A 56906-nucleotide genomic window follows, 5' to 3' on the forward strand; every position below is an offset into this window, starting at 1 on the left:
GCCTCCGCCGAAGCCGCACCCCAGCCTGAGCCGGCGTCCGCGCCGGTGGCGAGGGCCGCGGCCGCGCCGGTACTCCGGGACGGTTCGCTGCGCATCGGCAGCCTGCAAGAAAGCGCCCAGAGATGAACAACCTCCATCGCGAGCTCGCCCCTGTCACCCAGGCCGCCTGGGACCAGATCGAAGAGGAGGCCCGGCGCACCTTCAGCCGCCATCTGGCCGGGCGCCGCGTCGTCGACGTCAGCGGTCCGCAGGGCCCGCATCTGGCGGCGGTCGGCGACGGTCATCTGCGTGACATCGATCCGCCCACACCGGACGTCCTCGCGCGGGCCCGTACGTCGATGCCGGTCATCGAGTGGCGGGTGCCGTTCACCGTGACGCGGGCGGCCGTCGACGATGTCGAGCGCGGCTCGGACGACAGCGACTGGCAACCCGTCAAGGACGCCGCCCGCACCTGCGCGTTCGCCGAGGACATGGTGATCATCGACGGTTACGCCGCAGCCGGGATCGCCGGTCTGCGGGACGGCTCCTCGCACGCCGCACTCCCCTTGCCGGCCGACGCCCGCGACTATCCGACCACGGTCAGCCAGGCGCTGACCCGGCTGCGTCTCGCCGGTGTGGACGGGCCGTACCGGCTCTTGCTGGGCGCGGACGCCTTCACGGAGGCGACGGAGACGTCCGACCACGGCTACCCCGTCTCCACACACCTGGCCCGCCTGCTGGACGACAGGATCCTGTGGGCGCCGGCGGTCGCGGGCGGAGTGCTGCTGTCCACCCGGGGCGGCGACTTCGAACTGTGCCTGGGCGAGGACCTGTCCATCGGATACCAGGACCATGACGCGACCGACATCCGGCTGTATTTCCACCAGTCGTTCACGTTCCGGATGCTGACCCCGGAGGCCGTGGTCCCGATCATCGCCTGACCGCCGACGGGGAACCGGACGTGTCCGTGCCTCCGGTCGTGGGCCGGAGGGAACTTCACCGCGGACACGCCCCGGGCCTGTGCGCTCGTATGCTCGGCTGCCATGACGAGCCGTACGTCCACCTCACCGGAGTCCGCGGTCGCGCTGCGCGAGGTTCTGGCCTTCGACGACACTGCAGCCCTACGGGCGGTCCTGGTCCCTGCGGGCCTCGACGTCGAGGTGCGGGGCGTGGCGGTCGGTGACGAGGGTGGCGCGCAGTCGCTCGACGGCTGCCTGGTGCTGGTGATCGGTGCGCCGGCCGCTTCCGCCGCGGCCGCCGGCCCGGTGCGGGAAGCCGCCGGGCGCGGCGCATCGGGCGTGGTGCTGCGTGACACGCAGGGAGAGGCCACCGCCCCGGAGGTCCTGGCCGCCGCCGAGGAGTCGGGCATCGCGCTGCTGACCCGCGCGGAGTGGGCCGACTGGGCGGACACCGCGGCGTTGTTGCGCTCCGCGCTGGCCTGCGCACGGGCGGGCCTCGACGAAGGGGCGCCGGATGGCACGGCAGGGGGCGCGGAGAGCCTGACCACCCTCGCCTCGGCGGTCGCCGAGTACACGGGGGGCTCGATCACGATCGAGGACACCCGGTTCCGGGTGCTGGCCCACTCCGCCACCGGGCCCGAGGCCGACGGGCTGCGCCGGTCCACGATCCTGGGCGGCCGCGTCCCCCGGTGGCGGGTCGCCGAGCTGCGCCGGAGCGGGATGCTGCGGGTGCTGTGGACGTCTCGGGACGTGATCCACCGCGCGGGGGACGCCGACGGCCCGGAACGTCTGATCATCGCGGTCCGCAGCGGTCCCGAGGTGCTCGGCTCCATCTGGGTGGCCGCCGACGGGCGCGCGCTGTCCCCGCACGCCGCCGACGCACTGCGCCGGGCAGCGGAGGCCGCCGCACCCCTCCTGGTGCGGCAACGGCTGCGCGAGAGCGGTGCGGCGCGCCACAGGGAGCTCGCGCTGCGCGGACTGCTGCACGGGGGCGGGGACGCCCGTACTCACGCCTGGTCCCTGGGGCTCTCACCCGATGCGGCCTGTGCGGTCGTCCTCGTCGAACGGGACGGTTCGGCACCGGCCGTGGGCGACCGCACCCTCGATGTGCTCGCCCTGCACGCCTCGTCGTACCGCCCTTCGGTGCAGGTGCTGCGCGACGGTGACCGACTCCTCGCGCTGCTGCCCCTCGGCGCGGGTGAGGAACGTGACGCGCTGGGCCTGGCCCGGGAACTCGCGACGCTGGCCCCTTCCCTGCCGGGCGGCGTGCCGGTCCTGGCGGGGGCGGGGCCGGTGGCCGGCAGCGCCCTGCGCGTACGTGACTCGTGCGAGGAGGCAGCACTGATCGTGCGGGTGCTGCGCGAGCGCGCGCTCCGTCAGGGCGGGGCCGGTGCGGCCCGGTTCGCGGATGCGGCGGCCGTCGGCGCGTCGCTGGACGTCGTGCGGATGCTGGACGCGGTCCGGCCGGTGTGGGAGGCGGGCGGCGGGCGGGTGCACGAGATGGTGCGGACGGATCGGGCATCGGGCGGTGAGCTCGTCCGTACGCTGGCCGCCTACCTCGACGCGTCGGGCGATGTGGTCCGGGCGGCTGCCCGGTTGGTGGTGCACCCCAACACGCTGCGGTACCGGCTGCGTCGCGTCCGGGAACGGTTCGGCTTGGATCTGGACGATCCCGACACCCGGCTGCTCATCACGCTCGCCGTGCGCCTCAACGGATAGGTTGGCCCTGGTCCGTGCGGTTCATTGGCCACCCGGACAAGAGCCTGCACCGATGTTGTCCAGCCGGACAGAGACTGTGAGGCAGCCATCACTGACTCTGATTCCATGAGCCTTTCATCGTCCCCCTCCGCTCCGCCCTCCTCCGCGCGAGTCGCGGCCGTGGTCCGACACGCCGTCGCGAACGGTCTGCTCGGCGAGTCCAGCCCGGTCGCCGGATTCGTCGACACGGACGGAGTACGCGACTCGGTCGCCGCACTTCACGAGGCCTTCGAGGGTGTGCCCGGCGTGCTCCACACCTTCGCCGCGAAGGCCGCGTCACTCGTACCGGTGCTGCGCCTCCTAGCGGAGTGCGGCATGGGCTGCGAGGTCGCGAGCCCGGGTGAACTGCGGATCGCGCTCGACGCCGGATTCGCCCCGTCCAAGATCGTCCTCGACTCCCCCGCCAAGACGCGTGACGAGATCCGGTGGGCGCTGGCACTCGGAGTGGCGCTCAACGCGGACAACCTCGACGAGGTGGACCGGATCGCTTCGCTGCGGCCCTCCGACGCGGTGTCCGCCATCGGGCTCCGGGTCAACCCCCAGGTCGGCGGCGGGTCGATCGGCGCGATGAGCACGGCCACGGCAACCTCCAAGTTCGGCGTGGCGCTGCGCGATCCCGGCGCGCGGGAGCGGGTCGTGGAAGCGTTCGCGGCGCACCCGTGGCTGACCCGCCTGCATGCTCATGTGGGTTCCCAGGGCTGTTCCCTGGAACTGATCGCGGCGGGCATAGGCGAGACGTACCGGCTGGCCGAGGAGATCAACAGCCGGCTCGGCCGTCGACAGATCACGGGCCTCGACATCGGCGGCGGCCTGCCGGTCAACTTCGCCGACGACACGGTCCGCCCCACCTTCGCCGCCTATGTGGCCGCGCTGCGCGCCGCCGTGCCGGGGCTGCTCGACGGGCGGTACGAGCTCGTCACCGAGTTCGGCCGGTCGCTGATGGCCAAGAACGGCTTCATCGGCGCGCTGGTGGAGTACACGAAGGACGCCGGGGGCCGACGCATCGTGCTCACCCACGCGGGCGCGCAGACCGCCACGCGTACCGTCTTCATGCCGGACGCCTGGCCACTGCGGGTCGGCGCGTTCGACGCAGGTGGATCGCCGAAGGCCGGGCCGGGGCTCGTCCAGGACATCGCGGGCCCGTGCTGTTTCGCCGGGGACGTCGTCGCGCACGCCCGGGAGCTGCCCGAACTGCGGGCGGGCGACTACGTGGTGCTGTACGACACCGGCGCGTACTACTTCTCCACACCGTGGGCCTACAACAGCCTGCCGCGCTCGGCGGTGTACGGATTCGGCATGGGGCCGGGTGCGGGGCACGACAGCCCGACGGTCCGCTTCGCGCCGGTGCGGGAGGTCCAGTCGCTGGACTCGATCGCCGCGGAGAGCGGTCTGGCGCACGCCGATGCCCTGCTGGATCTACGGGGCTGAACGTCGGCCGGTGCTACGGGTGGAACCACGTCCGAATTTTAGTAGCCATGTACATAGTAGCCATGTACTGTATTTCTCATGAGCAACGCACATGAGGGCCCCACCGCCGGCTTCCTGGTCTGGCGCCTGTCGATGAAATGGCGGGTGGCGATGGACCGGGCACTGGGGCCGCTCGGCCTGACCCACGCGCAGTACTCACTGCTGGGATCCCTGCTCGGGATGCAGCGCTCAGGACTGCGGCCGAGTCAGCGCGCGCTGGCGGACCACACCGGCCTCGAACCGCTCTACGTGTCGAAGCTGGCACGCGGCCTGGAGACCGCCGGCCTCGTCGAGCGCACCACCGATCCGGCCGACTCCCGAGCGGTCCAGCTGTCGCTGACCGATGAGGGCACCGCGGTGACCGGCCGCGCGGTCGGCGTGGTGCAGCAGCTCCTCGACGGGTTGCTCACTCCGCTGGGCGGCCTCGAAGGCGCGGACACCGAGGCGTTCACCCAAGCACTGACGGCACTGCTCGACGCCCCGGCCCCAGCGGCCGACGGCTCTTCCACCAAGGAGTAACCATGTCCACCACACCCACCGTCAACGGCCAGGTCATCGGCCAGGCCCACTACGCCACCCGCGCCGTCCTGGAACGACTGCTGGCCGGCACCGGCACCACGTTCCACCAGTCCGTAGCACTGAACGCCACCGCCGACAACGACGGTCCGATCGACCGGAGCGGGCTCGTCGAGCGGATGACCGCCACCCTGAAGATCGGAGCGACGGTGGCTCAGGACACCCTCTCCGGGCTGACGTCGGCCGGACTGATGGAGGAGCTGCCCGGCCAGGCGTCCCGGCTGGTGCTGACGGCCGCGGGCGCCGAAGTGCAGCGAACGAACAGAACCGGCATCGCCGAGATCACGGCCCGGCTGTACGCGGACCTGCCGGCCGAGGACCTCGCTGCGGCAGGCCGGGTGCTGACCGAGGTCACCGCACGGGCCAACGCCGTACTGGCCGAGGCCTAGCCCGACCCGCACCCTGTGCGGCGTGGGGTCGTATCGACGACGCCGCCACAGCTGTTCAGGCCGGACCCGGCAGCCCTGCCTGATCCGGGGGAAGGGCCCTGGCCGGCCGGCGGTGCCGGAAAGCCGGCCGCCGCCGGACTCCCGGCCGCTGCGGGTCAGCCGACCGGCGAAGGCTCCGGCTCGGGCGGCGGCACCGGCTCGGGGTTCGGCGCGGGCGGCTGCGGAATCGGGTCCGGCGCCGGGCCCGGAGGCGTGGGCACGGGCGGCGTCGGCCCGGGACCCGGCGGAACCGGCGTGGGCTCCGGCAGCGGCTGGGGCGGCCCCGGCATCGGCCCGGGGGTGGGAGCCGGCGGTACCGGGTCGGGGAACGGGTGCGTCATCTCAAGCCTCCGAACGGTCAGGGTGGATCTCCTCCACCGTCTCCCGGAGCGGCTGCCCGCGCCCGGCGAGTCCACACGTACGGCTGCGGATGCTCCGGCCGGCTCACGACCGCCGGCCGGGTCGGTCAGCCTGCGGCCGCGACCGCGGCGGCGTCCAGACCGGGCCCCGGGCTGGACAGGACCGGGATCCGGGTGACCGAACGGGTGACCGCGCCCGCCATGGAGACCTGGGCCAGGACGATCACGTCGGCGTCCGTCACGTCGTCGGCGGCGGCCGCCACGAGATCCAGGTAGCCGCCGTGATCACCGGCTTCGAAACGCGCCCAGGCGCCGTCGACCAGCACGGTACGCACGTCCAGGGTCTCCCCCGCCCGCTCCGCCTCCTGCGCGAGCAAGGCGCGGGTCGGCTCCAGGGTGGCGTGGTGTGCCGCCAGAACGGTGACCCGCCCCGCTCGGACGGCGGCGGCCGCCATCGGCCGGTCGATGCGCAGGACCGGGACGCCGAGACGCGCCCCGACGGACTCGGCGACACCGCCGATCGTCGAACAGGTGCAGAGCACCGCGGTGGCCCCCTCGGCGACAGCGCCGCTGACCAGCGCCTCGACATCACCCGCCATCGCCTCCGGGCCCAGCACACCCGCCCGGTCGAGCAGGTCCCCGTGCACGAGGTGGCGCAGGACGAGTCCGGGGTGACGGGCGTCGCGCAGGGCGTCGAAGACCGGGACATGGACCGCAGAGGTGTGCAGAAGGGCGAGGCTCATCCGCCCCACGCTACCGGCACCCGGTCCACGTCCGCACAGCCACCGCCGAGGGCGCGTGGGACGTCGGCCACGGGCCGGGCACCCTCCGGGCCGCCCGCCCGCACGACACGGACGAGCTGCTCCGTGATCAGTAGAGCTCGGGGTGCGAGGCGAGCTCCTCCCTGGCACGCTCCACCAGTTCCGCGGGGACCTCGTGGGCTTCGTCCGGATGGCGCGAGGCCCACTTCGCGGCGTACGGGCAGAGGGGGACGACGGGAACGCCCTCGCGGGCCGCCATGGCGTAGAACTCCTTCACCAGGGAACCGCCGATGCCCTTGCCCTCGTGCCCCTGTTCAACGACGGTGTGCACGGCGACGAGCGCCGCAGGCGTCCCGTCCATCGCGAAGTACACGATGACGCCCACGGCCACCCCGTCTACGTGAGCGAGCAGCCTGCCTGCCGCCCGGTCGTCACGGATGGCTGGTCCGGTCTGTTCTGCCCGCTCCGGCACGGCGAAAGCTCCCTCGCTGAGTGATGCCCTTCAGCGCGCCGCGGGCACGGCGTGCGGACTGCGCTCGGTGTCCGTACCCGGTACGGGTGCGGAGGCGTCGGCCCCGAGTTCGACGATCCGGTTGCCCGCGTCGACGTGCACGATACGCGGAACCAGCCCGCGCGCCTCGGCGTCGTCGACCTGCGCATAGCTGATCAGGATGACCAGGTCACCGGGGTGTACGAGGTGGGCGGCAGCGCCGTTGATCCCGATGACACCGGAGCCGCGCTCGCCCTCGATGACGTAGGTCTCCAGCCGGGCGCCGTTGTCGATGTCCACGATGTGGACCAGCTCGCCGGGCAGCAGGTCGGCGGCCTCCATCAGCGCGGCGTCGACCGTGACGGAGCCGACGTAATGGAGATCTGCCTGGGTGACGGTGGCTCGGTGGATCTTGGACTTGAACAGAGTACGCAGCACTTTGGACTCCTGGAAGACGGCTCCCTGCCAGCTTTTTGCAGGTCAAGGGCGTCCCACACTGTACATCGCCATGCCCTTCGGTCGAAGGCCTTCAGGAACATCGTGCGCCGCTGCGACCAGGCACCCCGCCTCGGCATTTTGCTGCACCAAGCAGGCTGGCGCGGGCCACCGACTCGGCTCGTGCGCGAAGGAAGTGCGCGAGACCGGTGCTGAGTGGACGCCGGCTCACCGGCCCTCCGCGCCGTCGTCAGGAGCGCGCGAGCCGGGCCGCGAGATAGGGCGCGGTGGCGCTGCGGCGGGCCCTCGCCACCTTGGCCGGCGGGCCCGCCGCGACCACCCGCCCGCCCGCGTCGCCACCGCCCGGCCCGAGGTCGATGACCCAGTCGGCGGTAACGATCGTGTCCAGGTCATGCTCGACGAGGACGACCGTGTTGCCCGCGTCGACGAGCCGGTGCAGCTGTCGCAGCAGCAGCGCGACGTCCGAGGGGTGCAGCCCCGCCGTCGGCTCGTCGAGCAGGTAGAGCGCGTGGCCGCGGCGGGCTCGTTGCAGTTCGGTGGCCAGTTTGATGCGTTGCGCCTCACCGCCGCTGAGTTCCGTCGCGGGTTGGCCCAGCCGCAGGTACCCCAGGCCCACCTCGCGCAACGTCTCCAGACTGCGGGAGGCGGCCGGGACGGCGGACAGGAACGTGGCGGCGGCGTCGACGGACAGCGCCAGCACTTCCGCGATGTTCTTGCCGAGGTAGGTGACGTCCAGCGTCTCGGCGTTGTACCGGGCACCCTCGCAGGTCGGGCACGGCGCGTAGGTGCCGGGCAGGAACAGCAGTTCCACCGCGACGAATCCTTCGCCCTGGCAGGTCTCGCACCGCCCTTCGGGCACGTTGAAGGAGAACCGCCCGGCCGAGTAACCGCGCGCCCTGGCCTCGTCCGTCGCCGCGTACAGCTTGCGCACCGCGTCGAACATCCCCGTGTACGTGGCCAGGTTGGACCGGGGGGTTCGGCCGATGGGCCGTTGGTCGACCCGGACCAGACGGTCGAACGACTCGAGTCCCGACGCGTCCTGGACGTCGACCTGCAACTGCGCCTCGTCGGGCTCCTCCGGTACGAGTCCGAGGTGGCCGCGGACGACCTCGGCGAGCACCTGCGTCACCAGCGTCGACTTCCCGGAACCGGACACGCCCGTCACCGCCGTCAGGACGCAGAGCGGCACGTCCACGGACACGTCGTGCAGATTGTGGCGGGAGACGCCGCGCAGGTGCAGCCAGCCGTGCGGTGCGCGCGGACGGTGATCGAGCGGCTTGGCGCGCCCGAACAGGTACTCGCTCGTGGCCGACTCCCCGACCCGCTCCAGGCCGGCGACCGGGCCGCTGTACAGCACGCGTCCGCCGCCCTCGCCCGCACCGGGGCCGATGTCGACCACCCAGTCCGCGCGCCGTACGACGTCCATGTCGTGCTCCACGACGAACAGTGTGTTGCCTGCCGCCTTGAGGCGGTCCAGCACCTCCAGCAGCGGTTCCGCGTCAGCCGGGTGCAGGCCCGCGGAGGGTTCGTCGAGGACGTAGACGACGCCGAACAGCCCCGAGCGCAGCTGGGTGGCGATCCGCACGCGCTGCGCCTCGCCGGGCGACAGGGTCGTCGAGCGGCGCCCGAGGCCGAGATATCCGAGGCCCAGGTCGAGCAGTACGTCGACCCGCGCGACCAGATCGCCGCAGATCCGGACCGCGACCTCGGTCGTCTCCCCGGATCGGGCGGTCGACGTGGTGGCGTCGGCCTCGGACCGTGCCGCGACGGGCCGCAGCAGCGCCGCGACCCCGGTGAGCGGCATCGCGTTGACCTCGGCGATGGAACGTCCGGCGAAAGTCACGGCGAGCGCCTCGGGCCGCAGTCCGCTGCCGTGACACTCCGGGCAGGGCACACTCCTGACGAACCGGAGCGCCCGTTCGCGCATCTTCTCGCTCCTGGAGTCGGCAAGGACGTGCATGACGTGCTTGCGAGCGCTCCAGAACTTGCCCTGATAGCCGTAGTCGACGCGATCCTCCTCCGGCTCGATGTACACGGAGGGCTGCTCGTCCGTGTACAGCAGCCAGTTCCGGTCCTTCTTCCTGAGCCTGCGCCACGGTCGGTCGATGTCGATCCCCAGGCCGCTCACGACACTGCGGAGGTTTGCGCCCTGCCAGGCGCCCGGCCAGGCGGCGATCGCCCCCTCGCGGATGCTCAGCGAGGGGTCCGGGACGAGCAGCTCCTCGGCGACGTCGTGCACGACGCCCAGTCCGTGGCACCGCGGGCAGGCGCCGGCCGCGGTGTTGGGTGAGAACGACTCGGCTTCCAGCCGCGCCGCCCCGGGCGGATAGGTGCCGGCGCGGGAGTACAGCATGCGCAGCAGATTGGACAGCGTGGTCAGGGTGCCGACCGTCGAGCGGGAACCGGGCGACCCGCGTCGCTGCTGCAGGGCCACGGCCGGTGGCAGCCCGGTGATTTCCTGCACGTGGGGTGCACCGACCTGTTGCAGCAGCCTTCGGGCGTACGGCGCCACGGACTCGAAGTAACGCCGCTGCGCCTCCGCGTAGAGCGTGCCGAACGCGAGCGACGACTTGCCCGACCCGGAGACGCCGGTGAAGGCGACCATCGCGTCCCGCGGAACGTCGACATCAATGTTCCGCAGGTTGTTCTCACTGGCACCCCGGACATGCACGAAGGCGTCGGTCGCATCCTTGTTCACCATTCCTGACTACCTGATCGCGCGGTGAACCGCGCGACAGGAGCCGTCACAGGGCCCCGCTCCCCCGAGCGCTATGCAGAGCGCTTCGCCGCGAGGCGCCTGCCCTTCGCGCCCACTCTCGATCGGCCCTGCCCGGGATCCACGGAAGTCCTGCGGGCCAAGGAGGAGCACGAGGTGCAGGAGGGGCCCGCGCGGCAGGCCGCCGAGCGGCTCGTGGAATGGAAGGTCTCACGGGATGACTCCCGCCGCGTGCGAGACCCGAGAGGTCCAAGACAGACGGTTCCCCACCTCGCCGACCCGGTGCGTCCTCAGTCGAGACAGAACTCGTTGCCCTCAAGGTCCTGCATCACAATGCAGGACTCGTTCTCGCCATCGGCAAGCATCGTTCGCACATGTACCGCGCCGAGCGCGACCAGCCGTGCGCATTCGGCTTCAAGCGTGGCCAGGCGCTCCTCACCCACGAGCCCGATGCCGGCCCGCACGTCGAGATGCAGCCGGTTCTTGACAACTTTCCCTTCAGGGACGCGCTGGAAGAGCACGCGCGGGCCCACACCCGAGGGATCGCTGCAAGCGAAATAGACCACCTGGTCCTCAGGCGGCAGCGAGCGATGGTAGTCCTCCCAAGTGGCGAACCCCGTCGGGGTCGGAGGTACGACGTACCCCAGCACCTCGCACCAGAATCCGGCGAGACGCGCAGGATCCGCGCAGTCGAAGGTCACTTGGAACTGCCTGATCGTTGACATCGGCGCACGATAACAAGCGCCCCTGCCCACCTCCCCGGGCGGGTAGGTGGGCACGTCGTCGGGACGAACGACCGCTCCTTGCCGTCCGCTGCTCTTCGTTCGGTCGCAGAGGTGGACAGGGGCGAGTGCTCCGAGGGGTGGGACTCCGGACCCATCTCATCCTCGTGTGCCGGTTCAAGAACGGTGAGCCGACGACGCTGGACATGAGTGCCACGCACGAGGTCCCTGACCCCTGTGCGGTGGCGTGGGACCCCGCGACTGACTTCCTGCTGGTGAGTACGGCGGAGGGGGGAGGAGGCGGGCGTGTACTTCAACAACCCGACCGGCATCACCTTCAACCGATTCGCAGGGGACGGGATCATGGACCTCCTGGCCGTCCTGCTGCGACGGCTGGATGCCGTGCTCGTCGTCCCGGGCGGACCGACCATGATCCAGCAGGACGAGGACCGCGATCTTCTGCCTGCCTCCCTCAGGGACGAGTGGCCCGTCGTCGTGGCCCGTACCGGCGCGGAGATCGACCGGGCGATCCGGGCTTCCTGAACTGATCACGGACTGAGCGCATGCCACGGCCGGAAGGGCGGGCGGTCCTTGTTCGGCCGGCAGCGGCGGCACCGACGCTCGGGCGCGGGCAGCGGGAAGGTGAGATCCGGGCGGGGCCCGGGTCAGGCGGCAGCACGTGGCGGCCTCCGACGCCGCCGGCCCGCCCCCTCCGCAGTGCGTGCGAGCCACCGCCCAGCCGCGTCCGGCGTGCCGGCGGCCCGGTCCCGAATTAGCTCACCTGTTCGATTCGCGTAGACTGGGCCCATGGCAACCCACCAGCTCCAGGGATCACTCTTCGACCAGAGCGACGACGTGCGGCTGGGCCCTCTGGGCGGGATCCGCAGGACGGTTCTCGGTGACGGGGCCTGGATCGACCTGCTGCCGGGCTGGCTCAGTGGCGCCGGAGTCCTGTTCGAACAGCTGGCCACGGACGTCCCGTGGAAGGCGGAGCGTCGGCAGATGTACGAGAAGTTCGTGGACGTGCCCCGGCTGCTCGCCTTCTACCGGGCAGGCCAACCGCTGCCCCACCCCGTACTCGACGAGGCACGCCGGGCCCTCTCCGCGCACTATGCCGCCGAGCTCGGCGAGGAGTTCGCCACAGCCGGCCTCTGTTTCTACCGGGACGGACGCGACAGCGTGGCCTGGCACGGTGACCGCATCGGGCGGGGCGCCCGCGAGGACACGATGGTCGCCATCCTCTCCGTCGGCGCACCCCGCGACCTGCTGCTCCGCCCGCTTCACGGCGGCGAGACCGTCCGCCGCCCGCTGGGGCACGGCGACCTGATCGTGATGGGTGGCTCGTGCCAGCGGACTTGGGAGCACGCCATCCCCAAGTCGGCCCGGTCCTCCGGAGGGCGCATCAGCGTCCAGTTCCGGCCGCACGGGGTGCAGTAGCCGGAGCCGCTGCCCCATCGAAGGCACGCCCCAAAACCGCCGACGCGTGAGCCTCGACCAGCGCGCCCGCGGGGCCTCCCGCGGGCGGCCGCACAGCCGCGCCCTCCGACAGCGAGCCGGCAGCACCGCCCGCACGCCTTGCCCCTCCGGGCGGGAAGGGCCGAAAGAAGTCTTGCGCGAACCCTTGACCGCCGCGATGCCGGGGCTCACAGTACTCGTTAATGCGCATTAGTAATACGCATTAACGATCCGGAGGCACACCGTGGAAGAACCCAAGCAGCGCGCCCGGCCGGGCCGGACCCCCGCCCCGGGGGGGCGCACGTCCCGGCCTCGGCAGGCCGAGGTCGCACGCCTCGCCGGGGTCTCCCAGGCCACGGTCTCGCTGGTCCTCGGGGCACGTAAGCAGGGCGCAACCATTTCGGAGGAGACCCGGCGCAAGGTGCTCGACGCCGTGCGTACGCTCGGCTACGTCCCCGACCCGGCGGCCAGCAGGCTGGCCGCCGCACGCAACAATCTGCTCGGGGTCTTCAGCTTCACCTCGACGTTCCCGACCGACGTGCAGCACTCGTACTACCCGTTCCTCGTCGGCGTCGAGCAGGAGGCGGCCGCCCGCGGCTACGACCTGGTTCTGTTCACCGGTTCCAGTACGGGTGGTGCCGGGGCCGCCGGGCCCCACGCGCTCAACCGGGTGCGGCTCGCCGACGGCTGTCTGTTCCTCGGACGCCACGCGCCCGCCGCCGAGCTGCTGCGGCTGGTCGCCGACGGCTTCCCCGTGGTGCACCTGGGCCGCAGGGACGAGCTGGAGGGGCTGGCCTGGGTCGGTGCCGACTACATCAGCGCCAGTCAGGAGGTCGTGGCGCATCTTGCCTCCCTCGGGCACCGGCGCATCCTGCTCGTGCGTGAGGACGACGACGCCCCCGCCTCCACCGACCGCGAACACGGCTTCCTCAAGGGGCTGGAGGAGGCGGGGCTGCCCGGCGGCCCCGGAGCCGTCTTCCGCTCGGCCGACCCGGAGCGCGACCTCACCGCGGAGCGGCTGCGCGGCTGGCTGGACGAGGGGGTAACGGCGTTCGTCGCGGAGGAGACCGATACCGGCGATGCCTGGCGGGCTCTGCACGGCGCCGCGCACTTCGTCGGGATCGACTGCCCGCGCGACGCCTCGCTCGCGGTACTGGGCAGCCCCCCGCCGGACCTCGCGGACGGCCCGGACCTCACCGGATTCGACATCCCCCGGCCGCAGTTGGGCGCGGCCGCCGTACGCATGCTCGCCGCGCTGGTGGCCGGCGAAGAGGCGACGGAACCTCTCGTTGCCTGCGCCTTCCGCCCCGGTTCGACAGCGGGTCCGCCCCCTGCCCACCGCTGACCGGGCTCCGCACTTCCCCCGCACACCCGCACCACTGCACTGAGTACACCCAGCACTTCAAGGAGAACCGTGACATCCGAACCGGACATCCTCATCGTGGGCGCCGGACTCGGCGGCGTCGCCGCCGCCCTCGCCGCCTGCCGGGCCGGGCGCACCGTGGTCCTCACCGAGGAGACGGACTGGATCGGCGGCCAGCTCACCTCGCAGGCGGTCCCGCCGGACGAGCATCCGTGGGTGGAGGAGTTCGGGACCACCGCCTCCTACCGCGCCCTGCGCGAGTCCATCAGGGACCACTACCGCCGCTGGTACCCTCTGCGTTCCGAGGCCCTGGCGCTCACCACCCTCAACCCCGGGGCCGGCCGTGTCAGCAAGCTGTGCCACGAGCCGCGCGTCGCCCTCGCCGTCCTTGAGGCGATGCTCGCGCCGCACCGCTCATCCGGCCGGCTGACACTGCTGACCGAGCACCGGCCCGTCGCCGCCGAGGCGGGAGACGACGACACCGTACGGTCCGTCACGCTGGAGGAGACCCGCACCGGCAACCGCCATACGCTCAGAGCCCGTTACGTCGTCGACGCCACCGAGACCGGCGAACTGCTCGAACTCGCCGGGGTGGAGCACGTGATCGGTGCGGAGGCACGCGCCGAGTTCGACGAACCGCATGCCCCCGAGGAGGCACAGCCCCTCAACCAGCAGGGCATCACGGTGTGCTTCGCGCTCTCCCACCACGAGGGCGAGGACCACACCATCGAGCGCCCGGCCGACTACGACTTCTGGCGCACCTATCAGCCGGACTTCTGGCCGGGCCCGCTGCTCGGCTTCCTCGCCCCCGACCCCCGCAGCCTGGAAGCCGTCCCGCGTACCTTCGTCCCCAACCCGGACCTCGACCCGCTCGACGTCAACGCGGACCAGTCCGCCGACGCGGGTGACAAGGAACTGTTCGGCTTCCGCCGGATCCTGGCGCGCAAGCTGCACCGTCCCGGCGCCTTCGACTCCGACATCACCCTGGTCAACTGGCCGCTGAACGACTACTGGCTGAAGCCTCTGATCGGAGCCGGGGAGGAGACGTCGGCCGCCGCACTGGCCGAGGCCCGCCAGCTGTCGCTGTCGGTGCTGTACTGGCTCCAGACCGAGGCGCCCCGCGCGGACGGCGGCCAGGGGTTCCCCGGGCTGCGGCTGCGTCCCGACATCACCGGTACGTCCGACGGGCTCGCCAAGGCTCCGTACGTCCGCGAGTCGCGCCGCATCAAGGCCGTCACCACCGTCACCGAGCACGACGTGTCCATCGACATCGTCGGTCCGTACGGCGGCACCCGGTACAAGGACTCCGTCGGCGTAGGCAACTACCGCATCGATCTGCACCCCTCGACCGGTGGCGACAACTACATCGACATCGGTTCGGTGCCGTTCGAGATCCCCCTCGGTGCTCTGATACCGCGCCGGGTGCGCAACCTGCTGCCCGCCGGCAAGAACATCGGCACCACCCACATCACCAACGGCTGCTACCGGCTCCACCCGGTGGAATGGAACATCGGCGAGGTCGCCGGCTCCCTCGCGGCGCACTGCGTCGCCGAGGGCGTCGAACCTCACCGGGTCCAGGCCGAGGACAAGCGGTTCGACGCGTTCGCCCGGTTGCTGGACCGCGAAGGCATCCAGCGTCACTGGCCCGACGTACGCGGCTACTGACCCACCACCGGGCAGCCCCGTTCGCCCGGACGACACCACCGCTTCACCGCACGGCCCCCCGGGGTGAGGGCGGAGCGCCGGGCGGGCGCAGCTCCACCTGTACCCGCCCGGCCCAGGGCCGGTCCCGTAACGACGACCGGTCCCCTGCCGCCCTCGCCCTGCCAACCCGCACAAGGAGGTGCCCAGCCATGAACACCCACCGCATCCGCGTCGGCATCGACGTGGGCGGAACCTTCACCGATGCCGTGGCCGTTGACGCCACGACCCTGCACTTGCTGGGGCAGGTGAAGGTTCCCACCAGCCACCACCACGAGGACGGTGTCGCCCACGGCATCGTCGAAGCTCTCGACCGCCTGCTGGAGCAGACCGGCCACACCCCGCAGGACGTGACCTTCCTCGCGCACGGCACCACACAGGCTACCAACGCCCTGCTGGAGGGCGACGTCGCCACCGTCGGCCTGATCGGCATCGGCGCAGGTCCGAGCGCGGCGCTCACCCGCCGGCTGGCCTCGTTCCGCAAGTTGGAGCTCACCCCGGGCAAGCGGCTGCCGCTCGTCTACGGGCACGTGGCCGACCCGGACGACGCGCCGGCCGTACGCGCCGCCCTGGACGCGGTCGTGCGGGAGGGCGCCGAAGTGGTCGTCGCCAGCCAGCCGTTCAGCGTCGACCGTCCCGAGGGCGAGGACGCCGTCGCCGCCGCGGCTTCGGAGCTCGGGCTGCCGACGACGGCCGCGCACGACATCACCTCGCTGTACGGGCTCCACAAGCGGACCCGGACGGCCGTGGTGAACGCCGCGATCCTGCCGCGCATGCTCGCCACGGCCGACCTCGTCGACTCCTCCATCACCAAGGCGGGCGTGAGCGCGCCGTTGATGGTGATGCGTTGCGACGGCGGTGTGATGTCGCTGGACGAGATGCGACGCAGACCGCTGCTGACCGTGCTGTCCGGACCGGCGGCGGGTGTCGCCGGAGCGCTCATGCAGGAGCGCATCAGCGAGGGCCTGTTCCTGGAGACCGGCGGAACGTCCACGGACATCAGTGTCGTGCGGCGGGGCAAGGTCGCCGTGCGGCACGCCACCATCCTCGGCCGGGCCTCGTACCTGTCGGCGCTCGACGTACGGACCGTCGGGGTCGGAGGCGGGTCGATGGTCCGTCTCGCCGGCGGCGGCGTCACCGGTGTCGGACCGCGCAGCGCACACATCGCGGGGCTGGCGTACGCATGCTTCGCGAGCGCGGCGGACCTGCGTGACGCGAAGGTCACCACGATCCGGCCGATGGAGGACGACCCGGCCGACTACGCGGTGATCGATGCCGCCGGCGGGCGCTTCGCAATCACCATGACCTGTGCGGCCAACGCCCTGGGCCGGGTGCCTGACGGGGACTTCGCACAGTGCGACCGGGCCGTCGCCGAGGCCGCGATCGCCCCTCTGGCCGCCCTGCTCGGCACGGACGTCGCCACGGCGGCGACGATGATCCTGGATGCGGGCACCGATCAGGTCAGGGCGGTGGTCGACACGATGATGCGCGACTACCGCCTGGACAAGGACACCGCGCTGCTCGTCGGCGGGGGCGGTGGCGCCGCCTCCGTCACTCCTCATCTCGCGGCCGCCACCGGCCAGGAGGGCAGGATCGCCCGGCACAGCGAGGTGATCAGCCCCATCGGAGTGGCCCTCGCCCTCATCCGGGAGCAGGTCGAGCGCATCATCCCGGGTGCCGGGCAGGAGCAGATACTCGCCGTGCGCGCCGAGGCGGAGGCGGCTGTCGTCGCCCAGGGTGCCGCAGCCGACGGCGTGGAGGTCGAGGTCACCGTCGATCCGCAGACCAGCACCGTGCGGGCCGTCGCGACCGGCGCCACCGAACTGCGTACGCAGGACCGTGCTCACCGGGCCGACGAGGCGGACCGGCTGCGTGCCGCAGCCGACAGCCTCAGGACCGACCCGGCGTCGGTGCGGGTGCTCGCGGGCACCCCGGCCCACACCGTGTACGGCACCGACGTGCACCGGCGGTTCCGCCCGGACCGCCACCCGGTGCGCGTCGTCGACGCGGACGGCGTCGTACGGCTCCACGCCCCCGATGCCCGGGTCGAGACCACCACGGTGGGCCGGGCGCCCGAGGTCCTCGCCGGCCTGGTGAAGGAGGCGACGTCGTACGGCGACGGCGGTGTCCGCGCCCCGGCGCTGCGGCTGCTGCTCGGCTCCCGAATAGCCGACCTGTCCGGGGTGCTGGATCCGCAGCCGCTGCTCGCGCTCGCCCGCAGCGAACTGCGTGCCCGCGCCGCCGACGAACCGGTCGTCGCCGTCCTGGAGGTGCGGTCATGACGGCCGCCCTGCTCGATTCGGCCGCGCTCGCGGCGATCGGGACCCTCTCGGCGTGCGACGACGTCGAGTTCGGCGTACGGCTGCTGGCGCACACTCCCACGCACGAGGGCCGCGACCCGGAACTGCTGCGTCACTGGGCGCGTACGGCCGACGTGTTCGGCGCGGCCCTCGCTCCCGCCCCCTCCACAGCCCGGATCGTGGAGAGCGACGGCGGACTGGCAAAGGGGCTCCTGGCCCGTTACACCTCCCGGCCGGTCCCGACCGTCGAGCTGTTCACCGACACCTTGGCCCTCGCCGAGGAGCTGACCGACCTGCTCGGATGGCGTCACTGGTTCCCGGCCGGATCGGTACGGGCGGCGGCGATCGCGCACGAGGCGGTGCACGAGCGGCTGCACCACGGGCCGGCGAAGAAGGATCTGAAGCGCGCGCTGAACCATGTCGTACTGCGCGCGGGGCGTCACACCCTGTACGGCCATGTCGCCGGGGCCGACGAGATCGCCGCACATGCCCACGCCCGCGCCGCCTGTGGTCTGGGACGCAGCCCGCTCCTGCTCACGGCCGCCCTGGCCACCGCGGCCGAGCCGCAGCACGGATTCCCGCACGGAAGAGAGAAGTAACGCCATGGGCGTCGTCATCCTTCTTGTCATGGCGGCCGGTGTCGCCGCGATGCTCACCCGCAGGCTGCCCACCGCCTTCGCGCTCGTCATCCTGGGCGTCGTCATCGCCTTCGTCGCGGGCGCTCCGCTGACCGGCGAGAACAGCGTCCTGGACACGGTCGTACAGACCGGCGCGCCGTTGCTCGCCGCCACGATGATCGCGATCCTGCTCGGCTCCTGGCTGGGCAAGCTCCTCGACGAGACCGGCATCGCGGGCACCCTGGTCCGCAAGATCGTCGAGTTCGGCGGGGACCGGCCGGTCGTGGTCGCCCTCGGCGTCCTCGCCGTCTCGACCCTGGTCGGTACGGTCACCGGCTCCGCCCCCGCGGCGATGCTCGCCGGGATCATCGGCATCCCCGCCATGATCGCCGTCGGTATTCCCAAGGTCACCGCGGCCGGGACGATCCTGATGGGCATCGCCGCCGGCATGCCCTTCGAACTGCCCATCTGGCAGTTCTTCTCGACCGCCCTCGAACTGCCCGTCGACACGGTGCGCGGCTTCATGATGAAGCTGTTCCCCTTCGCGCTGGCCGCCGCCGTGCTCTTCGTCCTCATCGAGACGCGGCGTCGCGGGGTGGAGCACGCGTGGTCGCTCAAGTCGGCCTCCCCGAAGCCCGCCTCGCGACGCAAGCAGCTCGCCGACGCACCCTGGTACGCCCTGCTCACCCCGCTCGTTCCGCTGGTCCTGGCGCTCGGCTTCGAAGTCGCGATCCTGCCCTCGATGCTGGCCGGTGTCCTGTACGCGCTGGTCACGACCACGCGGCCGCGCGACATGAACAAGCGGCTGTTGCGCACTCTGTACGGCGCGTTCGAGGTCGCGGCGGCACCGATCGTGCTGTTCGTCGCGATCGGCATCCTGCTCGCCGCGGTGAAGCTGCCGGGAGCGGTGGAGTCCCTGGAACCGCTGGTGAAGGCCGTCAGCCCGCAGCACCCGGTGCTGTTCGTCCTCGTGTTCACCCTGCTCGTACCGCTCTGCCTGTACCGGGGACCCCTGAACGTCTACGGCCTCGGAGCGGGCATCGCCGGTGTCCTCATCGCCGCCGGCATCTACCCGGCTGTCGCGGTCCTCGGCCTCGCCACCTCGTACAACCAGGTCTTCGGGGTGTCGGACCCCACCAGTACGCAGACCGTCTGGAGCGCCCAGTACGCGGGGGTGACGCCGCAGCAGGTGATGCTGCGGACCCTGCCGTACGTCTGGGCCGTCGCCCTCGGCGGGTTCTGCGTGACCGCCGCCAGTTACCTGTGACCCCTCACCCCAGTCATCTGTGATCGCTCACTCCTCGGGACGGAGCAAGACATGACACAGCACGGCCATGAGCACGAGGCACACCACCACGACCCGCGGGCCGCGTCCGGCCGCCGGCAGCCGAGCCGCCGGGTCTTCCTGCGGGGCGCGGTCGCCGGGGCCGCCGCCACCACCGGAATCATCGCCACCGGCGCCGCTACGGGCAGTGCCGCGGCCGCCTCCGGTATCGATCCGGAAGGAGCCGCGGCGGCGGCCCCCGGCGGATTCCCCGCCTACCGATACGTCAAGACGCTGCTGACACCCTCCGAGCTGAAGTACAACCCGACCGGCGAGATCATCTTCCCGTGCATCCGGGGGGTCTACGACAAGCTGGCGAATCCGCTGGGCCGTTACTACCTCTACTACGGCCCGCACGACGCCCCCGGGGGCATCTGCCTGGCGTACGGCGACTCGCTGGAAGGGCCGTTCACCGAATACACGGCGAACCCCATCGTCTCCAACAACTGGCAGCCGCACTACAAGGTCAGCCATGTCGCCTCCCCGCACGTGCTGTGGAACGAGGACGTCAAGGAGTTCTGGCTCTACTTCCACGGCGAGAACAGCACGACCCGGCTCGCCCGTTCCAAGGACGGCATCACCTTCACCTACGACAAGGTGGTGCTCACCACCGCGATGATGCCGGCGGGCAGTACCGAGACCTCCTACGCCCGTGTCTTCCGGCACGACCTGCCTTCGCGGGGGGCGCGCTACGTGATGCTGTGCATGCTCAACAACCAGTCCAACCACCGTGACATCGCGTGGGGCTGGTCGAAGGACGGCCGCGACTGGACGTTCGACCAGCAGCCGCTCGTACGCCACACCGACGTCGGCGCGGACAACATCGGCGGCCCGCACCTGCTGAGCCGGAACGGAAGCACGTACGTCGTCTACAACACCAACAAGGAGAGCGGCGGCAATCTGCTGATCACCGAGGTCGGCAACGACTTCTCCCGCCGCGACCACCTCGGCGTCTTCTACGACTCGGGCACCGCAGCCCCGGAGAACGGCCGCAGCGCCTCACCGAGTTTCGGAACGGACCACGGAGTGCCGTACATGGTCTACGAGGCGGGTGAGCGTCTCCAGGGGTCGATCGCCGTCGCCCGCGGCTGAGAGAGGGGCTGGGGGCGCCGGGCCGCCGGGTCCGGCGCACCCGGTGGTTGGGCGAGGCAGAAGCCGCCGCGGTGGCAGGCGGCCATGTCCTGGGCGCCCGAGCAGCCGCGCGGCCCGCGGCCTCGGACGGGAGCCGAGCGGACAGGGAGGGGCGGGAGTTTCTGCGGTCCTCCAGGCGCCACCCCCGCCCGAGGCCGCTCACGACGATGGATTGACGGATCAACATCCGGGGAGCAAGATCGACGGCAATCATTATGACAACGTTGTCGAGCGAGAGGATCGTGATGAGAGCGCTGAAGCGCGTGTTCACCACCGCGTTGATCGTCACCACTGTGGCCGCGGCCTCGGTCACCTCCGGCGTCGCAAGCGCCGAGGAACGGGGGCCGGGGTTCGCCAAGGACCCCACCTCGCTGGTGGACACGTCCATCGGCAACAACGGTGACGGGACCACCTTCCCCGGCGCCGCGGCCCCGTTCGGCATGGTGCAGCTGAGTCCTGACACGCAGCTGAACAAGTACGCCTCCTACGACTACCAGCAGGACACCATCCTCGGCTTCAGCCATACGCATCTGTCGGGCGTCGGCTGCCAGACGATGGGCAACTTCCGTTTCATGCCCACCACCGGCGCGGTCACGTCGTCCGATCCGGCGCAGTACGGTGCCAAGTTCAGCCATGACAACGAGACCCGCTCGCCGGGCTACTACGGCGTGAAGTTCGACAACGGCGTGCGGGCGGAACTCGCCGCGACGCAGCGCACGGGCCAGCACCGCTACACCTACCCCGCCGGATCGGGCCCGGAGAACGTGCTCATCGAGGCCGGCGAGAGCAACGGCAGCACCTACGCGGGCGACATCAACGTGGTGGGCAACGACACCGTGGAGGGATGGGTCCAAGGGGGCAACTTCTGCGGTGAGACCGGCAAGGAGCGCTACCGGATCTACTTCAGTGCCACGTTCGACCGGACGTTCTCGGCTTTCGGCACCTGGTCCGACGGGACGCTCACGCCGGGCCGGCGCGAGGCATCGCGCGGTACCAAGCGCGCCGGCGCCTGGCTGACGTTCGACCCGGCCGAGGGGCGTGAGGTCGGTACGTCGGTGGGGCTGTCCTACACCTCGGTCGACGGCGCGCGCCTCAACCGAAAGGCCGAGCAGCCGAAGTCCTTCGACAAGGCCCGCGGCGGCGCACACGACGCCTGGCGGGACGAGCTGAACCGTATGCGCGTCGCGGGCGGCAGCACCGCCGACCGGCGCACGTACTACACCGCGCTCTACCACTCGCTGCTGCACCCGTCGATCGGCTCCGACGTCGACAACCGCTACCGCGGTTTTGACGACAAGGTGCACCGCGCCGACTCCCCGTACTACCAGATGTTCTCCCTCTGGGACACCTACCGCTCGCAGAACCAGCTGGTGGCCCTGCTGCATCCGGACAAGGCCGAGGACATGGCCAAGTCGATGCTGCACATGTACCAGGACGGCGGCTGGCTGCCGCGCTGGGGCCTCGGCAACAGCGAGACGAACGTGATGAGCGGGGATCCCGTCACCCCTTGGATCGTCGATGTCTACAACCGCGGGCTGCTCGACGACCGCACCTCGCGTCAGCTCTTCGACGCACTCTGGAAGAACGCCAACGACGTCCCCTCGGACCAGTCGCTCTTCCGCGGCCGTGACGGCAACCCCACGTACGTGAAGAACGGATGGGTCGGCTACCAGAACCTTCCCGGCTACAAGTACGGCGACAGCCGCCAGGCGGGCTCGGCCACGCTCGAGTACGCGCTGGGCGACTGCGCGCTCTCCACGATGGCCGGCGGCCTCGGCTACGAGGACAAGGCGGCGACGCTCGCCTCGCGCTGCGACAACTTCGCCCAGCTCTGGGACCCCGGCGTCACGTCGCAGGGCTTCTCCGGGTTCCCGGTCACGAAGAACGCGGACGGCACCGTCGCGGGCGACCCGGACCCCACCCGGTCCGGGGCGTTCCACGAGGGCACCGCGTGGCAGTACCAGTGGCTCGCCCAGCAGGACCCGCAGACCCTCTTCGGTCTCATGGGCGGTCAGAAGGCCGCTGAGCAACGGCTCGACAAGTTCTTCGACATGCCGGCCGTGCTCAGCGACCCGGCGAAGGCTGCTTCGGAGTCGTGGGTGACCGGCGCGTACGACTACCACAACAACTTCGCCTTCAACCCGAACAACGAGCCCGACTTCCACACGCCGTGGATGTACGCGTGGACCGGCGCGCCGTGGAAGACCTCCTCGGTGCTGCGTGCGATGCGGACGCTCTTCACCGACGACGTGTACGGCATGCCCGGCAATGACGATCTCGGCGCCACTTCGTCGCTGCTCGTCTTCGCCATGGCCGGCGTCTTCGAGGCCCAGCCCGGCTCGGCCGACTACGTGGTCACGGCGCCGATGTTCGAGAAGGTCGAGATCCGTCCCGCACACGGCCGCACGATCAGGATCGAGGCCCCGGGCGCCGACGCTTCGAAGCTGCAGTACGTGTCGTCCGTGGACACGAACAAGGGCCACGTGCGCCAGAGCTGGCTCTCCCACAAGGACCTGCTCCGCTCCGGCACGATCACGATCGAGCTCAGCGACGAGCCGACGAGCTGGGGCGTCGACGCCGCCCCGCCCGCACTGGCCCAGAACTGAGGGCGAGAGGGTGCGGCCCCTCTCCCAGGGGGCCGCACCCTCTCGTTGTCCCGTCCACGAGAGCCACCACCGGAAGGGCCGATCGGTGCCGGGGCCGGAGAGACCGGCGCGCGGGACGGGAGACCGGCGACGGACGGCGACACGGGCCACCCACACGTACGGGCACGGACGTTTGCCGCCCTGTGGGCGGGTAAGGGATCCGTGATCGCCATAGGCGACAAACCGGTGGATAATGCCGGTAGACCATTCGAACGATGCAGATCAAGGAGAGTTTCATGTCCTCGAAACGACGTCGCAAGAAGAAGGCCCGCCGCAAGAACGGCGCAAACCACGGCCGCCGTCCCCAGACCTGAGGAGCCCCGGCGCATCGGACCTGGGCCCCGCTGCATCCGGGAGACGGCCCTGCGCCGTTCGCGGATGAGGAGGCGGGGCGTCGGCTCTCGGGCCGGCGCCCCGCCTTCGTCGCGGGCTCACCAACGGCGATGCTGTGCGGTGCAGGGTCGTGCGCACACTGACGGGCCTTGACGTGCTTTTACGCGCCGGAACCATCAACGGCCCAAGCGGAGTTTCCGCCCGCCCCCTGCAAGTGCCCCCACGGCTGCGAGCGCGGCGGCTGCGCCGAGGGCGGACGTCAGCCGTGCGTGCTGGGACGCCCACACCTGGAAGCTGCGCGTGTGCGCGTTCGTATCGAAGGGGCCGTGCGCTCCATGGTCGCTCGCACCGGCTCCGTCGACGGGCTCCCAGAGGTTGCCCGGACGCGCCGGCGCAGGTTCCTCGGTCTGCTGGGATTCGAAGCCGGTACGGGCGAGGTACCGGTCCAGCAGAGGCGCTGCGAACTTCTGCGCGAGGATCGTGGCGGCGGTACTTCCCCCCACCCAGTACTGCTTGCGCCTGGGGTGGTCGGCGGCGAACGCGATGGCGCGGGCGGCCAGCTCCGGCTGAAAGATCGGGGCAACCGGCTGCGGCTTGCGCGGTAGCCGGGACAGGACCCAGGTGAACTGAGGGGTGTTCACCGCCGGCATCTGAACAAGGGTGATGCGCACCTCGCTGTGTTCGTGCATGAGCTCGCAGCGCACCGATTCGGTGAAGCCGTTGACGGCGTGCTTGGCTCCGCAGTATGCCGACTGCAGGGGGATGCTCCGTGAGCCGAGTGTTGAGCCGACCTGCACGATCGTCCCGTGATTGCGGGGCTTCATCCGGTCCAGTGCCACCCTGGTGCCGTGCACGAAGCCCAGGTAGGCCACCTCGGTGACCCTGCGGAACTCCTGCGGGCTGATCTCATCGAAGGGCGCGAACACCGAGACGAACGCCACGTTGATCCAGAGGTCGATGGGCCCGAACCGCTGCTCCGCCCGTCCGGCCGCGGCTTCGACCGCCCCGTAGTCGGCCATGTCTGTGGGGACCGCAAGCGCCCTGCCCCCGGCCTCCTCGACATCGCGGACGGCGCCCTGGAGTCCCGCTTCCCCTCGCGCCAGGAGTGTGACGTTCGCACCGCGGCTGCCGAAGTGCTGCGCGGTGGCGCGGCCGATGCCTGCGCTCGCGCCGGTGATCACTACGTTCTGGGTCATCGCTGGAACGGTGCCTTTCTGAACGGTTCGTGTCAGGGGACCGGCGTACGAGGCGGCGATGCGGACCGGTTCACTTCGTCTCGGCGAGGACGGTGCAGCGAGTCGTGCACGAGCGGGCCCCCGCGGCAGGAGCGCCAGCACTCATCAGCTGCCCGCTCCCCCGCGTGTGTCGGGCCCGTCACCGTGCCGGTGCCCCGGCAGCATCTCCTGGACCTTGGCCTTGAGTCCCTGGCGGATCATGCCGGCCCGGTCGCTGTCGCCCTTGACGATGGCCGACGCGGCGGCTTCGATCTGGTCGAGGCTCGCGTGCGGAGGGATCGGCGGTACCGCCGGGTCGGTGCGGAAATCGATGACGAACGGCCGGTCGGCTCCGAGGGCGCGACGCCAGGCGGCTTCCACATCCGCCGGCTTCTCCACCCGCACTCCGTCGAGGCCGATCGACTGGGCGAAGTCCGCGTACGGCACGTCGGGAAGTGCCTGTGAGGGGAGGAACTGCGGCGCCCCGGACATCGCCCGCATCTCCCAGGTGACCTGGTTGAGATCCTGGTTGTTGAGCACGGCGACGATCAACCGCGGGTCCTGCCACTCGCGCCAGTACTTGGCGGCGGTGATGAGCTCGGCCAGTCCGTTCATCTGCATGGCGCCGTCACCGACGAGCGCGACGGCGGGGCGTTCCGGATGGGCGAACTTGGCTCCGACCACATAGGGCACACCCGGCCCCATGGTGGCGAGGGTGCCGGACAGGGAGCCGCGCATCGTCCCGCGCATGCGCAGGTGCCGGGCATACCAGTTCGCCGCGGAGCCCGAGTCGGCGGCGAGGATCACATCATGGGGCAGCAGGGCGTCCAGGGTGTGGACCACGTACTCGGGGTTGATGGGGTCGGCCTCCACGGCGGCCCGCCGCTCCATGACCTCCCACCAGCGCGCCGTGTCCTTCTCGATCTTCTTCCGCCAGGAACCGTGCCTCTTCTTCTTCAACTGGGGCAGCAGGGCCGTGAGCGTCTCCTTGGCGTCGCCCACCAGGTTGACCTCGAAGGGGTAACGCAATCCGATCATGTAGGGATCGATGTCGATCTGCACCGCTCGGGCCTGGTCGAGACCGGGCATGAACTGGGTGTAGGGAAAACTGGAGCCGATGACGAGCAAGGTGTCGCAGTCCCGCATGAGTTCGTACGAGGGACGGGTGCCCAGCAGTCCGATGGAGCCCGTCACGTACGGCAGATCATCGGGGAGCGCGTCCTTGCCCAGCAGGGCCTTGGCCACCCCGGCCGCGAGCGTCTCGGCGACCACCTCGACCTCGGCGCGAGCACCCCGCGCACCTTGGCCGATGAGTACCGCCACCTTCTCTCCGGCGTTCAGTACCTCAGCGGCCCTGGTGATCTCCTCGCCGGCCGGAACGGGCGCGTACGGGGACATGCCCAGGCTGGAGGGCACCATCTTGAACGCATGGGTCGGCGGCGAGTACTCCAGTTCCTGTACGTCCGCGGGCACGATGATCGCGGTCACGGTCCGGCGCGCGTAGGCGGTGCGCATGGCCCGGTCGATGACGTTGGGGAGTTGCTCGGGGACCGTCACCATTTCGCAGAAGTCCGAGGCGACGTCCTTGTACAGGCTCAGCAGGTCGACCTCCTGCTGGTAGGAGCCGCCCATGGCGGTCCGGTTGGTCTGGCCGACGATCGCGACCACCGGGACGTGGTCGAGCTTGGCGTCGTACAGGCCGTTCAGGAGATGGATCGCTCCGGGCCCCGAGGTCGCTGCGCACACGCCGGCCCTGCCGGAGAACTTGGCGTACCCGACCGCCTCGAATGCGGCCATTTCCTCGTGCCTGGCCTGGACGAACTTCGGCGTGTTGTCCGCTCGCCCCCAGGCGGCGAGCAGGCCGTTGATGCCGTCCCCGGCATAGGCGAAGACATGCTCGACCTCCCATTCGCGCAGTCGCTGGAGGATGTAGTCCGAGACTTTCATCGACACGGGATGGGCCTTTCTTCTCAGGGACAGGACTGCCACGGAGGGGCTCGGTCAGCTGCGCCACCGCCGGACGAGTCCGGCCGCACAGATCACAGCCGTCGCACCGGTTCCGGTCACCGCGGCTGCGGTGACCAGGCGCGAGGCCCAGGGCGGGGCGACGGGGCGGGAGGCGGGCTTCTCCGGACGGCCGGGCTCGCTCAGAAGCGGCGTCATGCACGGGATGCGCCCTTCACCGTGCGCCTCCGGCCCTGACAGCCGGCCCCGGCGAAGATCCCATGACTTCATCCACTCCTCTGCCGCGTGGTCCCGCAACTGAGTTCGACGACAAGAACCCGCGGCCTCTCTGCCCGAGCGGGCACCGCACCGGTTTCCGCGACGGAGGCCGGGTAACCGCCGATCAGCGGTCGAAACGCCCCTACGACGCAAAGAACACCCAAAGGGCCGAACACCTCCGAAACCCAGGTCCCCGGTTCATCCGCAGGTCGGTGCAGCGTCCGCGGAACGTACCGGTCCGGGTACCGGGTCGGGAGCGGGCGTTCAGTACCGTTGCCGACCGGGCCCGGACCGCCCGTCCCCCGGCGCGTCACTCCACCGCCGCCTCGCCACCCCTGCCCAGGGGCCCGGTCTCCGGGACGCCCCCGCCCCTCTCCAGATGCCGCATCATCCGTCGGGACCGGAGCACGACCAGCGGCGGCAGCAAGGGACGCACCAGCCGCACCGCGCGCACCCACTGCTGGGCGTAGACCGCGGCGGAGCGGCGTTCGACGCCCCGCACCAGTCGTTCCGCGACCTCTGACGCCGGATACGTCCGCGAGGCCGGCCACGGCAGCGCCGACCTCAGCGCAGGCAGGGCAGTCGACCTGTCACGGGCTCTGATCATCTCGGTGTCCACCCAGCTCGGATAGGCCACACCCACCCCCACCCCGCGGTGTGCCACTTCGGCCCGCAACGCCTGCGCGAATGCCTCGGCACCCGATTTCGAGGCGCAGTACGCGCTCATGAGCGGTGTCGCCGCGAGGGCCGCGAGGGAGGAAACCTGGAGGTAGTAGCCCCGGGTGAGCAGCAGGTCGGGCAGGAAGGCGCGTGCCGTCACCGCGCTGCCCACCACGTTGACCTCGACGACTCGCCGCCACAGGAGCGGATCGGACTCCGGGAACGGGCCGGCCGCGGCGATGCCCGCGTTGCCGATCACCACCGACGGGGAGCCGAACCGGGACCGCACCAGCGCGGCCGTCTCGTCCATCGCGGCCGCCTCGCTCACATCGACGGTCCACTGCCGCGCGGCCCCTTCGGGCAGTTCGGCCACCGTCCGCGCCAGCTCTTCCTCCTCCAGGCCCAGCAGCGCCACTCTCGCTCCGCGCCGTACCAGCGCCGTGGCCATTTGGGCGCCGAGGCCGCGGGCGGCTCCGGTGACGACCGCCGTGCGACCGGCGAGGGGGCTCGTTGCGGGCATGGCACCTCCCAACAGCGGAACACGCCTGCTTGTCCACCCAGGATGCCCCGCGCCCCGGCGGGATGCGCTTCGACAGCGGGCCGGGGGCGTGGGCGGCGCGCCGTGGCCGCACGCGGGTGCAGCGGCCACCAGCCGCGCCCCTGACCGTGGCCGCGCGCGCGTGTGTACCGGGGCCTAGCGTGGGAACCCGCAGCATGAATCGCGACACTTCGGACGACGGAGGCACGCATGGCTGTACGACACCGGTTGATCAGGAAGCCTCCCGCCGATGTCTGGGCGGTCCTGTCCGCCCCCGAACGATACGGGGAGTGGGTCGTCGGTGCCGCGAAGGCCGAGGTGGACAGGGGGCAGTGGCCCGAGCTGGGGGCGACCCTGCGCTACGAGATCAAGATCGGTCCGGCCACCCTCCACAACCGGACCGTGGTCCGCCGCAGCGAGCCGATCACGGCTCTCGAACTGGAGGCGGACAGCGGCCCGTTGGGGACCGCGAGGATCGCGATGGAACTGCGGCCCTGGGGCGGGCACACCCTCCTCATCTTCGACGAGCACCCGCTGCGCGGAGCCGGGGGCGCTCTGCACAACGGCCTCCTGGACCTGGCACAGCAAGTACGGCACCGGGTGATGCTGGGCCGCCTCGCCCGGGTGTGCGAGGGGGACGAAGACCCGGGCCGCAGCGCTCCCGGGCGGCCGCGACCGCACAAGGCGTGAACCGGCGCCGATCCGGACACGGCCGCTCCTGCGGGAGCGGCGCAACCCATCTAGCCGGGAGCGAACCATGCCGGACGCGGTAGTGATCGGTGCGGGTCCCAATGGGCTGGTCGCGGCGAATCTTCTGGCCGACGCGGGCTGGAGCGTGGAGGTCCTGGAGGCCCAGGACGAGCCCGGAGGAGCCGTCCGGCACGACCGGGGGGTCGACCCCGAGTTCGCCAGCGACCTGTTCAGTTCCTTCTATCCCCTCGCCGCCGCCTCCCCGGTGCTGGCCGGCCTGCATCTGGAGCAGGACGGGCTGATCTGGAGCCATGCCCCGAAGGTGCTCGCCCACCCCTTGCGGGACGGTCGCTGCGCGGTGCTCAGCCGGGATCTGGACGAGACGGCCGCGAGCCTGGAGGCGTTCGCCCCCGGGGACGGGGCCGCATGGAAGGAGCTGCGGGAGGTATGGGAAGTCCTGCGGCCCGGCATCCTCGATGCTCTGTTCACACCGTTCCCCCCGGTCCGGGCCGGGGCCCAGCTTGCGCTGCGGCTGCGGGCGGCGGGCGGGCTGCGACTGGCCAGGACGATGGTGCTGCCGGTGCGGCGGCTGGGCGAGGAGGAGTTCCGCGGCGAGGGTGGCAGGCTCCTGCTGGCGGGCAACGCCCTGCACGCGGACCTCTCACCCGAGGCGGCCGGCAGCGGTGGCTTCGGCTGGCTCATGTCCATGCTCGGTCAGACCTACGGCTTCCCCGTGCCCACAGGAGGCGCCGGGGCCCTCACCGCCGCGCTCGTCCGCAGGCTGGCGCGGCGCGGCGGGACCGTCCGGTGCGGGGAACGGGTCACCGAGGTCGTCATCCGCGGCGGCCGGGCCGTCGGCGTCCGCACGGCAGGCGGCGAGGCGGTACCGGCCCGCAAGGCGGTCCTTGCCGATGTTTCCGCGCCCTCGCTCTACGGTTCCCTGGTGGCCGAGCGGCACCTGCCCGGCCGCCTGCTCGCCGACCTGAAGCGTTTTCAGTGGGACTTCGCCACGTTCAAGGTCGACTGGGCGTTGGACGGCCGCGTCCCCTGGACCTGTGCGGAGGCCGCGCAGGCGGGGACCGTCCACCTCGCGGAGGGCGTGGACGCCCTCACCCGCTTCGCCGCGCAGATCGCCATGGGCCGCGTGCCGGACGAACCCTTCGCCCTCTTCGGTCAGATGACCACCGCCGATGCCGGCCGCTCCCCCCACGGCACCGAGGCCGCGTGGGCGTACACGCATGTGCCGCACAGGGTGCGCGGGGATGCCGGGGACGCGGGGCTGACCGGTGCGTGGGACGTCCGGGAGCGGGAGACGATGGCGGACCGGGTCGAGGAACAGGTCGAACGCTACGCGCCAGGCTTTCGTGACCTCATCAGGTCCCGACGCGTCCTCGCCCCGCCCACGTTGGAGAGCATGGACGCCAACCTCCGCGGTGGAGCCATCAACGGTGGAACCACTGCCATGCACCAGCAGTTGGTCTTCCGCCCCACGCCCGGAACGGGTCGTCCGGAGACGCCCGTTCCAGGGCTCTACCTCGCTTCGGCCTCCGCACACCCGGGTGGCGGAGTCCACGGCGCCCCCGGAGCCAACGCCGCACGCGCCGCTCTGCGCCGATCGCGCACGGGGGCCCTGTCCCACCTCCAGAGCATGCTGACCCATCGCGACCGCAAGGGGCAGCGCTGAAGCGTTTTGGCCAAGTACAAGTAGGTGCTCGCCCAGGCGTGGGGGCAGACGCAGAAGGGTTCACGGTCTCGGCCGCGACGCCGACTACGGGGATACACGGGCCTGTTACTCCGGGGGCGCCCCCTTCATCGCGTCTCGGTCCTCGTCGGGCAGCCACTGGGCCTCGGTCCTCGTCGGGCAGCCACTGACCGCTCGCCGATCCGGCCGACCGTACCGGCACCCTCGGCTCCGTCCCCGCGAAGCCCAACGGCCCGTCGCCGTCCCACGCCCCGCCTACGGGCCGGGCGGGGCGATGCGACGGCCGAGGTCACGTCGCCGGAATGTGGAGCTACGCCGGCCGCGGCACTTCACTTGCGCGACAGCACTTCATTCGCGCGTACGCGGAGCTGTGCCTCACGCGTAACCCGTGTCACTGGACGCGGGACTTCGACGGAGAGCGCTCCGTGTCCTCGTCCTCGTCGTCGGACCCTGGTACGTGGACGTCGAGCACCTTGATGTTGATCTCGACAACTTCCAGTCCGGTCATGGTCTCGACCGCATCTGTGACGTTGGTCCGGATGTTCTTCGCGGCGTCCAGGATGGGAATGCCGTAGTCGACCACGATGTCGACGTCGATGGCGGTCTGCTTCTCACCCACTTCCACCTTTACGCCGCGGCCCGGGTCGTTGGAGCGGGACACCTTGTCCTTGACCGCTCCCAGAGCCCGGGATGCGCCTCCGCCGACGGAATGGATTCCATCGGTCTCGCGCACAGCTATGCCGGCGATCGTCGACACCACGGTGTCCGCAATGACAGTGGTGCCACGGGTCCCACCCGATGTGTCGCCGGTTCCCAGTGCAGTGCCGCTCCGGCTGTCGTTTGTCGCCATGAGTTCCTCGCACAGAGTTGTTCTGCCGGGGGCGGACCGGACTGGACGGATTCTTCCGCCGACCTGTGCCCCCAGATCCACTGTGCTCCGGAACAGGGGCCCCCGCCATTCAGGTGAGTGGCGGGCGGGGGCCGGGGCCCCTACCGCCCCGCAAGGTCGGCGGCGGGCCCGCACCGAGCCAGTCGGCGAACCTCCGCCGGTCCCCTGCCGTCACGGCGGCAGCGGCGTCGCCGCTTTCCGCGACAAGCAGCCGGCTGTCGCGCAGCCCGAGGGAGGGCCTGCGAGCGGTCGCGGACACAGCCACGCGGCAGACCCTCACCAACTCCCCGTTCATCCACGTGAGTCGGGCATCGCGCACCTCGAAGGCGGCAGTGCACCCGTCCACCCTCCGCAGGGCGGGCGTGGCACAGAAGACCGCAGCGGGGCCGCGGGGCCGCCCTCGGACCGGCCGGCCAGGGCCTCTCACGACGCCGGGGCGCGCCGTGTCGTGGAGAGATCGTACGGATTTCCTCCGTGGGGGTAGGCCCGCGGCGCCTTCTTGCTATACCTTCCGTCTAACAGCTTGCTAGACGCGACGTCTAACAAGCTGGGGCGGCGCCTGGCGGCCGTCGATCTCATCGGGCAGACACGGGATGGGAGAAGAGGCCGGGCAGCCGTCGGGTCGATCTGTCTCGATTCAAGGAGCCGCAGCATGGCAAGCAGCACCGTTCGGCCGGAGGACCAGGACCGGATCGCCGAGCAGGACGTCGCCCGGCGCCTGCTCGATTCGGCCGCGAAGCTGTCGTACGACCCGGCCACCGAGGTGGACTGGAACACTCCACTCGACAGCGGTCACCACGGCGCGAGCCCGGAGTGGAGCACTCTCTACGGCACGTCGTACTGGCAGGAGTTGACCGAGGATCAGCGCAAGGCGCTGACCCGCCAGGAGGCGGCTTCCGTCGCCAGTACCGGCATCTGGTTCGAGATGATCCTGCAGCAGATGGTGCTGCGCGACATGTACGCCAAGGACCCCACGGACCCTCGGTTCCAGTGGGCGCTCACCGAGATCGCCGACGAGTGCCGGCACTCCATCATGTTCGCGCGCGGGGCCGCGAAACTCGGCGCACCCGCCTACCGGCCGCGCCGCGCGGTGGTCGAACTGGGGCGCGCCTTCAAGACACTTGCCTTCGGCGAGGCCGCGTACGCGGCGATCCTCGTGGCCGAGGAGGTGCTCGACGTGATGCAGCGGGACTGGATGCGGGACGAACGGGTCGCACCGTTCGTCCGGACGATCAACAACATCCACGTGGTGGAGGAGTCACGGCACATGAAGTTCGCCCGCGACGAGACCCGCAGGCGCCTGCGCACCGCGGGGCCGCTGCGCCGGCAGATCAACTCACTCGTGGTCGCCATCGCCTCGTACTACATCGTCACCAGCATGGTGAACCGGGACGTCTACGCCAACGCCGGGCTGGACGAGGCCCGCGCCCGCGCCGAGGCCGCAGCCAATGAACACCACAAGTCCCTGATGCGTTCCAGCTGTTCGGGTCTCATGGAGTTCCTGGCCTCGGCCCGCCTCCTCACCAAACCGGCCCTGTTCTTCTACAGGCGCGCCCACCTCATCTGAGCCGAACCGCTGCAAGCGCGCCGCCGCGATCCGCCCGCCTCCACCGCAGGCGCGCCGCCCTGACCTGATCCGAGCCGAGAGCCCGAGCTGACCCGATGACCTACGCCATCACCCAGACCTGCTGCAGCGACGCCACCTGCGTCGCCGTGTGCCCCGTCAACTGCATCCATCCCACGCCCGAGGAACCGGCCTTCGGCAGTACGGAGATGCTCTACGTCGACCCGGCGACCTGCATCGACTGCGGTGCCTGCGCCGACGCCTGCCCCGTCGACGCGATCTTCCCGGTGGACAGTCTCCTCGGGGCGCAGAAGGAGTTCATCGGCATCAACGCCGCGTACTACGCGGACCGGGCGCAGGTGCAGGCCGCCGGGCCGAACTTCCACGCCTGGGGCGAGCCCTCGTTTCCCCGCAGCCTGCCGTCGGACTTCGCCCCCATCCGGGTGGCCGTCGTCGGTACGGGTCCGGCCGGGATGTACGCGGCCGAGGACCTGCTGCTGCACACCAACGCCGAGGTGACACTGATCGACCGGCTGCCGGTGGCGGGCGGCCTCGTCCGGTACGGTGTGGCGCCCGACCACCCCGCGACGAAGGGGGTCGGCGAGACCTTCGCACGGCTCCACTCCCATCCCCGGGTGCGCATGCACCTGGGGGTCGAGGTCGGTAAGGACCTCACCGCCGAAGAGCTCGCCGCCCATCACGACGCGGTCATCTACGCGGTCGGCGCCTCCTCCTCCCGCCGGCTCGGCATTCCGGGCGAGGACCTGCCGGGCAGCCTGCCGGCCACCTCCTTCGTGTCCTGGTACAACGCCCACCCGGAAGTCCCGCCGGAGACAGTCGGCCTGTCCGCGGAGCGGGTGGTCGTCACCGGCAACGGCAACGTCGCGCTGGATGTGGCCCGCATCCTCGTCACGGATCCCGACGCACTGGCAGGCACCGACATCGCCGGCCACGCGCTGGCGGCGCTGCGGGACTCCGAGGTGCGCGAGGTCGTCCTGCTCGGTCGCCGCGGCCCCGGCGACCTCGCCTGCACCGGGTCCGAACTGCTCGCCCTCGGGCATCTGCCGGGCGTGGAGCTGGTGGTCGACGACGGTGACCCGCGGACCGGCGCGGAGATCGATGAGGCAGCCGCAGGTGAAAAGGCCGCTCTGATAAGGGAGTTGCCCCGCGAGATGGTGGACTGGGCGCAGCCTCCGCCGCCGGGGCGTCGCATCGTCTTCCGCTTCCACTCGGCGCCCGTGGAGGTGCTCGGCAACGACGGCGTCGAGGCGGTGCGGGTGACTCATGCCGCCGGAGATCGGGAGATACCCGCGGGCCTGTTCCTTCGGGCGATCGGCTACCGGGGGCTGCCGGTCCCCGGCCTGCCCTTCGACGAGGCGACCGGCACCGTGCCGCACGAGGGCGGCCGGGTGGTGGGTGTGACCGGCAGCTACGTCGTCGGCTGGATCAAGCGCGGCCCTTCGGGCGGCATAGGGGCCAACCGCACCTGCGCCGCCGAGACCGTCGGCACCCTCCTGGCCGACGCCGTCGCGGGCGCGCTGCCCTCGCCCGCGTACCCGGCCAGGGCGTTCGGGCGCCTCGCCCGGAGCCGGGCCCGCCAGGTGGTCGACGCCCGGGGGCTGGCCGCCATCGACCGCGCCGAGAAGGCCCGGGGTCGCGAACACGGGCGGCCGCGCGTCAAGTTCGACACGGTCGCCGCACTGATCGCCGCATCGAAGGGAAGCCGACTCCGGTCGCCGCGCTGACCACCGAGGGAGGGGCGGCGGCCGGCGCGGTCGGGCTGCCGCGCCGGCCGCCGCTCGCAGGGGAAAGCCGCCTCCGGTCGCCGCGCCGACGGCCGCCTCAGAGGGTGGCCGCCGTTCGCTCGCACCGCTGAAGCGGGCGGCCGCCACCTGGCCCCGCGGCGGAGTGGGTCCGCTCAGAACTCCTCCGGCTCCACGGTCTGCCCCTTGGCCCGCTTACCGACGACCGCGACCGCGGCCGCGGCGCTGCCCACGAAGGCCAGGGCGACCATCCAGGGCTGGTTGAACGCATGCCGGGTGACGTGGTCCACGGAGTACCGGCCGGGGCCGGTCAGGCCGATCGCGGCCGCGGTGAAGCCGAGGAACGCGGGGTACTCGTAGCCGCCGCCCTGCGCGAAGAAGCCCGCGGGCGCGTGGACGGCCACAGCTCCCGCCATCGCACCCGCGGCAGCCGCCCCGGCGGCCGGGGTGGCCAGCCCGAGGGCCAGCAGGACGCCGCCGCCGGCTTCGCCGAGGCCCGCGGCGATGGCGCTGTGCTTGGGCGGATGGAAGCCCATGGCCTCCATCCCTGCCGTGGTGCCCTCGATGCCCCCGCCGCCGAACCAGCCGAGGAGTTTCTGACTGCCGTGCGCGGCCAGCACCGCGCCCGTGCCGACGCGAAGGACAAGCAGGCCGAGGTCACGACGGTTGACACTGCCCATGAGGGTCTCCGGAAGGGTTCGGGGGCCCGGCCGGTCGGCGGGCCCCGGGTGACGTACGCAATCCACTCTCCGCGCACCGGCGCCCCGACGGGAGGCGTTGCTACGCCGTCCGGGCGGGCCGCGGCGGCGCGTGACCCGTGACACAGTGCGACGTACGTCATTGTGCAACTTGTTGCACAACCGCGATCCGGTGGTCTAGAACTGGCGTAACCACACCGCGCGAGGAGCCCCCGCATGAGCCCGTACCCACATCTGCTGAGCCCGCTCGACCTCGGGTTCACCACCCTCCCCAACCGGGTGCTGATGGGGTCGATGCACATCGGCCTGGAGGAGGTCGAGAACGGCTTCGAGCGCATGGCCGCGTTCTACGCCGCCCGCGCCCGCGGTGGCGTGGGCCTCATGGTCACCGGTGGCATCGCACCGAACGAGCGGGCCTGCTCGTTGCCCGGCGGCGCCAAGATGACCACCGCGGCGGAGGCGGCGCAGCACTCCGTGGTGACCTCGGCCGTACACGCGGCGGGTGGCCGGATCGCCATGCAGATCCTGCACTTCGGACGCTACGCCCACCACCCCGGCCTGGTGGCACCGAGCGCGATCCAGGCGCCGATCAGTGGATTCGTACCGCACGCCCTGACCGACGACGAGGTCGAGTCGACGATCGAGGACTTCGTCACGGCGGCCGCGCTGGCGCAGAGCGCGGGGTACGACGGTGTCGAGATCATGGGTTCCGAGGGCTACCTGATCAACGAGTTCATAGCCGCCGCGACCAACCACCGCGACGACCGCTGGGGCGGCTCGTACGAGAACCGCATCCGCTTCCCCGTCGAGATCGTGCGCCGGGTCCGCGAGCGGGTCGGCAGCGACTTCATCCTCATCTACCGGCTCTCCATGCTTGACCTGGTGCCCGGTGGATCGTCGCTGGAGGAGGTCGTGCGGCTCGCCCGGGAGATCGAGGCGGCCGGGGCGACCATCATCAACACCGGCATCGGCTGGCACGAGGCACGCATCCCCACCATCGCGACGTCGGTGCCGCGCGGCGCGTTCACCTGGGTCACCGAGAAGGTACGCGGTGCCGTGTCCGTACCGCTGGTGACGAGCAACCGCATCAACACCCCCGAGGTCGCCGAGCAGATCCTCGCTGAGGGCCGCGCGGACATGGTTTCCATGGCCCGGCCGTTCCTCGCGGACCCGGACTTCGTCGCGAAGGCGAGCGAGGGCCGTGCCGAGGCAATCAACACCTGCATCGGCTGCAACCAGGCCTGCCTGGACCACATCTTCAGCGGCAAGGTCACCTCCTGCCTGGTCAACCCGCGCGCCTGCCACGAGACGGAGCTCACGCTTTCGCCGACGCGTACCCGCAAGCGCGTGGCGGTCGTCGGAGCCGGTCCGGCCGGGCTCTCCTGCGCCGTCACGGCCGCCGAGCGCGGTCACGAGGTGACACTCTTCGACGCGGCCGAGGAGATCGGCGGGCAGCTCGACGTGGCGCGCCGGGTGCCGGGCAAGGAGGAGTTCAACGAGACGCTGCGCTACTTCCGCACCCGGCTGGAGGAGGAGAAGGTCGAACTGCGACTGGGCGCTCCGGTCGGCGCCGGGGAGCTCGACGGCTTCGACGAGATCGTCCTGGCGACCGGTGTCACCCCGCGTACGCCGGCGATCCCGGGGGTGGACCACCCGAGCGTGGTCAGCTACCTCGACGTGCTGCGGCACGGGGCGCCGGTCGGGGACCGGGTGGCGCTCGTCGGCGCGGGAGGGATCGGCTTCGACGTGGCGGAGTTCCTGACCGACGGCGGGGACGCGGCGAGCCTGGACCCGGAGGCCTTCTTCCGGCAGTGGGGAGTCGACACCGAGTACCGCGAGCGGGGCGGTCTCGGCACCGCCGAGCGCCCGAAGTCCTCGCGCACCGTCCATCTGCTCCAGCGCAAGGCGAGCAAGGTCGGCGCGGGCCTCGGCAAGACGACGGGCTGGATCCACCGCACCGAGCTCAGGCACCGCGGCGTCACCATGATCGCGGGAGTCGGTTACGACCGGATCGACGACGACGGCCTGCACATCACGGTCGACGGCGAGCAGCATCTTCTGCCGGTCGACACGATCGTGCTCTGCGCGGGCCAGGAGCCTCGGCGGGAGCTGTACGAAGAGCTGCTCGCGGCGGGCCGTCCCGCGCATCTGATCGGCGGCGCGGACGTCGCGGCCGAGCTGGACGCCAAACGTGCCATCCGCCAGGGCACGGAACTCGCCGCCTCGCTCTGACCAGGACCCCGGAGGGGTGGATGGTTCGTCCGCTCCTCCGGCCCCGTCCCTAGGATGCACCCCATGTCACTCCCGCACGCGATCCTCACCGCCCTGCTCGAAAAGCCTTCGTCGGGGCTGGAGCTGACCCGCAGGTTCGACCGGTCGATCGGCTACTTCTGGTCGGCCACGCATCAGCAGATCTACCGCGAACTGGGAAAGCTGGAGCAGGCAGGGCAGATCAGGGCGCTGGCGACCGCCCAGCCTGCACGGGGGCAGAAGAAGGAGTACGAGGTACTGCGCGCGGGCCGCGAGGCGCTGTCCGCCTGGGTGGCCCGCCCGGAGGACCCGAAGCAGATCCGTGATCCGCTGCTGCTGCGGATGCGGGCGGCGGCGGTCGTCGGTGCGCCCGGCCTCGACGCCGAGCTGCGGCGCCACCTCGCCCTGCACCGGCGCCGGCTCGCGGAGTATCTGGAGATCGAGGAGCGGGACTTCCCGCCCGGGCGCGACGCGCCGGAGGACCGGCTGCGCCACCTCGTGCTGCGCGGCGGCATCGATCTGGAGAACTTCTGGATCGGCTGGCTGACCAGGGCGCTGGACCAGGACGCCGGCACCGCGGCGGCCGACCTCGGGTAGGTGCCGACGGGCCCTGGCCGGGGCCCGCTAGGGCCTGTTTCGAAAGTAGCGCCGTCCGCCCGAAGGGGCGGGCTCGACGGCGTCCGGTGCGTGCGATCGCAAGGCGGAGGGTCGCCCCGATACCGGGTGTATCGGGGCGACCCCGACAACGCGGCGAGCGTCCGTGATCAATACACCTAGGAGCGGCCCGCCCGGATCCGCCGCAGGTGTCCGTGTTCCTGGTGGAGTACGGCCCGCGGGCTCCTGATGACCACTTTCGACGGCACACTCGGTGCCGGTCCGGCCACGGACGCCGCCGCGGCGGGCACCGTCCGGGCCTGGGCGCGGCTGAGCAGGATCACACCCCGTACGGCGGCCGCCGTACCCAGCAGCGCAGGGACGAGGCTGATCGTCCCGCCTTGGAACCGCTCCCCGAGCAGGGCCAGGCCGATGGCCGCCGCGGCGACCGGGTTGGCGAGGGTGACCACGGCGAGCGGTGCGCCGAGACCCCCCCGGTACGCGGTCTGGGAGAGGAGCAGCCCACCCATGGCGAAGGCCGACACGAGCACCGCGACGACCACCAGGCGCCAGCTGAACAGCGGGCCCGTGGTGTGGTCGGTGACGGCGACGGTCAGCGTCTGGGTCAGTGCGGAGGCGACGCCCGACGTGATGCCGGAGGCCGCGGCGTGCCGCAGACCGGGGCGCGTGCCCGGGCGGCTGAGCCCCGCGACGACGGCCATGGTCCCCGCGCCGACGGCCAGGGCCTCGGCCAGGCTCAGCGTCTCGTGCGGGGCGGACCCGCCGGCCGTCATCAACAGGGCCCCCAGCCCCAGCAGGGTCAGGAGGGTGCCGCGCCATTCGATCGTCGAGACCTTGCGGCCCGCGGCCCGTGCGCCCAACGGGACGGCGGCGACCAGGGTGAGCGCGCCGAGCGGCTGGACGAGGGTCAGCGGACCGTACTTCAGCGCGGCGACGTGCAGCAGCGCGCCGCCGGCGTTCAGTCCGACGGCCGACCACCAGGCGCCACTGCCGAGCAGCCGGAGCGTCCCCGCACCCGGTGCGGTGCGCCCCGCGAGCCGCGCCTGCGCCACCGCTGCCGAGGCGTAGGCCGCGGCGGACACCAGTGACAGCGCGACGGCGACCAGAGTGTCGTTCATCGTCCGGTCCCGGAGGAGGCGTACGAAGAGGCACGGCCGGGGGCGTACGGCGCGACCACGGCGTGGGCGGGCGCGCCTGCCGTGGACGGCCACGGCAGATGAGCCCGGACCGGTTCCGCGCGCGGCAGCCGCAGCGCCGCGAACGCCACCGAAAGCAGTGCGGCGACCACGATCGAGTCCAGCCAGTAGTGGTTGGCGGTTCCGACTATGACGAGCAGCGTGATCGCCGGGTGCAGCAGCCACAACCAGCGCCACCGCGAGCGGGTGGCGACGACGAGGCCGACGCCGACCATGACCGCCCAGCCGAAGTGCAGCGAGGGCATGGCGGCGAACTGGTTCGCCATGGAGTCCGTGGCGGGCGTGGCCCCGTACACCGTCGGTCCGTAGACCTGTCCGGTGTCGACCAGGCCGGTCGCGGCGAGCAGCCGCGGCGGGGCGAGCGGGAACAGCAGGTGCAGGGCCAGCGCGGCGGCGGTGAGCACGGCGAGGATGCGGCGCGACCAGATGTAGTGGCGCGGGCGGCGCCAGTACAGCCAGCCGAGGAAGAGCACGGTGGCCGGGAAGTGCACGGTCGCGTAGTAGGTGTTCGCGACGTGGATCAGGGTGTCGTCGTGGAGCAGCAGCCCCTGCACGGCGCCCTCGCCGGGGAGATGTACGGCGCGTTCGAGATCCCATACGCGTCCGGCGTCGTGGTACGCCTCGTCGACGTGACCGTTGGCCGCCTGGCGGCCGAACTTGTAGATCACGAAGAGTCCTACGACGAGAAGAAGCTCGCGGACGAGGGGCGGTCGGGCAGAAGTGTCCGGCTCCCGATCGGCGGGCCTGCTACCGGCGAACTGCATCCGGTGCCCCTTTGCTGACGAAGCGGTGATTCGGTGGCAGGGACGGGTCCATGCCGTATCGATACGCCAGTGTACCGATACGGCGGCGTATCGGAACACTCGCGTATCGGTACACTGGCGTATCGATGGACCTCGTCGCTGAGTCGCAGAGAGGGAAAGCGCATGTCGTCGCTGGAAACGGAGCCGGAGCAGGCCACCGCGTCACGCCGCTCGAAGATCACGCCGGAGAGGGCCCAGGAGCTCTACACCGCCGTGCTCGACATGCTGAGGGAGAGCGGCTACGAGTCACTCACCATGGAGGGGGTCGCGTCCCGGTCCCGCTGCGGAAAGTCCACCCTCTACCGCCAGTGGGGCTCGAAACCCGAACTGGTCGTCGCCGCACTGCACGGGACCAGGCGCGGACTGCTGGGCCGGATCGACACGGGCACCCTGGCCGGGGACCTGCGTGAGGCGGCGCGCGCCATCGGCGAGGGCTCGGGGCGCGACACCCCCTTGATGCTGGCCCTGAGTCATGCCGCCCTGCAGAGCCCCGAGCTGCTGTGCGCGCTGCGTGAGTCACTGATCCTGCCGGAGCTCGCGGCGATCGACGCCATGGTCGCGCGCGGGGTCCAGCGCGGCGAGGTGGCCGCGGACAACCCGGCCGCGGAGTTCGTCTCCGCGCAGCTGCTGGGCGTGATGCGCGCCCGCCCGCTGCTGGATTGCGCCTACGCGGACGAGACCTTCCTCGTCCGCTTCGTGGAGGGCGCGGTCTTTCCCGCACTCGGCCTGGACGCGCAGGCGCCCGGGTCCTGAAAGACGTGGGTCGTCGCCCGAGCGGATGACGACGGCCCATCCGCGCCGCACCGTGGGGACGGGGGCGGCGCACAACCCGGGCGGCCGGTGACTTCTGCGGAAGCCACCGGCCGCCCGCGTCTTCCCGCCCACCCCCCTTCTCGTCCCCTTGACGATATGACGGTGGGATCGTTATCGTCTCCATGACGAGAACGAGGGGGTCCATCATGGCCGACATCACCCGGCGTTTCGGCTGGCGCCATCTGCGCTCAGCTCCCACCGCCCACATCCGCCACCACAAGCGCGGCCGGCTCGCCCACGACGGGGCGGGACTGAGCTTCTGGTACCGGTCGCTGAGCGCCGCGCTCTCCGAGGTGCCGGTCAACGACCGCGAACTGGCCATGGCCTTCCACGCCCGCACGGCCGACTTCCAGGACGTGACCGTGCAGGCCACGGTCACGTACCGGATCAGCGATCCGGCCGAGGCTGCCGCACGCCTCGACTTCTCCGTCGATCCCGACACCGGCGCCTGGCGCGGCGCCCCGCTGGAGCAGATCGCCACGCTGCTCACCGAGACGGCTCAGCAGCACACCCTGGACGTCCTGGCCCGCACCCCGCTGGCCGCCGCGCTGGTGGACGGTGTCGCCGCGGTACGCGAACGGGTGGCGGCCGGCCTGGCCGACGAGCCCCGGCTGCCCGCCACCGGCATCGACGTGGTGGCGGTGCGCGTCGTCGCCATCCGCCCCGAGGCCGAAGTGGAACGCGCGCTGCGCACGCCCGCCCGCGAGCAGATCCAGCAGGAGGCCGACCGGGCCACCTACGAACGCCGGGCCGTGGCCGTCGAGCGCGAGCGGACGATCGCGGAGAACGAACTGGCCAGCCAGATCGAGCTCGCCCGACGCGAGGAGCAGCTGGTCGAGCAACGCGGCACCAACACCCGCCGTGAGGCCGAGGAGCACGCGGCGGCCGACGGCGTGCGCGCCGAGGCGGAGGCGGCGCGCAAGGTGCGTCTCGCCCGCGCCGAGGCCGAAGCGGCCCGTGAGGTCGGCGCGGCCCGTGCCGAGTCACAGGCGGCCTGGCTGCGGGTGCACGGCGAGGTGGAGGCCGCGACCCTGCACGCACTGGCAGCGACCCGGCTCGCCGAGAACCTGCCGCGCATCGACAGCCTCACCCTCTCCCCCGACGTCCTCACGGGCCTGCTCACCAAGCTCGGCCGGACCTCACCGGAGACCCGGGCGTGAGTCTGGCCCCGAGGGCGGTCCTGGTCCACCGCACCACCGAGTACGAGGAGTTGCTGGCCCGGCACGGGACGCACGGTCAGGCCGCGTTCTTCCTCTCCAGCCGGGGCCGGTCCATCGACGACGTGGCCCGGCGGCACGAACGGACCCGGCAGGCCCTGGCCGACGTGGCGGCTGCCGTTCCGCTCCAGTGGCGCCACTCCCGGGTGGAGCGGGCGGACCTGGACCGGTTCCTGTTCGCACCCGAGGACGTGGTGGTCGTCGTCGGCCAGGACGGTCTGGTCGCCAACGCCGCCAAGTACCTCTCCGGGCAGCCGGTCGTGGGCATCGACACCGACCCCGGCCGCAATCCCGGCGTTCTGGTGCGCCACCGCCCGGCCGACGCGGCAGCGCTGCTACGGGCCGCCGTGGCCCCGGGCGCCCCCGCGGACGAGCTGACCATGGTCGAGGCGGTGGCCGACGACACGCAGCGGCTCGTGGCGCTCAACGAGATCTACCTCGGCCCGTCCGGGCACCAGACCGCGCGCTACCGCCTCGGCGTAGGGCCGGCGGACTCCCCCGCCGGGCCGCATGCCTCGTCCACCGAACCGCAGGCCTCGTCCGGCGTGCTGGTCGGCACCGGCACCGGCGCCACCGGGTGGCTGCGCTCCCTGTGGCAGGAACGCCGCAGCGCCCTGCCCCTGCCCGGTCCGTCCGACCCCCGGCTGCTCTGGTTCGTCCGGGAGGCCTGGCCGTCACCGGCCACGGGCACCTCGCTCGTCTCGGGCGAACTGGGCCGCGGGCAGGGGCTGCGGCTGACCGTGGAGTCCGACCGGCTGGTGGTCTTCGGCGATGGCATGGAGGCGGACGCGCTGGAGCTGACGTGGGGGCAGACCGTGCGGCTCGGCATCTCGGCCACCTCGCTGCGACTGGCCGTGTGACCGCCCGCCGGACACCGGCCCCGCACGTAGGCTCGGTGCCCCGTACCGGTCACCGAATCCCACGAGGAACACCATGGACAGCGAAGCGACTTCGCAGATCCCCGCCCGCAACTCCCGCCCGCCCCTGGCCCAAGCGGCTCTGGGTGTCGGCGTGATCGTGCGGGACGGGCAGGGACGGATCCTCCTCGGGCGGCATCACAGCGGCACCTGGGAGCTCCCCGGCGGCAAGGTCGATCCGACGCACGAGTCCATCGCGGCGGCGGCAGTACGTGAGCTCCGGGAAGAGACGGGGCTGGAGGCCGCCGAGCACGAGGTACGCGTGTTCGCGATGCTGCACGACGCGGTGCAGGGGATCAACCGGGTGACCATGGCCGCGCTGTTGACCTCCCGGGACGCCACCGTGCAGGTGACGGAACCCCATCTCATCAGCACCTGGCAGTGGATCCGGCCCGAGGACCTGCCGGCGCCGCTCTTCCACCCCACGGCGCAGATCCTCGCCGCCTGGCGCCCCGATCTCGGGATCACGCACCCTCCCGTGCACCGGCTGGACATCGTGACCGAGAGCACACAGGCATAGCCCTAAATCAATTAATCATTTGCCTAGGGCTCATAGGCAGAGTTAGCGTCGTCCGTATGAAGGCCGTGACCGAACAGGACATCCGCACATCGTTCGTCAACTGCTCCAAGGGAGAAGCCGGGCGTCTGCCGCTGCCCCGCGATCTCGACGAGCTGCCGTGGGACGATCTCGACTTCCTGGGGTGGCGTGATCTCTCTGCCCCGGGGCGCAGCTACATCGTCACCGAGCACGAGGGCCGGCCGACCGGAATCTCGCTGCGCTTCCCCTCCCAGCAGCGCGGTTTCCTCCACCGCAGCATGTGCTCACTGTGTCTGACCACGCACCCGGGCAGCGGAGTCTCCCTGCAGACCGCCCGCAAGGCGGGCCCGGCCGGGCGCGAGGGCAATTCGGTGGGTCTGTACATGTGCACCGACCTGGCGTGCTCGCTCTATGTACGGGGGAAGAAGGCCGTGGCCTCGGGCGCCCGCTTCAAGGAGTCGCTGACCGTGGAGGAGCAGATCGACCGCACGAAGGCCAATCTCTCGGCATACGTCGCCAAGCTCTTCGGCTGAGCGGGGACCGCCGTGCCCGCCCCGGCGCTCCTGCGGTCGGGACGGGCACGACCCTGCGCGCGGAACGGCTGCCCGGACGTGCTGGTACGTGATCCGGCCGGGGCCCGCTGTACGTCCCGCAGCCGTCGAGCCCGGCTCCGACCCGAAGCCGGCGCCGCCCCACCGCAGGCTAATCGCCGCGCAGACCTCCAACACCCGTGACAGCACGATCGGGCACGGCGGCTTCCGCTGCGCGTTCGCTGTCCGACCCGCCGCACCGCGACCCGCGCACGTCCGGCTATTCTGGCCGCCGCACCGGACACGGGGTGCCCCGCACAGGGGCTGAGAACACACCCGTCGAACCTGAACCAGTTAGCACTGGCGGAGGGATGTCTTCATGTCATTGCCGCATGCCCAGGACGAACACGCAGCCGCGGCCCCGCAGCCCGCGTTCCACGGGCGCATGCCCACTGCCGCCGGCGATCTGCGCATCGAAGCGCACGGGATAGCCCCCGTGCCCGAGGGCCGCCGCTACGGCAGGCCCGGAAGGCTGTTCACGGTCTGGTTCGCCCCCAACCTGACGATGACCGGCGTCTTCACCGGCACCGTCGGCATCGCGCTGGGCCTGGACTTCGCCACGGCGCTCACCGCCGTCGCGCTCGGCACGCTCCTCGGTGCCGTGCCCACCGCGTATCTGGGCACCTGGGGCAGCCAGACCGGCGCCGGCCAACTACCTCTCGCCCGGCTGGCGTTCGGCAGGGGTGTCGTGCTGCCCGGCGCACTGCAATGGCTGTCGTCCATCGCCTGGGACGCACTGATCGGCTTGTTCGGCGGTGACGCGCTGGCCCAGCTGTGCGGCTGGCCGTTCTGGCTGGGTGTGCTGGTCATGATGGCTGCCCAGGGTGCGCTCGGCGTCCTGGGGTACGAGGTGATCCACCGGCTCCAAACCATGATGACCTTCGCTCTCGCCGCCGCGTTCGCCGCGCTCTCCACGAAGCTCCTGAACGGTGTGCACCCCGCCGCCACCGGCACGGCGCACGGCGCCGACCGGGCGGGCGCCTTCGTCCTGACCTGCACGATCGCCCTGAGCCTGGCGCTGTCCTGGGCGCCGTACGCCAGCGACTTCAGCCGCTATCTGCCGCGCACGGCGTCCCGGCCGCACATGTTCTGGTGCACGCTCCTCGGGATCAGCTCCTCCTTCGTGGCAGTCCAGGCCCTCGGCCTGTGGGGCGCGTCCGTGTTCACCGACCAGACCGCCCGCGGCATCGACACACTGCTCGGCGGGGGCGCCCTCGGAGCGTTCGGACTGCTCGCCGTGGCGCTGGCCGCACTGTGCAGCAACGCCATGAACGACTACAGCGGATCGCTGGCGTTGCAGACGATGGGGGTCCGCCTGCCGCGTCCCGTGGCCGCGGCACTCGCCGCCGCACTCGGATTCCCGCTCGTGCTGTGGATGCATGCGGCCGACACCACGGCACGCTTCCAGAACGTCCTGCTTCTCGTGGGCTACTGGATCCCCGCGTTCGTCGCGATCGTGGCCGTCGACTGGATCGTCCGGGCCAAGGCCCGCGGCGGTTCCCCCATCGACCTGGCGACCGAGACCTCCCGCCCGCAGCCGTGGTGGCCGGCGCTGACCGCCTTCACCCTCGGCTTCGCGGCGGCGGTGCCTTTCATGAGCACCAGCCTGTACGTGGGTCCGGTCGCGGAGGCGCTGCACGGGGCGGACCTCGCCTACGGTGTGGCGTTCCTCGTGGCCCTGGCGGTCTATGCACCACTTCGCCTGCGCCACCGCCCCTGACGCGGCGGGACGTTCCGGTACGGGCCGACTCCGAGGCCGTGGTCTCCGGACACGGATTCCACGGCCGGAGCCTCAGTTGTCGGCCAGGGTGCGGTCGAGAAGGGGCAGCAGACCGTCCCAATGGCGTTGCAGGGCGGCTGAGTCGAAGGCATCGGTGTCGGACATGGTGAAGCCGTGGACGGTGCCGGGATAGACCTCGGAGGTGTACGTGACGCCCGAGGCTTCGACCTTCTGGTTGAGTTCGGCGAGGGCCTCGGGGGTCAGGTCGGCCTCGGCATGAGCGAAATAGACCTCTCCGGTGAGACGGCGCAGACTGTCGGGCCCGTCGGCGCCCACGGGGCCGTGGAATCCGGCTACGGCGGCCACCTCGCCGGGGTGGGCCACGGCGGTGCGCACCGCAAGGAGGCCGCCGATGCAGTAGCCGGTCACCGCGACCGGTCCGGCGCAGACCTCTGGCTGGTCCGTGAGGAACCGCAGGTAGGCGTCGGCGTCCCTCAGCGCGCGTTCGGCGCTGTGCGCCTCGATCAACGGCATCAGCTGCTCGAAGACCGTCGTGCGGACCTCGTCTCCGATGTGCTCGGGTAGTGCGATCACCGGTGCCGTGCCGGTGCGGTAGAAGATGTTGGGGACGAGCACGTAGTACCCGTGCCCGGCCAGCTCGCGGGCCATCTCCCGCAGCACGGGCCGGATCCCGAAGCCGTCCGGGTACATCAGCACGCCTGGGTACCGCTTGCCGCGGTCGGGAAAAGCGGCGAAAGCGTCGGCCTGGCCGTCCGTGGTGGGAATGTGCAACATCGTGCTGAGCATGGGTCTCCTGTCGTGGTTCACGTGTCGGGTTCTGACCAACACGACAGGAGGCGGAGCCCGTGCGGCAGCGGCTGATCCTCGGTCCGGCAGCAGGCCGGTACCGACCCGGACGGCGCTCAGAGGAGCGCCGGGTAGCCAATCAGTGAGTGGCGCAATGCCGTCCCGGTAGTCATCGTCCCAACGTAGCCCACCGGACAGAGCCGATGCCAGGCATCCCGGTCCACCGCGCGCGCCCCGAGCTCGTGCCGCTCGCACTCCACAAAACGATCAAGGGCCGTTTCAGATTGCTCTGAAACGGCCCTTGATCTACGACTCTCTCGAGTCGGGACGACAGGATTTGAACCTGCGACCCCTTGACCCCCAGTCAAGTGCGCTACCAAGCTGCGCCACGTCCCGCTGACCAGTCCCCCGGACTTGCCGGGCGGCTGCGCAGGACAAACATTACCTCACTCCGTGGACCGGATCGACGCCCGTGCCTGCTGGGCGCGGGTCGCCAGTCCCTCGGCGCCGCAGGCCGTGGCCAGCTTGTGGGCCCGGGCGAGCTCGCGTGGTGCCCTGATGGCGACGCCGTGGTCGAACAGGGCGAGCGCGAGCTCGTAGCCGGACGGGGACGCCTCCAGGTGGCGGACCGCTTCGCCCAGGAGGTGAGCGGCCTCCTCCGGGCGGGCGAAGAGGGCGACACAGCGCAGCGCCTCACCGATCGCCGTGTTCGTACCGAAGCGCTCGGCGTGCACGCGGGCGGAGTTGGCGAGCTGGGCGGCGCGGCCCGGGTCGTCGTCGGCCAGGGCGCGGGCCAGGTCTCCGGCCCAGGGGCCCCAGATGCCGTTGAACCTGCCACGCGGTTCGAGGGACTGGCCGGCCGCCTCCAGCTCCGTGACGGCCTCCTTCGTGCGTCCTTCGGCGAGCAACAGGCGGCCGCGCACGCACGGCGCGTCGGGCAGCACCATGGCACTGGGATAGGGCAGACCGAAGTCGTACTGATCGGCGACCTTGCGGGCCTCGGCAACACGGCCCCGGGCCAGCAGCGTGTCGATGAGCAGACAGGCGGCGTCCCAGTGGACGGGCAGTCCGCTGCCCACACGGTCGGCGAGGCGGAGCCCCTCGCGCAGGAAGCCCTCCGCTTCGGCCAGCCGTCCGCGACGGCGGTGGACGAGCCCCAGCAGGGTGTGGGCGAAGGCCAGGTGGGCGCCGCTCCAGCCGGAGATCTCGAAGGCGCGCACGGCCTCGCCGAAGAGCTCCTCGGCCCGGTCGAGGCGGTCGGTGAAGGCGTAGGTGATGCCGAGCAGGGTCGGGAGTTCGAAGCCCCATTCGGTGTCGGTCCAGCCGAGGCCGCGGGCGGGGTGGCCGTTGACCAGGGCCCGTTCGCAGAGGTCCACGATCAGCTCGGAGTTCTCACCGCGCAGCATCGCGTCGAAGGCCCGCAGCGTGAGCAGCGCCCGCTCGGCGTTGTCCCGGCCCGTGAGGTGGTCGGCGTTGGCGGCCAGCCGACGGGAGCGGCCGGGGCCGTCCTGCTCGGTGGCCTGCATGCCCTCCCACAGGAAGTGGGCGGCCTGCAGACGCATCAGGCCCGGGCCGGGCGCCGTCCGCTCGGCCTCGGCCGCGAGAGCGAGCGCCGCCTCCTTCAGCTGGTTGTTGTGCGACAGCGCGGCGGCGAGCCGGAATGTGGCGTCGACCCGCAGTTCGTCGGCGAGGCCCGGCATGTCGAGGGCGGCCCGCAGGTGCTGCACGGTCGTGGGCGGCGAGCTGAGCAGCGTGGCGCAGCCCAGTTCGTAGAGCAGGGTGGCGCGCACATCGTGGCGCGGGGGCTCCTGGAGGGCCCGCTCCAGGCATCGCCGGGCGGCCTCGGGTGCGCCGACCGCGAGGTGTTGGTTGGCAGCCGCCCGTAGCTGCTCGACCAGCTCCTGGTCGTCGTCGGGGTGGACTTCGAGCAGGTGGCGGGAGGCGGCGGCCGGGCCGAGCCCGGCCCGGGTGATGGCCCATGCGGCCCTGCCGTGCATCGCGGTCCGGGTGGCCGGCGGAATGGAGCGGTAGACGGCGGTGGCGATCAGGGGGTGTACGAACTCCAGCGGGTCGAAGCCGCTGACGATGCGCGCCTCGCGCAGCCGGGCGGTGCAGTCCGCCGCCTCGGCGGGGCTCATGCCGGCCAGGGTGGCGGCGAGGTCCTGGGAGATGTCCGTGCCGAGGACGGCCGCGGCCCAGGCGAACCGGTTGGCGTTGGTGCCGAGCCGTTCGAGCCGGGCGACGAGGCCGCTGCCCCGGGCGGAGGCGCCGAGTTCGCGCAACAGCCCGGCGGACTCCTCCAGCGGGGCCAGTTCGCGGTCCTGGACCTTGGCGACGAGCTCGACCGCCTCGTAGGGGTTGCCGCCGGTCACGGCCCACGCCTCGCGGCAGAACGGGTCGTCGGCGTGCTCCCCGAGGGTGGCCCGGACCAGTTCCGCGGTGGCGTCGGGGGTGAGCGCGCGCAGGGCGACCCGGACCTGCGCCGGATGGCTGCCCGCCGTGGTGCGCTGGGCCTCGCGGGCCGCGAGTTCCTCGGGGCGGTGTGCCTGGACGACCAGGACCCTCAGTTCGCCGAGCCGGGCGGTGAACGAGGCGAGCCAGGCGAGGGATTCGCCGTCCGCCCAGTGCGCGTCGTCGATGATGAGCAGCAGCGGGCGGTGGCTGTGCCGGGTGGCGAGCCGGGAGACGACCCAGTCGAGGCCGTCGCGCACACCCTGCGGGTCGGGCTGCGGGCCGGTCGGCTCGGCAAGGCCGAGGGCAGGTGCCGCGATCTCGTACCAGGCGCCGAACAGGGCCCTCACGTCGTCGGCGGGGAGCTGGTCCAGTGCGGGCTGGAGCAGTTGGCGTACGACGTGGAACGGCACCGAGGTGACCGTCTCGCCGCCGCGGGCGGACCAGATGGTGCACCGGTCGGCCGCCATGGCCTGGATCTCGGCCAGCAGCGCGGTCTTGCCGATGCCTGCTTCGCCGCTGAACACCAGCAACCCGCCGGTTGCCTGTGCGCCGCACAGTGCGTCAACGGCGTGTGCGGCAGCGGCGAGTTCCGGTTCTCGCTCGTACAGCGGCCGGGACGGCTTCATGCCTACCCTCCCCCAAAGTCGTTTAGGTGACAGTCGAGACTAGTCGTGCGCGGGGTCCCACCGACAGGGGTTCGAGCAGTTCGTCGCAGGTGCGAGGCACAATCGAGGGGTGGACGAGACTCGCAGGGACCGGGACACAGAAGGCCGGGCGCACAATGCGCGCCCCCGGGACGGGCTGGGGCGCCCCTTGCCGTACGGCACACCCGGGGTCGAGCGGCAGCCCGAGGGGGTGGTCCGCGCCCCCGAGGAGACGGTGCGGGAGGCACAGCGGCTGCTGGACGCGGGAATGCCGTTCCACGCTCACGAGGTCTTCGAGGACGCGTGGAAGGCGGGCCCCGACGCGGAGCGGGAGTTGTGGCGCGGACTGGCCCAACTGGCCGTCGGCCTGACCCATGCGGCCCGGGGGAACGCGACGGGCGGGGCGCGGCTGCTGCGACGTGGCGCGGCGGCGCTGACGGAGTTCGCGGCGTCCGGCGGGTCGGCGCAGGCCGTCGCCGCGACCGACGCGTCTGCCGTCACGGCGTACGGCATCGGCGTCGGGGCTCTGACCGACTGGGCCGGGGACCTGGCGGCGCGGGTGGAGGAGCCGGGCGCCCCCGCCGTCGACGCCGCCGCGGAGGCGCCGCGCCTCCGGGCGGGCGGCTGAAGCACGGGGGCCGGAGGCGTCACTTGCCGCCGAACTCCCTTTACTTTCCCTCCCCTTGACCGAGAGCGGTGAACAGTGCCGTGCGAAACCATTACCATCCGGCGTCATGAGCACTTCTGACCAGGACCAGGACGAGACCGTGGACGCGTCGACAACCGCACCGATATCCGCCCCCGATGACACCGCGGACGCCGAGGAGCGGCGCCTGACGCCGCGGCAGGCAAGACGGCTGCGTATCGTCCTCTCCTCGGTCGGGATGGCGGCGATGGCGGTCGTCCTCGGACTGCGGATCGCGAGCCGGTCCTCGGTCCTGGTGGTCGGGGTGTACGGGCTCGCGCTGATCCTTTGCGGAATCGTGATCGAGCTCAGCAGGAACGGCAGGACCCGGCTCGGCAGCTGGCTGCTGGGGGTCGGCCTGGTGGCTGCGATCGGCTCGGACTGGCTGCTGATCCCCTGAGAGGCCGACCGGCCCCCCGACTGGCCGGTCAGCCGGCCGAGACGCACACCGGGCCCCCGCTCGGATCGACCCGGTCGAGCCAGTCCGCGGACAGGTGGAAGGGGCGGCCGGGCCGGGCGGGGCGCAGCAGGCGCCGGCGGTACAGCTCCCGCCCGTCCTGACGGGCCACGAGCAGCGGGGCCGTCAGCGGCCGGACGGTGCGCAGGATGAAGCGGTTGTTCAGCGGCCGGTCCCCTTCGGGGCCGAGCAGATTGGGCGCGATCCACTCCAGCGGGTCGGCGACCGTGAGTGCGGGCCGGCCGCCCGGCCATGTGCCGGCGGTCAGGTGGCGTCGTACGGGGGCGGCGAGGGCCCGGCCTTCCGCCGCCGCCGTGCCTGCGCTCTCCACCGCGTGGAGCAGGTTGCCGACGGCGAAGACTCCGGGCGCGTGGGTGCGGTAGACGGCGTCGTGCGCGGGACCACGGGTGCCGGGGTCCAGGGCTACGCCGCCGCGCCGCGCGAGTTCGTGGTCGGGGATCCAGTCGCCGGTGAACACCACGGTGTCGCACGGCAGGATCGCCGTCCGGCCGTCCTGATGGCGGACCGAGACCCCGGTGAGCCGGGGGCGGCCGTTCAGACCCGTGACGGTGGTGCGGGTGAGCAGTGGGCCGGCGTGGCGCGGTCCCAGGGCTGCGGGGAGGGCCGGTGACCGGTCGGTGACCCGGGCGACGACCTCGACTCCGGCGGCGCGCAGGGTGCCGGACGCGGCGATACTGACCGGTTCGTCGCCGATGACCACCGCCCGGGTGCCGATGTGCTGGTGATGGAGGTGGACGGCCTGCTGGAGCTCTCCGGTGGTGTAGACGCCCGCGGGGCGGGTGCCGGGGACGAGGCGGGCGCTGCGCGGGCGTTCGCGGGCTCCGGTGGCGAGGACGACGGCGTGTGCGGTGATCCGTTCGAGCCCGGCCGGGCCGGTGGTGTCGAGGGTGAGGGGTGCGGCCCAGCCGGTGACGGTGATGCCGGTACGCAGGGTGGCGCCTGCCCGGGTGGCCGCGTCCGTGCACCGGCGGGCGTACTCGGGGCCGCTCGTCCCGCCGCCCGCGCGGCTGCTGCCGAATCCTCCGTGGTGACAGTGGCGTGGGATGCCGCCCGCGGTCTGCTCGCGTTCCAGGACCTCGACCTGCCGTATGCCGGAAGCGGCGAGTTCGGCGGCGGCGCCCAGTCCGGCGGGTCCCGCTCCGACGACCAGTACGTCGACGGTCCGCTCGCGTCGGGTCATGGCCGGGCCCCCTCGATCAGGGTGCGGAGCCCGGCCCCGCAGTGGAAGCCCTGGCAGCGCCCGTTGCCGGCCCTGGTCCTGCGGGCCAGACCCGCTACGGATCGCGGCGGGAGGGTGGAGGCCAGCGCGTCGCGGATCTCTCCTGCGGTGACGCGTTCGCAGTGGCAGACCACGGTGCCGTACGCCGGGTCCCGGGCGATGAGTTCCGCGCTCAGGTAGGGGCGTTGGCCCGCCTCGCCGAGGCCCGGCATGGTGAGGGGTTCCGGTTCGGCGGGGAGGCCCGGGTCGAGCCCGGTCCCGGCGAGCAGGGCCGTGACGTGGTCCGCGATGGCCATGGACGCGGTCAGCCCGGTGGAGCGGATGCCGCCGACGACGATGTAGCGCAGGCCGGGGTACTCCTGGATCCGGTAGTCCTCCTGGCCGGTTGCGGCCCGCAGTCCCGCGTAGACGGCGGTCACCTCCTCGTCGAGGAGCCGGGGCAGGATTCTGCGGCCCTTCTCCCTCAGCAGGTCGATTCCCTCCTGCGTCGATTCGGTGGCGCTCCGGTCGTCGAGTTCCTCGGCGGTGGGGCCGAGGAGGACGTTGCCGAAGACCGTCGGGGCGACCAGGACGCCCTTGCCCGCGGCGGTGGGAACGGGCAGCAGGATGTGGCGGACGAGATCGCGGGCGAGCTTGTCGAACACGATCAGCTGGCCCCGGCGCGGGGTGACGGTGAAGACGTCGTGGCCGAGCATGCGGTCGATCTCGTCGGCGTGCAGTCCGGCGGCGTTGATCAGGAAGCGGGTGCGCAGCGGTCCGCGGCCGGTCGTCAGGGTGTGGACCGCATCCCCGGTCTCGATGTGGCGGACGGGGCAGTTCAGGTGCAGATGGACGCCCGCGCGGACGGCCTGGGTGGCGAAGGCGAGGGGGGTGGTCCAGGGGCAGATGACGGATTCGTCGGGGACCTCCAGCCCGCCGAGTGCTCCCGGTCCCAGGTGGGGTTCGCGCTCGGCGACCTCCTCGGCGTCCAGCAGTCGGGCCGCGCGGTAGCCATTGGCTTCCGCCTTGGCCAGCAGGGCGGGCAGCGCCGCGAGTTGTTCCGCGTCCCAGGCCACGAGGAGTGCGCCGACGCGTTCGACGGGGATGCCCGTTTCCGCGGCGTACGCGGACAGCCTCTGCTGTCCTTCGCGTACGAGGCGGGCCTCCAGCGAGCCGGGTACGGCGTCGAAACCGGTGTGCAGGATCGCGGTGTTGGCCTTGGACGTGCCGTCGCCTATGTCGTCCGAGGCTTCGACGAGCGCGGTTCTCAAGGGGTAGCGGGCCAGTTCGCGGGCGATGGCGGTGCCGACCACGCCCGCTCCGATGACGGTGACGTCGTACGGGTCTCCGTCCGGCAGGGCGGGCAGCGCCCCGCCGGTGGTGACGGTGCGCGTCATCCGGCCGCCCCGGCAGTGCTCATGACCGTTCCAGGAGGGTGTCGACGGCCGCACGGAATCCGGCGAGGCGCTCGGCGGCCTCCTCGGGGCCGATCCGTGGTTCGTACACAGCGGCCGGCCTCCAGGCGGGCACGGCCTCGGCGAGGGAGAGACCGGGGTCGAGTCCGAGCCGGGCCACGGCCCCGGCGCCCAGTGCGGTGACATCGGGCAGGGCGGACACCTCGACGGGCCGTTGCAGCAGATCGGCCTGGGTCTGCATGAGGAGGGCGGAGCGGGTCAGCCCGCCGTCGACGCGGAGTGAGGACAGCGGGGATCCCAGGTCGGCCGCCACCGCGTCGGCGAGCTCGACGACCTGTGCGGCGATCCCCTCGCACAACGCCCGCACGAGGTGGCCGGCGGTGGTGTCCAGGCCCAGGCCGGTCACCGAGCCGCGCAGGTCGCCGCGCCACCAGGGGGCGGCGAGTCCGGCGAGTGCCGGGACGAAGGTGACGCCGCCGGAGTCGGGGACGCTGCCGCCGACGGGGTCGAGATCGGCAGCGCCGGAGATCACGTTGAGGTCGGTGAGCCAGCGGACCGCGGACGCGGCCGTGTAGACCTGTCCGTCCAGGCAGTAGCTGGTCCGTCCGCCGAGCCGCCAGGCCACGCAGCTGACCAGCCCGGTGGAGCCTCGGCGCGGTGCGGGACCGGTCTGGGCGAGGAGGAACGCGCCGGTGCCGTAGGTGCACTTGGCGGACCCCGGCTCCAGGGCGCCCTGTGCGAGCAGGGCCGCCTGCTGGTCGACGAGGAGCCCGGTGAGCGGTACCTCGCCGCCGAACGCGGTCGTCGTACCGAACGATCCGGCGGCGTCGACCACGGACGGCAGGCGTTCGCCGCCCAGACCGAAGACGTCCAGGGCGGCGGGTGACCAGGCGACCTCGTCGAGGTCGAGCAGCTGGGTACGGCCGGCGGTGGCCGCATCCGTGACGAACGCACCGGTGAGCCGGTGGACCAGCCAGGAGTCACTGGTGGTGACGACACCGTCCAGGGTCAGCTCCCGGCGGATCCACGCCATCTTGGGTGCGGCGAAGTACGGGTCCAAAGGAAGTCCGGTGAGGTGTTTCAACTCGTCTTCGTGCACGGCCAGTTCGCCGCAGATCCGCTCGGCCCGCCGGTCCTGCCAGACGATCGCGTCAGTGAGCGGATTCCCGGTGTCCGGGTCCCAGGCCAGGACCGTCTCCCCCTGGTTGGCGAGGCCGACGGCCACGACCGGTTCGGCCGCCTCGGCCAAGGCCTGCGCCCCGGCGTCGAGAACCGATCCGAGGAGCTCCGCGGGGTCGGCCTCGACCACTCCCCCGGGCCCGTACCGCGGGCGCACCGGAGCGGAACCGGAACCGATCACACCCCGCTCGGGACAGATCACCAGCGCCTTCGTCCCGGAGGTGCCCTGGTCCACGGCGAGTACCGGGCCTGCCATCGGGTCTCCAGCGGTACGCAAGCACTGCGGCTTGAACGGATTCGTGATCTTCGGTCGGGAAACCCCAGGGTGGTGCAGCCCGGCAGTTACGTCAAGCACCCGCAAAGCGTGCGCCCTGGTTGTCCTACGAAGCACAACCTCCTGTTTGCAGACGCGACTTGAAGAAGATCCACGATTCGTTCGGGAGTTCGGCACGCGGGGCTCTACACTCACCGCCGGGCAACAACCGGAAGCTTTACAGCAGTTCACTTTTCAACTGCTGCTTCACCCCCCACGTCCCGAGGACCGATGAGACCGACACCATGTGCCGAGCACATACATGGCCAACAGTGACTTCCGGCCGGTCTACCACCCGGCCGGCCACGACAACGAACTGCGTTCCGCGTTACAGGACTTACGCACCGGACGCTGGCTCTCCATGCGCACTCTGCTGGAGAACACCCCTGACTGGACCCTGTGGACCCAGCGGACCCAGGTACTCGGGGCGGTAGCCGCGGGATCGGACGCGGTCCAGGCCTGGCTGGCCGAGGAACCGCGCAGCGTCGCTGCCGCCGTGATGCACGCCCGGGTCGCCGTGGAACGGGCGGTCCGCGCCCGTCGCTCGGACCATCCCGGCGGGCAGGAGTTCTGGCAGGAGGCCTGGGAGGCGTGCCGCTCGGCCGCCCACGCCTCGCCCGCGGACCCCGTGCCCTGGGTGTGCCTGCTGGCCCTCTCCCAACTGGACGAACGCCAGCGGCTGGAGGAACACCGGCTGCATCCACCGGGGCCCATGCTCTTCCCCGGGCCGTGGGGGCTCCTGGCGGAGGCCGACAAGCGCGATCCGTACAACCGCGAGGCCTACCACCGCATGCTCCAGTTCGTCTATGCCCGCAGGGCCGGTGGCTCCCTCTCCGAGGCGGTCAACTTCGTTCAGTGGGCGGCGTCTTCGGCGCCCGACGGGTCGGCGCTCCATGTGCTTCCGCTGTACGTGAGGGTGGAGCGCTACCGCCGTGAACGCGGCCACGAGAAGGCGCTCGACCTGCACTGGGTCACCGAGGACGCGGAGCGCGAAGCCTTGCGCGCCCTGGAGATCTGGTTCCACCGCACGCCGCGGGCGGCCCACACCCTGCTCGATCTCAACCATCTGGCCCACGCGCTGTGGGGGGCGCTCCAGTTCGCCGACGCAGCCCCCGTGTTCCAGGAGCTCGGCCCGTACTTCACCTCGCTTCCCTGGGCGTACCGCACCCGCGCGCCCAAGGATCCCGGCGGCGCCGAGGAAGTCTTCCTGCGGGCGCGCAGCCGCGCCCTCGCCGCGGCCCGCGATCCCGGCCGGGGGCCGCACGGCTGAGCGTGACCCCGCTCCACCCCCCATGCCCTTGTCCCCCTTCCCGTCATTTCCGCTCCCGGAGGTCTCCCCCATGTCCCTATCCACCTCGAACCGGAAGGGCGCCGAGGCCGCCCCGCCCAAGGACGAGGAGCAGCGGTTGCGCGAGCTCGGCTACCAGCCGGTGCTGGCCCGCCGCATGGGAGGCTTCGGCAACTTCGCCATCAGCTTCTCCGTCATCTCGATCCTGTCCGGCTGCATGACCCTGTACGGCTTCGGCATGTCCACGGGCGGGCCCGCGGTGATGCTCTGGGGCTGGGCCGGGGTCGGCCTCTTCGTCATCTGCG

Annotated in this window: 50 protein-coding genes, 1 tRNA gene and 1 riboswitch (2 of these 52 cut by a window edge); of the genes, 32 read left to right on the plus strand and 19 right to left on the minus strand. The window is 71.7% G+C overall.

What is annotated here, in order from left to right:
* The 6 genes from OG538_RS02475 to OG538_RS02500 form a co-directional block, all read left to right on the plus strand.
* Nucleotides 1-126, plus strand: the final stretch of a protein-coding gene (locus OG538_RS02475) for a Dyp-type peroxidase (protein WP_406089663.1). Its footprint begins 948 nt before the window's first position; only the last 126 of its 1074 coding nucleotides appear in the window; its start codon lies off the left edge, out of view; its stop codon occupies nt 124-126.
* Nucleotides 123-920 carry a family 1 encapsulin nanocompartment shell protein gene (locus OG538_RS02480; protein ID WP_406089665.1) on the plus strand — a complete coding sequence of 266 codons (798 nt, stop codon included), beginning with the start codon at nt 123-125 and terminating at the stop codon, nt 918-920. The genes OG538_RS02475 and OG538_RS02480 overlap by 4 nt, the downstream gene beginning before the upstream one ends.
* Before the next feature lie 102 nt (nt 921-1022).
* On the plus strand, nt 1023-2657 hold the full coding sequence (locus OG538_RS02485; RefSeq protein WP_406089667.1) for a PucR family transcriptional regulator: 1635 nt from the start codon (nt 1023-1025) through the stop codon (nt 2655-2657).
* Nucleotides 2658-2762: 105 nt separating this feature from the next.
* The gene (locus tag OG538_RS02490; RefSeq protein WP_406089669.1) at nt 2763-4124 is read left to right on the plus strand and encodes a diaminopimelate decarboxylase; all 1362 of its coding nucleotides are present in this window, start codon (nt 2763-2765) and stop codon (nt 4122-4124) included.
* Between the two features lie 78 nt (nt 4125-4202).
* Nucleotides 4203-4682, plus strand: a complete 480-nt coding sequence (locus tag OG538_RS02495) for a MarR family winged helix-turn-helix transcriptional regulator (protein WP_406089671.1) — start codon at nt 4203-4205, stop codon at nt 4680-4682.
* Nucleotides 4683-4684: 2 nt separating this feature from the next.
* A complete protein-coding gene (locus OG538_RS02500; protein ID WP_406089673.1) occupies nt 4685-5128 on the plus strand; it encodes a hypothetical protein in 444 nt (147 codons plus the stop codon).
* A gap of 505 nt (nt 5129-5633) precedes the next feature.
* On the opposite strand, the gene OG538_RS02505 is transcribed toward OG538_RS02500, so the two are convergent.
* From OG538_RS02505 to OG538_RS02525, 5 genes are all read right to left on the minus strand, one after another.
* On the minus strand, nt 5634-6269 hold the full coding sequence (locus tag OG538_RS02505) for an arylsulfatase (RefSeq protein ID WP_406089675.1): 636 nt from the start codon (nt 6267-6269) through the stop codon (nt 5634-5636).
* 127 nt (nt 6270-6396) lie between these two features.
* Entirely contained in the window at nt 6397-6759 is a 363-nt protein-coding gene (locus OG538_RS02510; RefSeq protein ID WP_406089677.1) for a GNAT family N-acetyltransferase, read from the minus strand.
* A 30-nt stretch (nt 6760-6789) separates the two neighbouring features.
* The gene (gene panD / locus OG538_RS02515) at nt 6790-7215 is read right to left on the minus strand and encodes an aspartate 1-decarboxylase (RefSeq protein WP_406089679.1); all 426 of its coding nucleotides are present in this window, start codon (nt 7213-7215) and stop codon (nt 6790-6792) included.
* Nucleotides 7216-7462: 247 nt separating this feature from the next.
* Nucleotides 7463-9934, minus strand: coding sequence for an excinuclease ABC subunit UvrA (gene uvrA / locus OG538_RS02520; protein ID WP_406089681.1), 2472 nt, complete (start codon nt 9932-9934; stop codon nt 7463-7465).
* 305 nt (nt 9935-10239) lie between these two features.
* On the minus strand, nt 10240-10674 hold the full coding sequence (locus OG538_RS02525) for a VOC family protein (RefSeq protein ID WP_406089683.1): 435 nt from the start codon (nt 10672-10674) through the stop codon (nt 10240-10242).
* 303 nt (nt 10675-10977) lie between these two features.
* On the opposite strand from OG538_RS02525, the gene OG538_RS02530 reads away from it, so the two are divergent.
* From OG538_RS02530 to OG538_RS02575, 10 genes are all read left to right on the plus strand, one after another.
* A complete protein-coding gene (locus OG538_RS02530; protein ID WP_406089685.1) occupies nt 10978-11214 on the plus strand; it encodes a hypothetical protein in 237 nt (78 codons plus the stop codon).
* 264 nt (nt 11215-11478) lie between these two features.
* Nucleotides 11479-12108 (plus strand): alpha-ketoglutarate-dependent dioxygenase AlkB, encoded by a 630-nt coding sequence (locus OG538_RS02535; protein ID WP_406089687.1) that lies wholly within the window; start codon nt 11479-11481, stop codon nt 12106-12108.
* Between the two features lie 262 nt (nt 12109-12370).
* Nucleotides 12371-13471 (plus strand): LacI family DNA-binding transcriptional regulator, encoded by a 1101-nt coding sequence (locus OG538_RS02540; RefSeq protein ID WP_406089689.1) that lies wholly within the window; start codon nt 12371-12373, stop codon nt 13469-13471.
* A gap of 69 nt (nt 13472-13540) precedes the next feature.
* On the plus strand, nt 13541-15154 hold the full coding sequence (locus OG538_RS02545) for an FAD-dependent oxidoreductase (protein ID WP_406089691.1): 1614 nt from the start codon (nt 13541-13543) through the stop codon (nt 15152-15154).
* Between the two features lie 188 nt (nt 15155-15342).
* Nucleotides 15343-17472: a hydantoinase/oxoprolinase family protein gene (locus tag OG538_RS02550; RefSeq protein ID WP_406089693.1), complete on the plus strand. Its 2130-nt coding sequence runs from the start codon at nt 15343-15345 to the stop codon at nt 17470-17472.
* A complete protein-coding gene (locus OG538_RS02555) occupies nt 17469-18089 on the plus strand; it encodes a hypothetical protein (protein ID WP_406089694.1) in 621 nt (206 codons plus the stop codon). Before OG538_RS02550 ends, OG538_RS02555 begins: the two co-directional genes overlap by 4 nt.
* Nucleotides 18090-18093: 4 nt before the next feature.
* Nucleotides 18094-19374 carry a transporter gene (locus OG538_RS02560; RefSeq protein ID WP_406089696.1) on the plus strand — a complete coding sequence of 427 codons (1281 nt, stop codon included), beginning with the start codon at nt 18094-18096 and terminating at the stop codon, nt 19372-19374.
* Between the two features lie 51 nt (nt 19375-19425).
* Nucleotides 19426-20523, plus strand: a complete 1098-nt coding sequence (locus OG538_RS02565; RefSeq protein ID WP_406089698.1) for a hypothetical protein — start codon at nt 19426-19428, stop codon at nt 20521-20523.
* A 284-nt stretch (nt 20524-20807) separates the two neighbouring features.
* Nucleotides 20808-23168 carry a GH92 family glycosyl hydrolase gene (locus OG538_RS02570; RefSeq protein WP_406089700.1) on the plus strand — a complete coding sequence of 787 codons (2361 nt, stop codon included), beginning with the start codon at nt 20808-20810 and terminating at the stop codon, nt 23166-23168.
* A gap of 275 nt (nt 23169-23443) precedes the next feature.
* Nucleotides 23444-23521, plus strand: coding sequence for a 50S ribosomal protein bL37 (locus OG538_RS02575; RefSeq protein ID WP_406099958.1), 78 nt, complete (start codon nt 23444-23446; stop codon nt 23519-23521).
* A 195-nt stretch (nt 23522-23716) separates the two neighbouring features.
* On the opposite strand, the gene OG538_RS02580 is transcribed toward OG538_RS02575, so the two are convergent.
* The 4 genes from OG538_RS02580 to OG538_RS02595 form a co-directional block, all read right to left on the minus strand.
* On the minus strand, nt 23717-24736 hold the full coding sequence (locus tag OG538_RS02580) for an SDR family oxidoreductase (RefSeq protein ID WP_406089701.1): 1020 nt from the start codon (nt 24734-24736) through the stop codon (nt 23717-23719).
* 144 nt (nt 24737-24880) lie between these two features.
* A complete protein-coding gene (locus OG538_RS02585) occupies nt 24881-26701 on the minus strand; it encodes a thiamine pyrophosphate-requiring protein (protein WP_406099960.1) in 1821 nt (606 codons plus the stop codon).
* Between the two features lie 54 nt (nt 26702-26755).
* A complete protein-coding gene (locus OG538_RS02590; protein WP_406089703.1) occupies nt 26756-26917 on the minus strand; it encodes a hypothetical protein in 162 nt (53 codons plus the stop codon).
* A 370-nt stretch (nt 26918-27287) separates the two neighbouring features.
* Entirely contained in the window at nt 27288-28157 is an 870-nt protein-coding gene (locus tag OG538_RS02595; protein WP_406089705.1) for an SDR family oxidoreductase, read from the minus strand.
* 228 nt (nt 28158-28385) lie between these two features.
* On the opposite strand from OG538_RS02595, the gene OG538_RS02600 reads away from it, so the two are divergent.
* Nucleotides 28386-28865 carry an SRPBCC family protein gene (locus tag OG538_RS02600; protein ID WP_406089707.1) on the plus strand — a complete coding sequence of 160 codons (480 nt, stop codon included), beginning with the start codon at nt 28386-28388 and terminating at the stop codon, nt 28863-28865.
* A 67-nt stretch (nt 28866-28932) separates the two neighbouring features.
* Nucleotides 28933-30549 carry a phytoene desaturase family protein gene (locus tag OG538_RS02605; protein ID WP_406089709.1) on the plus strand — a complete coding sequence of 539 codons (1617 nt, stop codon included), beginning with the start codon at nt 28933-28935 and terminating at the stop codon, nt 30547-30549.
* A 409-nt stretch (nt 30550-30958) separates the two neighbouring features.
* Here the strand turns inward: OG538_RS02605 and OG538_RS02610 are convergent, their stop codons facing one another.
* Nucleotides 30959-31417 (minus strand): Asp23/Gls24 family envelope stress response protein, encoded by a 459-nt coding sequence (locus OG538_RS02610; protein WP_406089711.1) that lies wholly within the window; start codon nt 31415-31417, stop codon nt 30959-30961.
* 691 nt (nt 31418-32108) lie between these two features.
* On the opposite strand from OG538_RS02610, the gene OG538_RS02615 reads away from it, so the two are divergent.
* Both OG538_RS02615 and OG538_RS02620 read left to right on the plus strand, forming a co-directional pair.
* Nucleotides 32109-33023 carry a diiron oxygenase gene (locus tag OG538_RS02615; protein ID WP_406089713.1) on the plus strand — a complete coding sequence of 305 codons (915 nt, stop codon included), beginning with the start codon at nt 32109-32111 and terminating at the stop codon, nt 33021-33023.
* A gap of 95 nt (nt 33024-33118) precedes the next feature.
* The gene (locus tag OG538_RS02620; protein ID WP_406089715.1) at nt 33119-34765 is read left to right on the plus strand and encodes an FAD-dependent oxidoreductase; all 1647 of its coding nucleotides are present in this window, start codon (nt 33119-33121) and stop codon (nt 34763-34765) included.
* A 173-nt stretch (nt 34766-34938) separates the two neighbouring features.
* Here the strand turns inward: OG538_RS02620 and OG538_RS02625 are convergent, their stop codons facing one another.
* Nucleotides 34939-35463, minus strand: a complete 525-nt coding sequence (locus OG538_RS02625) for a DoxX family protein (RefSeq protein ID WP_406089717.1) — start codon at nt 35461-35463, stop codon at nt 34939-34941.
* 234 nt (nt 35464-35697) lie between these two features.
* Between OG538_RS02625 and OG538_RS02630 the strand changes: the two genes are divergently transcribed.
* Nucleotides 35698-37713, plus strand: a complete 2016-nt coding sequence (locus OG538_RS02630) for an FAD-dependent oxidoreductase (protein ID WP_406089719.1) — start codon at nt 35698-35700, stop codon at nt 37711-37713.
* 63 nt (nt 37714-37776) lie between these two features.
* A complete protein-coding gene (locus OG538_RS02635) occupies nt 37777-38328 on the plus strand; it encodes a PadR family transcriptional regulator (RefSeq protein WP_406089721.1) in 552 nt (183 codons plus the stop codon).
* 176 nt (nt 38329-38504) lie between these two features.
* Here the strand turns inward: OG538_RS02635 and OG538_RS02640 are convergent, their stop codons facing one another.
* Both OG538_RS02640 and OG538_RS02645 read right to left on the minus strand, forming a co-directional pair.
* On the minus strand, nt 38505-39464 hold the full coding sequence (locus OG538_RS02640) for a hypothetical protein (protein ID WP_406089723.1): 960 nt from the start codon (nt 39462-39464) through the stop codon (nt 38505-38507).
* Nucleotides 39461-40306 (minus strand): phosphatase PAP2 family protein, encoded by an 846-nt coding sequence (locus tag OG538_RS02645; protein WP_406089725.1) that lies wholly within the window; start codon nt 40304-40306, stop codon nt 39461-39463. Before OG538_RS02645 ends, OG538_RS02640 begins: the two co-directional genes overlap by 4 nt.
* Nucleotides 40307-40468: 162 nt before the next feature.
* On the opposite strand from OG538_RS02645, the gene OG538_RS02650 reads away from it, so the two are divergent.
* The 6 genes from OG538_RS02650 (at nt 40469) to OG538_RS02675 (ending at nt 46140) form a co-directional block, all read left to right on the plus strand.
* Nucleotides 40469-41098: a TetR/AcrR family transcriptional regulator gene (locus OG538_RS02650; RefSeq protein WP_406089727.1), complete on the plus strand. Its 630-nt coding sequence runs from the start codon at nt 40469-40471 to the stop codon at nt 41096-41098.
* A 206-nt stretch (nt 41099-41304) separates the two neighbouring features.
* Nucleotides 41305-42318 carry an SPFH domain-containing protein gene (locus tag OG538_RS02655; RefSeq protein WP_406089728.1) on the plus strand — a complete coding sequence of 338 codons (1014 nt, stop codon included), beginning with the start codon at nt 41305-41307 and terminating at the stop codon, nt 42316-42318.
* Nucleotides 42315-43235 (plus strand): hypothetical protein, encoded by a 921-nt coding sequence (locus OG538_RS02660; protein WP_406089730.1) that lies wholly within the window; start codon nt 42315-42317, stop codon nt 43233-43235. Before OG538_RS02655 ends, OG538_RS02660 begins: the two co-directional genes overlap by 4 nt.
* A gap of 73 nt (nt 43236-43308) precedes the next feature.
* The gene (locus OG538_RS02665) at nt 43309-43812 is read left to right on the plus strand and encodes an NUDIX hydrolase (RefSeq protein ID WP_406089732.1); all 504 of its coding nucleotides are present in this window, start codon (nt 43309-43311) and stop codon (nt 43810-43812) included.
* A 56-nt stretch (nt 43813-43868) separates the two neighbouring features.
* On the plus strand, nt 43869-44363 hold the full coding sequence (locus OG538_RS02670) for an FBP domain-containing protein (protein WP_406089734.1): 495 nt from the start codon (nt 43869-43871) through the stop codon (nt 44361-44363).
* 291 nt (nt 44364-44654) lie between these two features.
* Nucleotides 44655-44749: riboswitch (TPP riboswitch) on the plus strand.
* Complete coding sequence (locus tag OG538_RS02675; protein WP_406089736.1) at nt 44740-46140, plus strand: purine-cytosine permease family protein; 1401 nt, start codon at nt 44740-44742, stop codon at nt 46138-46140. It overlaps the preceding riboswitch by 10 nt.
* 72 nt (nt 46141-46212) lie before the next feature.
* Here OG538_RS02675 and OG538_RS02680 read toward each other — a convergent pair whose 3' ends face one another.
* The 3 genes from OG538_RS02680 to OG538_RS02690 all read right to left on the minus strand — a co-directional run bounded on the left by OG538_RS02680 (nt 46213) and on the right by OG538_RS02690 (nt 50027).
* The gene (locus tag OG538_RS02680; RefSeq protein ID WP_406089738.1) at nt 46213-46947 is read right to left on the minus strand and encodes a dienelactone hydrolase family protein; all 735 of its coding nucleotides are present in this window, start codon (nt 46945-46947) and stop codon (nt 46213-46215) included.
* 322 nt (nt 46948-47269) lie between these two features.
* Nucleotides 47270-47343 (minus strand) — tRNA-Pro (locus tag OG538_RS02685).
* A gap of 50 nt (nt 47344-47393) precedes the next feature.
* Nucleotides 47394-50027: an ATP-binding protein gene (locus OG538_RS02690; protein ID WP_406089740.1), complete on the minus strand. Its 2634-nt coding sequence runs from the start codon at nt 50025-50027 to the stop codon at nt 47394-47396.
* 109 nt (nt 50028-50136) lie between these two features.
* On the opposite strand from OG538_RS02690, the gene OG538_RS02695 reads away from it, so the two are divergent.
* Both OG538_RS02695 and OG538_RS02700 read left to right on the plus strand, forming a co-directional pair.
* On the plus strand, nt 50137-50673 hold the full coding sequence (locus OG538_RS02695) for a DUF309 domain-containing protein (RefSeq protein ID WP_406089742.1): 537 nt from the start codon (nt 50137-50139) through the stop codon (nt 50671-50673).
* Nucleotides 50674-50779: 106 nt separating this feature from the next.
* Nucleotides 50780-51130: a hypothetical protein gene (locus OG538_RS02700; RefSeq protein ID WP_406089744.1), complete on the plus strand. Its 351-nt coding sequence runs from the start codon at nt 50780-50782 to the stop codon at nt 51128-51130.
* A 28-nt stretch (nt 51131-51158) separates the two neighbouring features.
* Here OG538_RS02700 and OG538_RS02705 read toward each other — a convergent pair whose 3' ends face one another.
* The 3 genes from OG538_RS02705 to OG538_RS02715 are packed head-to-tail and all read right to left on the minus strand — an operon-like array spanning nt 51159 to nt 55256.
* Nucleotides 51159-52388 (minus strand): FAD-dependent oxidoreductase, encoded by a 1230-nt coding sequence (locus OG538_RS02705; protein WP_406089746.1) that lies wholly within the window; start codon nt 52386-52388, stop codon nt 51159-51161.
* Nucleotides 52385-53803 carry an NAD(P)/FAD-dependent oxidoreductase gene (locus OG538_RS02710; protein ID WP_406089747.1) on the minus strand — a complete coding sequence of 473 codons (1419 nt, stop codon included), beginning with the start codon at nt 53801-53803 and terminating at the stop codon, nt 52385-52387. The genes OG538_RS02705 and OG538_RS02710 overlap by 4 nt, the downstream gene beginning before the upstream one ends.
* Before the next feature lie 19 nt (nt 53804-53822).
* Nucleotides 53823-55256, minus strand: a complete 1434-nt coding sequence (locus OG538_RS02715) for an FGGY family carbohydrate kinase (RefSeq protein WP_406089749.1) — start codon at nt 55254-55256, stop codon at nt 53823-53825.
* Between the two features lie 319 nt (nt 55257-55575).
* Between OG538_RS02715 and OG538_RS02720 the strand changes: the two genes are divergently transcribed.
* Together OG538_RS02720 and OG538_RS02725 are read left to right on the plus strand one after the other, a co-directional pair.
* Nucleotides 55576-56583 carry a hypothetical protein gene (locus OG538_RS02720; protein ID WP_406099961.1) on the plus strand — a complete coding sequence of 336 codons (1008 nt, stop codon included), beginning with the start codon at nt 55576-55578 and terminating at the stop codon, nt 56581-56583.
* Nucleotides 56584-56653: 70 nt separating this feature from the next.
* Nucleotides 56654-56906, plus strand: partial view of an amino acid permease gene (locus OG538_RS02725; protein ID WP_406089751.1) — the 5' end (the start) only. 1277 nt of this gene lie beyond the right edge of the window; 253 of the gene's 1530 nt are visible here — the first part of the coding sequence; the start codon lies at nt 56654-56656; its stop codon lies beyond the right edge, outside the window.

It is taken from the genome of Streptomyces sp. NBC_01013 (assembly GCF_045162765.1).
In the GTDB taxonomy this organism is placed as follows: Bacteria; Actinomycetota; Actinomycetes; order Streptomycetales; family Streptomycetaceae; genus Streptomyces.

Bases quoted from the DNA above. Each gene is read 5' to 3' on its own strand.
- OG538_RS02480 (WP_406089665.1), top strand. From the start codon at position 123: ATGAACAACCTCCATCGCGAGCTCGCCCCTGTCACCCAGGCCGCCTGG.
- OG538_RS02485 (WP_406089667.1), top strand. From the start codon at position 1,023: ATGACGAGCCGTACGTCCACCTCACCGGAGTCCGCGGTCGCGCTGCGC.
- OG538_RS02490 (WP_406089669.1), top strand. From the start codon at position 2,763: ATGAGCCTTTCATCGTCCCCCTCCGCTCCGCCCTCCTCCGCGCGAGTC.
- OG538_RS02495 (WP_406089671.1), top strand. From the start codon at position 4,203: ATGAGCAACGCACATGAGGGCCCCACCGCCGGCTTCCTGGTCTGGCGC.
- OG538_RS02500 (WP_406089673.1), top strand. From the start codon at position 4,685: ATGTCCACCACACCCACCGTCAACGGCCAGGTCATCGGCCAGGCCCAC.
- OG538_RS02505 (WP_406089675.1), bottom strand. From the start codon at position 6,269: ATGAGCCTCGCCCTTCTGCACACCTCTGCGGTCCATGTCCCGGTCTTC.
- uvrA (WP_406089681.1), bottom strand. From the start codon at position 9,934: ATGGTGAACAAGGATGCGACCGACGCCTTCGTGCATGTCCGGGGTGCC.
- OG538_RS02525 (WP_406089683.1), bottom strand. From the start codon at position 10,674: ATGTCAACGATCAGGCAGTTCCAAGTGACCTTCGACTGCGCGGATCCT.
- OG538_RS02535 (WP_406089687.1), top strand. From the start codon at position 11,479: ATGGCAACCCACCAGCTCCAGGGATCACTCTTCGACCAGAGCGACGAC.
- OG538_RS02550 (WP_406089693.1), top strand. From the start codon at position 15,343: ATGAACACCCACCGCATCCGCGTCGGCATCGACGTGGGCGGAACCTTC.
- OG538_RS02555 (WP_406089694.1), top strand. From the start codon at position 17,469: ATGACGGCCGCCCTGCTCGATTCGGCCGCGCTCGCGGCGATCGGGACC.
- OG538_RS02560 (WP_406089696.1), top strand. From the start codon at position 18,094: ATGGGCGTCGTCATCCTTCTTGTCATGGCGGCCGGTGTCGCCGCGATG.
- OG538_RS02565 (WP_406089698.1), top strand. From the start codon at position 19,426: ATGACACAGCACGGCCATGAGCACGAGGCACACCACCACGACCCGCGG.
- OG538_RS02570 (WP_406089700.1), top strand. From the start codon at position 20,808: ATGAGAGCGCTGAAGCGCGTGTTCACCACCGCGTTGATCGTCACCACT.
- OG538_RS02575 (WP_406099958.1), top strand. From the start codon at position 23,444: ATGTCCTCGAAACGACGTCGCAAGAAGAAGGCCCGCCGCAAGAACGGC.
- OG538_RS02580 (WP_406089701.1), bottom strand. From the start codon at position 24,736: ATGACCCAGAACGTAGTGATCACCGGCGCGAGCGCAGGCATCGGCCGC.
- OG538_RS02585 (WP_406099960.1), bottom strand. From the start codon at position 26,701: ATGAAAGTCTCGGACTACATCCTCCAGCGACTGCGCGAATGGGAGGTC.
- OG538_RS02590 (WP_406089703.1), bottom strand. From the start codon at position 26,917: ATGACGCCGCTTCTGAGCGAGCCCGGCCGTCCGGAGAAGCCCGCCTCC.
- OG538_RS02595 (WP_406089705.1), bottom strand. From the start codon at position 28,157: ATGCCCGCAACGAGCCCCCTCGCCGGTCGCACGGCGGTCGTCACCGGA.
- OG538_RS02600 (WP_406089707.1), top strand. From the start codon at position 28,386: ATGGCTGTACGACACCGGTTGATCAGGAAGCCTCCCGCCGATGTCTGG.
- OG538_RS02605 (WP_406089709.1), top strand. From the start codon at position 28,933: ATGCCGGACGCGGTAGTGATCGGTGCGGGTCCCAATGGGCTGGTCGCG.
- OG538_RS02610 (WP_406089711.1), bottom strand. From the start codon at position 31,417: ATGGCGACAAACGACAGCCGGAGCGGCACTGCACTGGGAACCGGCGAC.
- OG538_RS02615 (WP_406089713.1), top strand. From the start codon at position 32,109: ATGGCAAGCAGCACCGTTCGGCCGGAGGACCAGGACCGGATCGCCGAG.
- OG538_RS02620 (WP_406089715.1), top strand. From the start codon at position 33,119: ATGACCTACGCCATCACCCAGACCTGCTGCAGCGACGCCACCTGCGTC.
- OG538_RS02625 (WP_406089717.1), bottom strand. From the start codon at position 35,463: ATGGGCAGTGTCAACCGTCGTGACCTCGGCCTGCTTGTCCTTCGCGTC.
- OG538_RS02630 (WP_406089719.1), top strand. From the start codon at position 35,698: ATGAGCCCGTACCCACATCTGCTGAGCCCGCTCGACCTCGGGTTCACC.
- OG538_RS02635 (WP_406089721.1), top strand. From the start codon at position 37,777: ATGTCACTCCCGCACGCGATCCTCACCGCCCTGCTCGAAAAGCCTTCG.
- OG538_RS02640 (WP_406089723.1), bottom strand. From the start codon at position 39,464: ATGAACGACACTCTGGTCGCCGTCGCGCTGTCACTGGTGTCCGCCGCG.
- OG538_RS02645 (WP_406089725.1), bottom strand. From the start codon at position 40,306: ATGCAGTTCGCCGGTAGCAGGCCCGCCGATCGGGAGCCGGACACTTCT.
- OG538_RS02650 (WP_406089727.1), top strand. From the start codon at position 40,469: ATGTCGTCGCTGGAAACGGAGCCGGAGCAGGCCACCGCGTCACGCCGC.
- OG538_RS02655 (WP_406089728.1), top strand. From the start codon at position 41,305: ATGGCCGACATCACCCGGCGTTTCGGCTGGCGCCATCTGCGCTCAGCT.
- OG538_RS02665 (WP_406089732.1), top strand. From the start codon at position 43,309: ATGGACAGCGAAGCGACTTCGCAGATCCCCGCCCGCAACTCCCGCCCG.
- OG538_RS02670 (WP_406089734.1), top strand. From the start codon at position 43,869: ATGAAGGCCGTGACCGAACAGGACATCCGCACATCGTTCGTCAACTGC.
- OG538_RS02675 (WP_406089736.1), top strand. From the start codon at position 44,740: ATGTCATTGCCGCATGCCCAGGACGAACACGCAGCCGCGGCCCCGCAG.
- OG538_RS02680 (WP_406089738.1), bottom strand. From the start codon at position 46,947: ATGCTCAGCACGATGTTGCACATTCCCACCACGGACGGCCAGGCCGAC.
- OG538_RS02690 (WP_406089740.1), bottom strand. From the start codon at position 50,027: ATGAAGCCGTCCCGGCCGCTGTACGAGCGAGAACCGGAACTCGCCGCT.
- OG538_RS02700 (WP_406089744.1), top strand. From the start codon at position 50,780: ATGAGCACTTCTGACCAGGACCAGGACGAGACCGTGGACGCGTCGACA.
- OG538_RS02705 (WP_406089746.1), bottom strand. From the start codon at position 52,388: ATGACCCGACGCGAGCGGACCGTCGACGTACTGGTCGTCGGAGCGGGA.
- OG538_RS02710 (WP_406089747.1), bottom strand. From the start codon at position 53,803: ATGACGCGCACCGTCACCACCGGCGGGGCGCTGCCCGCCCTGCCGGAC.
- OG538_RS02715 (WP_406089749.1), bottom strand. From the start codon at position 55,256: ATGGCAGGCCCGGTACTCGCCGTGGACCAGGGCACCTCCGGGACGAAG.
- OG538_RS02720 (WP_406099961.1), top strand. From the start codon at position 55,576: ATGGCCAACAGTGACTTCCGGCCGGTCTACCACCCGGCCGGCCACGAC.